The sequence below is a fragment of the Pseudomonas sp. PS01299 genome (genome assembly GCF_029960145.1).
Classification (GTDB): domain Bacteria; phylum Pseudomonadota; class Gammaproteobacteria; order Pseudomonadales; family Pseudomonadaceae; genus Aquipseudomonas; species Aquipseudomonas putida_A.
Genome location: NZ_JASCPO010000025.1, coordinates 1 through 44,873 on the forward strand (window position 1 = coordinate 1; position 44,873 = coordinate 44,873).

Genomic DNA, 44,873 nt, shown 5'->3' on the forward strand with positions numbered 1-44,873 from the left:
GGCTTGCTCGCGAAAGCGGTCTGTCAGACACAATGACGGCGCCTGACACGGCCCCTTCGCGAGCAAGCCCGCTCCCACAGGGGATTGTGCTCAACGTTCGATGATCGCGGTGACACCCTGGCCGCCAGCGGCGCAGATCGAAATCAGCCCCCTACCCTTGCCCGCCGCATCCAGCAGTTTTGCCAGGTTGGCGACAATTCGCCCGCCGGTCGCGGCAAACGGATGCCCCGCCGCCAGCGAGCTGCCTTTCACATTCAGCCGGCTGCGGTCGATCGAACCCAGCGGTGCGTCCAGCCCCAAACGCGTCTTGCAGTATTCGGGGTCTTCCCAGGCCTTGAGCGTGCACAGCACCTGCGCGGCGAACGCTTCGTGAATTTCGTAGTAATCGAAGTCTTGCAGGGTCAACCCATTACGCGCCAGCAAGCGCGGCACGGCATACACCGGCGCCATCAACAGGCCTTCGGCACCGTTGACGAAATCCACCGCCGCCGCTTCGCCATCGCGCAGATAGGCGAGGATCGGCAAACCACGTTCTTTTGCCCATTCCTCGCTGCCCAGCAGCACCACTGAGGCGCCGTCGGTGAGTGGCGTGGAGTTGCCTGCCGTCAGCGTGCCCTTCGCGCTTTTTTCGAAAGCGGGTTTGAGCGTGGCGAGTTTTTCCAGGGTCAGGTCCGGGCGCAGGTTGTTGTCGCGGGTCAGGCCGAGGAAAGGCGTCATCAGATCGTTGTGCCAGCCTTCACTGTAGGACGCGGCGAGTTTGTGATGGCTTTCGAGGGCCAGTTGATCCTGCTCCTCACGGGGGATGTTCCAGGTCTGCGCCATCAGTTCGCAGTGCTGGCCCATCGACAGGCCGGTGCGCGGTTCGCCGTTACGCGGAAACTCCGGGATCAGGTGCCGCGGACGCAGTTGCAGAAAGGTCTTCAGCTTGTCGCTGGTGGTCTTGGCGCGGTTGGCCTGCAGAAGGATTTTGCGCAAGCCTTCGCTGACGCTGATCGGCGCGTCCGAGGTGGTGTCGACGCCACCGGCAATGCCGCAATCAATCTGGCCGAGGGCGATTTTGTTGGCCACCAGCAGCGCTGCCTCCAGCCCGGTGCCGCAGGCTTGCTGGATGTCATAGGCCGGGGTGGCCGGCGACAGCCGCGAGCCGAGAACGCACTCGCGGGTCAGGTTCATATCCCGTGACAATTTAAGCACCGCACCCGCCACCACTTCGCCGATGCGCAGGCCGTGCAGGTTGTAGCGTTCGATCAGGCCTTCCAGGGCAGCAGTGAGCATCACCTGATTGCTGGCAGTGGCGTACGGCCCGTTGGAACGGGCGAAAGGAATACGGTTACCACCGATGATGGCGACGCGGCGCAGCTGACTCATGAAAAGCTCCTTTTCCAAATGATCGAATTCACCTGAATCCTTTGTAGGAGTGAGCCTGTGGTGAGGGGATTCATCCCCGATGGGTCGCGCAGCGGCCCCCTCATTGCAATCGCTATACATTGCGACTGCTTCGCAGCCGATCGGGGATGAATCCCCTCGCCACAGGTCACTCCTACAAGGTTCAACGTTGTTTCTGAATTTGTGTTTGGCCACACAACCATCGGCGGCCAACTACTCTGCTGTTCTAGCGTAGGCCTTATTGCGTGGATCGAACGATTGATTGCCGTTGGTAGTCCACACTTTGAACCCCAACTTTTGGAGAGCGTTCCATGTCTGACCGCTATATCGACTTCGCCAACTCATCCATCGGCCACCGTCTGGTCGGGGCTTTGGGCCTGCCGTCGCCGGTGCGGCTGGAACGCTGGCAGGCCGGACGCCTGCGGCCGGTGGACGGCGCGCTGTTGATCGGTGGCGGGCCGCTGGCCGAGCGGGTCAATGCGTTCGCCAACCGCCTGACCGATGCGATCTACAGCTACGGCACTGAACCGTCGCTGGCCACCGCGTGGATTCCCGGGCACGGGCCTAAACTCAAGGCCGTGGTGTTCGACGCCAGCGACCTGCAGCACACCGAGCAGCTCAAACAGCTGCGCGAGTTCTTCCAGCCATTGATGAAAAACCTCGACAGCAGCGCGCACCTGGTGATCCTGGGCCGCGCCCCGGAAACCCTGCGCGATCCGTTTGCGTCCAGTGCACAGCGAGCGCTCGAAGGCTTTTCGCGTTCGCTGGCCAAGGAGCTGCGCAGCGGCGGCACGCTGCAACTGATCTATGTCGGTGACGGCGCTGAAGATCAGCTTGAGGGGCCGTTGCGGTTTTTCCTGTCACCGAAAAGTGCCTTTGTTTCCGGGCAGGTGATTCGCCTGAGCCCGTGCGCCACGCCGGTCACCGATTGGACCCGGCCATTGGCCGGACGCAAGGCGCTGGTCACCGGCGCGGCACGCGGGATCGGCGCCTCGATTGCCGAGACCCTCGCCCGCGATGGCGCCGAGGTGATTCTGCTCGACGTCCCCCCGGCCAAGACTGATCTGGAAGCCCTCGCCGCACGTCTTGGCGGCCGGGCGATCACCCTTGATATCTGCGCCGAAGACGCCGCCGCGCACCTGATCGAACAGCTGCCGGACGGCCTCGACATTCTGGTGCATAACGCCGGGATCACCCGCGACAAGACCCTGGCCAACATGACCCCGGAGTTCTGGGACGCGGTGCTGGCGGTCAACCTCAATGCCCCGCAAGTGCTGACCAAGGCCCTGCTCGACAGCGGCACCCTGCACGACAATGCGCGGGTGATTCTGCTGGCTTCAATCAGCGGCATCGCCGGCAATCGCGGACAAACCAACTACGCCGCGAGCAAGGCCGGGCTGATCGGCCTGGCCCAGGCCTGGGCGCCAACGCTGCACGAACGCGGCATCAGCATCAACGCCGTGGCCCCGGGCTTCATCGAAACCCAGATGACCGCGCACATCCCGTTCGGCCTGCGTGAGGCCGGACGGCGCATGAGTTCGCTGGGCCAGGGCGGCTTGCCGCAAGACGTCGCCGAAGCCGTCGCGTGGCTGGCGCAACCGGGCACCGGTGCCTTCACCGGCCAGGCATTGCGGGTCTGTGGCCAAAGTGTTCTGGGGGCATAGGCATGAGCATTGAATGGCACACCCTCGACCGTGAACCGAGCCTGCCCGGCCTGTACGCGCGGGCCGCGACACGGCGCAAGATCACCGGCACCCGACTGCCCGACAGCGGTTTGCGCTGCTGGGTCGATGTCGACCCGCAAAAACTGGCGGCCTATCGCAAGGTCTGCGGCTTTACCGATGACGGCCTGCTGCCGCCGACTTATCCACACATCCTCGCGTTCGCCCTGCAGATGCAATTGCTCACGGCGAAGGAGTTTCCATTCCCGCTGCTGGGGCTGATTCACCTGAGCAACCGCATTCGCGTGTTGCGGCCGATGGGCGGGATCAGTCGTGCGCAAGTCAGCGTCCGCGTGCATAACCTGCAGCCGCATCCCAAAGGCGCGACCTTCGAGGTGTTGACCAGCCTCGATGATCAACTCGGGCCGCTGTGGGAAGCCGAAAGCCAGATGCTCTGTCGCGGAGTGAAACTCGACGGCGAACCCGTCGAGCAACACTGGGAACCGTCCCAGGTGTTGACGCAAGTCGCGCAATGGAAAGCCCCGGCCGACATCGGTCGGCAATACGCCAAAGTCTCGGGCGACTACAACCCGATTCACTTGAGCGCGGCCAGCGCCAAACTGTTCGGTTTTCCCACGGCGATTGCTCACGGTCTGTGGAACAAGGCACGAACCCTCGCCGCACTGGCTGGTCACCTACCCAAGGCCAACCTTGAAATCGCCGTGCACTTTCGCAAACCGGTGCGCTTGCCCAGCGAGGTCTCATTGCTGGCGAGTGCGCCGGGATCCAGCGGCGAGTTGCGCCTGATCGGCAACGGCGATCTGGAACACATGGTCGGTCAGTGGCAACCGGTTGCCTGAGTATCCGCCCGGGCAAGCCTGTAAATTGTGTATATATCACTTAAGTTTTTCCGCGTTTGGCGCCGCACTCTGAAAAACTCCAGGCCTTGATTTTCAAGGCCTTTTTTTATGCGTCTATATCCTGGGTATTAGTCCTTAGGCACGGCGCGGCGCCTTATATATAAAGGCGTTAATACCAACTTGAGAATGGTGGAAAAGCACCGCGCGATCGAGATTGGCACCACGGACGAGGCATCACCGGCGACAGATCGGTGAGCCATCGAAAACGACGAATGTTGTTACAGGTGCAAGGAATCTCAATCATGAAAACTCAAGTGTGGTGCAAATCGGCAACAGCTCTGGCATTGATCCTCTCCCTTGGCCTCGCTGGCTGCAGCAGCGGCGGTGGCGGCCATCACAGCAGCTCCGGCAGCTCTTCGCCAGACAGCGCGACGTCGGGCACTGGTGGCACTAGTGGCACTGGCGGTAGCAGTGGCGGTACTGGCGGCACCGATACCGCTGGCACAGGTGGTACCGGTGGCACTGGCGGTACCGGCACGACCAACCCGACCAATCCGACGAACCCGACCAATCCTACCAATCCGACAGACCCTACGGATCCAACCAACCCGACCAACCCGACTACCACCCCGCTGGTGACTACCACCCTGGTGCAGGATGTCGGCAACACCGTCGCGGGCGTCGGCAGTGGTGTCGGTCAGGTCGGCGACTCCTTGAGCACCGTTCCAGTCGTGGGCGGCGTTGTGCAAAGCGCAGTCAAAACCACAGGCAATGTGGTCACCACCCTGGGTGATGGCGTGGCCAACGGCATCGGCAAACTGGGCACGGTCGACAACGGTCTGGGCGTCACCGCAGCCTCGGTCGGCGGCGTGGTGTCAGATGTCGGTACTGGCGTCTCGGATCTGAGCAGCAAACTGGCGACCGCCACCGGCAGCGTCCCGGTTGTCGGCGGCGTGGTGACCAAAGTGGCACCGGTGCTCGATGGCGTCGGTGAAAAAGTCACCATGCTCGGCGACACCCTGAGCCTGGCCACCACCACCGGCCCACTCGGTTCAGTGACCAAAAGTGTCGGCAACGGTCTGGTGCCAGTGATTGCCATGGTTGAAAGCACCACCGACAAAGTCGGCGATGCAACCGGCCTCGGCGCTCCGCTCAATGGTGTCCTCGGCCAGGTCGGCGGCGCCGTCAAAGGCCTGGGTGGTCAAGTCACCGGTGCTGGCAGTGGCAACGCGTTGACCAACACCGTCGGCGGCGCCTTGACCAATGTCGGCACCACTGTCGGCAAGGCCGGGGGGCTGGTGGATAACGGCACCAGCACCGGTGGCGGATTGGGCGGTGGTCTCGGCGGCGGTCTGGGCGGTACCGGCTTGCTGCAAACGGTTGGCGGCGCCGTGGTCAACGTCGGTGCCGGTCTGAACGCCGGCAGCACCAACGGCGTGGTCAGCGCCGGCGGCGTCACGGCTGGCGGACTGGGCAACACCATCGCTTCGCTCAACACCGTACTCGGCGGCTCGGGCACGCCGATCACCGCCACCACCTCGCCACTGGCCACCGTCGGCGCCACCGTGGGTGCCGGGCTTAACCCAGTCACCAGTGCGGTCACCAGCGTCACTCAACAAGTCGGCGCCGCGACAGGTCTGGGCGCGCCGGTCGCCGGTCTCACCGGCCAGGTTGGCGGCGCCGTCAGCGGCATCGGCAACACCATCGCCGCCACCAACAACCCGGTCACTACCGCCGTGGGTGGTGTGGTCAGCAACGTCGGCGCTACCGTCGGTGCGGTCGGCGGACTGGTCAGCGGCGGCACCGCCACTGGAGGCACCGCAACCGGAGGCCTGGGCGGTGTACTCGGTGGTCTGACCGGCGCTCTTGGAGGCAACAAACGCTAAATTGCACCTGGCCGATTCGACGGCCGCACCTACAGCGCCTACGCTTGGTTGAGGGCGGAAGATTCCCACGAGTCTTCCGCTTTTTTCTTAGGAAAAATTCAGCCCAGCGCTGTGATCTGACCATGGAGTGTCCTATGCGCGTAATGGCATCCCTGCTGTTCCTCAGTCTCAGTTCCGCCGCCCTCGCCGACACCCTGCCCAGTTTTCTCAACAGCAACGAAACCACGCGTAACCTGCCCGTGCCGAACCTGCCGGCAGATGCTTATCGCCCCGCCGCCACGCCCCTGCAAGTACCCGACCCCGGCGCGGCCACGGCGCAGCCGCTGTTGATGGAGACCAAAATCAACCTGAAAACCGTGCAGATCGAAGGCGGCACGATCTACCCGCTCAACGAACTGGCCGAAGTCTACAAACCGCTGATCGGCCATCAGACCAGCCTCGCCGACCTGATCGAAGCCACACGCGACATCACCCGGCGCTACCAGAAGGACGGCTATCTGCTGTCCTACGCCTTCCTGCCGCAACAGCGTTTCGACGACGGCGTAGCCCGAGTGGTGCTGGTCGAAGGTTATGTGCGCGATGTGCAGGTGCAGGGCGATGTCGGCCGGGTCAAAGGTCTGCTCGACGAACTGGCAGCCAAAATCCAGGCCGAACGCCCGCTGACCCGCAAGACCTTCGAACGCTACACCACCCTGATGACCCGCATCCCCGGCGTGACCATCCAGGCGCAAGTGCCACCGCCGGGCACCACCGACGGCGCAACGACGCTGGTGGCCCAGGCCAGCCGCAAACCGTTCACCAGCACCATGAGCACCACCGAAGACAACCGCAACGGCACGCAGGCATTGCTGGGGGTCAGCAGCAACTCGCAGACGGCCATGGGCGAGCAGCTGACCCTGAGCGGGCTGTTTCCGCCGGGCGACGATCACGAGCGCTACTACCGTGTGGACTACAACCAGTTTCTCAACAGTGAAGGCACGCAACTGAGCCTGTTTGCCTCACGCTACCGGGCCGATCCGGGCACCAATGTGCTCACCAGCGACGGCTTCGAACTCAAGCCGCACAAGGAGGACGATCGTTACTCTATAGGCGTCAGCCACCCGTTCATTGCCGCCTCCAACGAGCTGCTTAACGCGGGAGCGCGGCTCTATGCAGTGGATGATAAAAACCGCTACAACGTGGTCGGCTATCCGATCAGCATCGAAGAGCGCACCAACGTGCGCGCCCTCGCATTCGAAGGTGACTGGCGCAAGAGCGATGCCCGGCAATTGCGGATTCTCAGCGGCGGTGTGTATCAAGGTCTGGACAGCATGGGCGCGCACTCCAACAACCCTGCGCTGGACCTGAACTTCCTGCGCCTGCGCCTCTCCGGGGTGCAAAGCGACAAGTTCTTCGACAACTGGCAAGGCGTGCTGTCAGCCGCACTGTATTGGAGCGACGACACCCTGCCTGACAGCGAGCGCGCGGTGTTCGGCGGGCAGAATTTCGGCCGTGGCTACCCGGACGATCAGGCGTCGGGCGACAAGGGCTGGGGCGCGGCTTACGAGGTCAACTACAGCTTCAATCGCGACGGCAACTGGGTGCGCATCCTGCAGCCGTACGTGGTGCTGGACCGTTCGAAAACCTGGTTCAACAAGCTGGCGGTGCAGAGCAATGACCTGTCATCGGCAGCAGTAGGCCTGCGTTTCGGCGATGCCAAGTACTACAACATTGCGTTGGAGGCCGCCAAGCCGATGTCCGATGAAGCGCTGGATACGTTCAATCGTCGGGCGCGTTACAGCATCAGTTTCAGCTATCAACTGTAGGGTGTCAGATCAAACAACTGAGCAGGCAGACCGCTTTCGCGAGCAAGCCCGCTCCCACATTGGAATGCACATCCCTGTGGGAGCGGGCTTGCTCTCACATTGCAGCGCACATCCCTGTGGGAGCGGGCTTGCTCGCGAAAGCGGTGGATCAGCCAGCATTTTTGCCGACTGATACAACGCCTTCGCGAGCGGGCTCGCTCCCACAGGTTTTACCCGATGTGGATCAGAACGCGTAACGCACCTTCGCAGTAAAGCTGTCGGAGTCGAAACCGCTGGAGGTCAGATAGTTGTAAGAGCCGCCGACGCTCCACGCGCCCATCCGGTAGTTGGCGCCCAGGCCCAGTTCATAGCTGTCACGCACCGGAGTGGTACCGCGGCTGACGGACGACTCGCCCCCCAGCACGAAGGCCGATGTGGTGCTGACCTTGTCACCGATGAAGTCATGCCAGGCCATCAGCTTCGCTTCCGGTTCCAGGCTGCCGCTGCCGACATCGAATGCCGCCGCCAGACGTGCACCGACGCCCATCTCACCGACTTCATAACGCTGACTGCCGACATTCAGCGACGCCGAGCTGCCCTTCTCGCGATACGCATCCATGCCGACATTGGCATAGCGCGCGCCGACCTGAGGCTCCAGCACCACATCAGGCATCAGCCGCAGGCTGTACCCGGCCAGTGCGCTCACGCCGAATACATCACTGTCGTAATCAGCCTTGGCCTGAGTGCCAGCGATATAACGTTTGGATTCGTTATCGTTCCAGCCGTACATCAGCGACGAGTCGACGAACCAGTTGTCATGTACCCAGTTGCTGTACAGCGTCAGCGCATGCCCGGTGACTTTGGTCTTGTTGCCGAGATCGGATTTCACATCGGTATCGAGGTAGCTGTAAGCCAGACCCAGTGTGGTATCGGCATTCAACTGACCATCGGCACCGACCGCGATCCCGTGGCTGTCGGCGTCATAACCGGCGACACCGCGACGCTCGTCCTGATTGGCATCGCTGCTCAAGGCTTGCAGCCATACGCCTTTTTCCGGGGCGCCGGTGGCTGAGCGTGCGCGACTGGAGCGATCATTGATCACGCCCGAGACCAGCGTCTGACTGTTGGTCGCCGCGTGCAGTACACCACGGCTGACATCCGGGCTGAGGCTTTCACTCAGGCGCGCCAGTTCGGCATCGGTGCCAGCGTTGGCGAATGCCTGGAACACCGGATCCTGTTCATTGAGGCGTGCCAGCAGTCCTGGCACATGCCCGACCGCCGTCGCCGCGTTATCACTGCCGCCGACTGCCAGGGTGTTCTCGGCCAGCACCTCGCTCGACTTGGTCGTCACCACGCTGGTGATGTCGTTACCGACCACACCGAAACTCTTCACATCCAGCAGCGCGGAGGTCGAGGTCACGGTCAGGTTGTTGCCACCGACCAGATTCCCCGAGCTGATCAGGGTGTAACGCGTTCCACCGGGGCTCACGCGAAAATCACTGGAGCGCGCCAGCAGACGCAGTTGCGCGCCCGGGGCGATATCGGTGGTGCCGGTGACCTTCAGCACAGGCAGCGCCGGGTTGGTGTCATTGCCCAGGTACATCTCCAGCACCGAGTTCGACTCTTCCATATCGAAGTCGCCGATGAAGGTGGTGTGCGGCTTCATCAGGGTCAGCGTGCCCTCTTCGATAGTGACGTAGCCGGAGCGGATGGTCGAACCGTCGAAAGTCGCATCACCGTCGACCAGTACTCCAGACAGGCCGAGCAGGTCACCCTTCACCGCGCCGCCATAGAAATAAAAGTAGCTCGCGCCGTCATCGACCTGGATCGCCGCCTTGCCACCCTCGATCAACCCGTTCATTTGATAGATGCCGAAAGGCCGGGCGCCACTGGCCTGGCCACTGACATGCACACCGATGTCCTCGCCGGAAATGGTTCCGCCGTTCCACAGCGCGGTGGAATTGGCGCTCGCCGGAGCGCTGAACTTGACCCCCTCGAACACTACCGCCTCGGCATTGGCACCGGTCGCACGGATAGTCCCGGTGTTGTTGACCGACTGGCTCAGTGTCGCGCCATCGAGCAATACGCCCAATGCGTCGGTGCCGCTTGCGGTGATGGTGCCTCGGTTGCTGAGCCCGGTCATGTTGGTATGCACCAGCAACAGGCCACTGGCGGTCTGGCCGCTGACGTCGATGCTGCCACTGTTGACCAACGAATCGCCCAGCGTGCTGCCGAGATCGGAAATACCGCTGGAGGTGCCAGCGTCGGCCAGACCGTGAACTGAAATAGAGCCTTCGTTGAGCAGCGCGCCGGCGATTTTGGTCGGCACCACTCCAGCGGTCCCCAGACTGATCCCGGTGCCGAACCTGGCGCCGTCAATCCGGATATTGCCGGTGTTGCGCAGTTGATCCGCCGTCACCCCCGAGAGCTGTGCGCCGTAGGTCGTACTCACCTGGGAAACAGGAGCGATATTGCCGTTACCGCTCAGAGTGATCAGCCCCCAGTTCTGCAGATTACTGGTCAGCGGGCCGCCACTCAGGTCGTGGTTCAGGCTCGCGCCGGCGGCGATAGCCATAGTGGTGTGCAAAGCGGCGGCGGCGGAGATGGAGAGCGCCAGGACAGAGCGGCGCAGGCATACGATAGTCACGCGAGATTCCCTTCCAAAACATGAGAAACAGTTTCAGCAGGGTTCATTACATGATTCAGGCATCCCTACCGTCCCACCAGGTCGTCCTGGTTCGGGCGCGGGGAATGTACATGAGCCATCATTTTGATACCACAAAAAAGTCAAAGTGATGGCGTCAATTTTCAAGACAATCCATCCAGTATCCGCTCAGGCCGCATCTCCTGCGCGCTTGAGCGTTGCGATCAACCTAGTTCTTGGTCTCGATCTTGCCGCCCGCATCCGGGTCGTAAAAATCCGGAATCTCGTATTTGTATTTCTTCAACCAGCGTTGCAGCGCCAGCTCCCGCTCCGCCGCCGTGGCGGTTTGCGGCTTGGGCGAGGCTGCCTGGTTGCGACTTTGCAGCACCAGCCAGCCTTCGGTTTCCTGTTGCTGCGCCGAGGCCGGGCCGGCGTCGATCGCCTGGGCGGCGAACGGCAGGCTGAGCAGGGCCAGGCAATAAACACTGTGCAAGGTGTTCATGGTCATCTCCCGGAGTGTCACTTGAGCGTCGACGGTTGTGGGTCAGCCACCACCGCTACTTGATTACCAACCGCGGTCGGGGCCTTGGCCGGCACCTTGAGTTTTTCCGCGCGGGCCTGGGCGTCGGCGAACTGCTCCGGCGTCAGGTGCGCGCGGCTGACGATTTCGGCTGCTTGCTGCCAGTTGTTCTGGTACAGCAGCAAGCTCACCAAATTCAGCGTGGCCAGTTGATCGTTCTGCTTGAGTTCGATGGCCGTCAGGAACTCGAAACGCGCATCTTCAAGACGCAACTGGTTGAGGTAGACCACGCCGAGGTCGTTGCGGATTTTTTCATTGGTCGGCGCCAGACGCACCGCGCGTTGCAAGTGCGCCTGAGCCTGGCCATTGTCGCCACGGGCGGCATAGATCTGCCCCAGGCCGTGTTCGGCGTCCGCCGTGAGGCAAGTACCGAGTAGCCCGCGATACAGCGGCTCGGCTTCATTGCGCCCGAGCAAGCGATACACCCTGGCCTTGCGCAGGCGGACCTCGACCAGTTTGTCGGGCAGGCTTTGCAGGTTGGCCAGGCTGGCGTGCAGTTTGCCGTCGTTGGCCAGATCGTCCGCCAGGTTCAGCGCCAGTTCCTGTTCGGAATCGAGTTTGCTGCAACTGGTCGGTGCGAGCATCGCCGACCACGGCGCCTGACCGTCGGTGGCGCAACCACCGAGCAACAACAAACTTGCCAAGACAATCAGTGCTTTCATCAAACGCTCTCCATGAGCCAACGTCAGTTTGCAAACGCCCGGGTAATTGCGGTGAACCCCGGGCCGGCCAGTACGATCAGCAAGGCAGGAAACAGAAACAGCATCATCACCACCGACATCTTCGCCGACATCTTCGAGATGTATTCCTGCAGTCGGGTGAGGCGGCGGTCGTCGAGTAATTGTTTGAGCGCCAGCAGCGATTTCATTGCCCCGCCACCCTGCTGAATCAGTTGCTGCAGGATCACGCAGGTGTCGGTGAACTCATCGACCGCCAGCATCACCGAGGTCTTGTTCAACTCCTGTCCCAGCTCCAGTCCCGAGTCGACCCGGGCCAGAATCAGGCGCAGTTCGCGGGTCAGTTCCGGCAGCAGTTTCTGCCCTTCGGTGCTGAGCACGCGCAAGGCTTGTTCAACCGCCATGCCCGACTCGAAGAGGATGCGCAGCAGCGGAATGAACGTGGAGATTTCCACGGCGATGGTTTTCTGCCGACGCCCGGCGGCGTAAGCCAGCAGCCGCTTGGGCAACAGGTAACCGGCGCCGGTGGCGAGCATCGGCACGATCCAGCGGTTGGCGGCGTGCGGAAAAAATACTTCCTGGAGAAAGATCGCCAACCCAAGCGCCAGCAGCGGCGTGCCGATCTGGCAGGCGGCGAACAGCGAGCGCTCACTGGCGCGGCGCCAGCCGAGGCGACTGAGCAGGGTCTGGGTTTCGCTGTCGATGCTCACCGAGCGCTGACCGAACCTGCTGTTACCCAGAGCCCGCAGCCAGTTACCGAAACGGTTCTCGCGCACCAGATGCCCCTGCAAACGCTGGTTGACCTGGCGCACCCGGCGGCGCTCGGTCAGCAGGTGATTGACCACCAGCAACAGCGCGCCGAGCAGCAGCATCAGAGCGGCGAGATAGACCATTTCAAATACTCCGCAACATGCGCCACAGCGCCAGGCAACCGGTCACTTGCAACACCACGGCGATGATCAACATGGTCCGACCACCGGAGTCGTGCCACATGCCGAGCATGTAGCCGGGGTTGGTCAGCATGAAGTAGCTCACCAGAATCACCGGCAGCGAACCCAGCACCCACGCGGTCATGCGTGTTTCGCCAGTCAGTGCGCGCAGTTGCCGGGCGCCCTGGTCACGTTCGCGGATCAGCTTGATCAGGTTCTCCAACAGCTCGCTGGCATTGCCGCCGTAGCGATGATTGACCTTGAGGCCGAGGGCAAACATGCGCAGTTCGTCCTGTTCGTAGAGTTCGGCGAAATCGCTGACCGCATCCGGCAGATTGACCCCCAGTTGCACGTTGCGCTGCACCCGGCCCATGGCTTTTTTCAGCGGATCCTCGCTCGATTCGATGCCGCCCATGACGGCGTCGCTCAAGGTGCGGCCGGACTTGAGACTGCGTACGGTGTAGTCGAGCAGCTGCGGCAACTGCTCGATCATGCGTTTGATCCGCCGGTGGTACAGCCAGGAAATGTACAGGCGCAGGATCAGCGGCGGCGCCAGCAGCATCGCCAGCAAACCGATCCAGTCCGCCAATAGATAACCCAGGACAATCGCCACGCCCCACAGGGTCATCCACAGCCCGAAACGCTCGCTGGGACGGCCAAGCCCGGCGCGCAAAAACATCCGTTCAAGCCCGACCCAGGTCGGCTTCTGCGCGGCCAGTTGCGGCTGCCCCGCCGCGAGACGATTGAGCACCCGTTCGTTGCTGGTCTTGTGGATACCGTGCACGAACAGCCAGATCGATAGCCCGAGCAGGATCAGACACAGAAGGATGAGAATGGCCGGTCCGATCATGATGCAAGTCCCATGCGGTCAGCCCAGGTGGGTCTCGTGGCGCAACTTGTCGCCCGCCGGATTTACCGCTTCGCGCAGGAAGCCGAAACCAGTGCGCCGATCAAGGCGAAACAAGGTGTTGGTGACGTAGACGTCTTCACGGATGCCGACCACTTCCACCACCTCGCTGACACAGCGGCGGCCGTCGGGCATGCGAGTCAGCTGGATGATCACATCGAGGGCGGCGCAGATCATCTGGCGCAAGGTGCGCTCGGCGATCGAGCGACCGGTCAGCCCCACCAGCGTCTCCAACCGCAGCAACGCATCCTGGGCATTGTTGGCGTGTACGGTGCTCATCGAGCCGTCGTGACCGGTGTTCATCGCGGTCAGCACATCGACCACCTCGACTCCACGAATCTCGCCAAGGATGATCCGGTCGGGGCGCATGCGCAGGGCGTTGCGGATCAGGTCGCTGGCCTTGACTTCGCCGTGGCCCTCGGCATTCGGCGGACGGGTTTCCAGGCGCACAACATGCGGGTGGCTGAGCTGCAATTCGGCGACGTCTTCGATGGTCACCAGACGTTCGTGGGGGTTGATCAATTGGCTGAGGATGTTCAGCAGCGTGGTTTTGCCGGTGCCGGTACCGCCGCTGATCAGCACGTTACAACGCTTGCCGACCGCCTCCTGAAGGAACTCGAAAATCGCCAGATCGATGGTCTGCATCGCCATCAGATCACTGCTTTTGAGCATGTCCTTGCGAAACTTTCGAATCGACAGGCAGGGGCCGTCGAGCGCGATCGGCGGGATGATCGCGTTGACCCGGCTGCCGTCCGGCAGACGTGCATCGACCATCGGCGAAGACTCGTCGAGACGCCGCCCGAGTGGCGCGAGAATCCGTTGCATGACCCGCTCGACGTGGTGCGCGTCGATAAAACGCAGGTCACTCTGATGCAGCACGCCATCGCGTTCGATGAATACCCGGTGCGGGCCGTTGACCAGAATCTCGGTCACTGACTGATCGCGCAGCAGTACTTCCAGCGGACCGAAACCGGTGAGTTCATCGACGATTTCTTCGGCCAGCCGCTCCATCTCGTAACGGGAAATCGCCAGGTGCAGGCGGGCGATGTATTCGGCGACCTTGTCAGTGACAAACTGCGCCAGCAATTGGCGCGAGCCCTCCAGCAGGTTTTTCCCCGACTCTTCGATGGCGTCGATGATGTAGCGGTGCAGGACCAGTTTCAGGCCTTCGTGATCGGTATTGCCGGTCGCGCCGCGCTGCACCGCGCCGAACAGTTTTTCCGCGCTCATGAGGTGCCTCGCAAGCGGTCGAACCAGGTGACTTTGGGTTTGGCCAGGCCTTCGGAGCGCTTGGCCAGACGCTCACCGAGAGCACGCAGGCTTTGCGTGAGTTTTTCCCGCGGGGCCAGTTCGAACAGGCTGACGCCCTGATTCTTGGCGTTCAGGCGCACTTCGGCATTGGCCGCCAATACCGCGATCACTTCGAGGTTGAAGGTTTTGCCCAGGGTTTCAGCATCCGGGGCCACGCTGCCCAGATAGCCGTCCACCAGCAAACGTGCGTGGTCGAGCTTCATGCCCTTCTCGCGCCACAAGTTGAGTACAGCGAGGTTGCGCCGGCAATTGAGCACGTTCTGATCGGTGTACCAGATCAGCTTGTCGCAGTGGCTGACAAACGTGCGTAAGGCTTCACTGTCGGACTGCCCGGTCAGATTCACGACGATGTGCTGGAAGTGTTGGCGCAAGGCGCTGAGCAACATGTACAGCTCGGCGGCACTGGTGTTTTCCAGCGGCTCGTCGCTGCTGGCATACGCCAGAATCCGCAGCCCCGCTTCAGCGCTGGTAAAGGCACTGTCGATCAGCGTCGCGTCGAGCCTGCGCAAGTGACGCAAGGCATCGCCGAAGTGGAACGAGCTCTCGAGCCCGAGCAGCGCCAGGCTGTCACCGCGCGGCAGGCCCAGGTCCAGCAGCAAGGTCTGCTGTCCGCTCTTTTGCACCACCTGTGCCATATGGTTGGCCAGCAGCGCGCCATCCGAATAGCTCTGCGTGCCGTACAACACCGTAAGGCCGCCAAGCTGGGTGTTGGCCGCCACGGGGGGCAGACGTTTGTTCAGGCGCCGCACCAGCCCCGCGACCTCACTGGCCCGCGAACCGTAGGCGACGAAATCCCGGGCGCCGGCACGCATGGCGTTGAGCACCAGTTGGTTGTCCATGCCGTCGCCGAGCGCAACGATGGCAAGCATCGGTTTGGCTTCCAGCGCGCCTTCGATCAACGCACTCTGCGCCACCACATGGTCGCGATCGAGGCCGACGAACACCAGGCTGGCGAAGGTGACATCGACCAGCGCCAGCAACTCGTCCAGGCTCCCGGCCCCGGCGCTCACCACTTGGCCCAGCGGCGCGAGTGCGCCTTGCAGCCACTCCAGATCGGTGCTGTTACGGGTGATCGCCAGAAAAGTCTGGCTGAGGTTCTGGTTCATTGGGACAGCCCACTGCGTTTGTCGAAGTTGCCGTTTTCGAGGAAGAACATGCGGTAGAAATTCGGATCGTAGTTGCGCAGTTTTTCCCCCGGCAGCGATGGCAGTTGCGCGTCCGCCGCCAGAGGCTGCAGCAGGTGCGGGGTGACAATCATCAGCAGTTCGCGCTCTTCGCGTCTGATCTGCGAGCCTTTGAAAAAGGCGCCGAGCACCGGGATATCGCCCAGCCCCGGAAACTTGTTCACCTGCGAACTGTTGGTGGTGCTGATCAGGCCGCTGATCACGAAGCTTTCGCCATCGGCCAGCGAGACGCTGGTGTCGGTACGGCGGATGGTCAGGGCCGGCACGGTGGTGCCGGCTATCTGCACAGCGTTGCTCAAATCCAGTTCGCTGACTTCCGGTGCGACTTTCAGCGCGATGCGGTCGTGGCTGATCACGGTCGGGGTCAGGGTCAGGCGGATACCGAACTCCTTGTACTCGATCGACACGTTGTCGCTGCCGGCGCTGGGCACCGGAATCGGGATTTCACCACCGGCCAGAAAACTTGCGCTCTGCCCGCTCAACGCCACCAGGCTGGGGCGCGCGAGGGTGTAGGCGAAACCGCTGGTTTCCAGCGCGTTGATGATCGCCATGGTCTTGCCGCCGATCCACGAAAAATTGAACAGGCCGTTATCCACCGGCAGTCTCGGCGTCGGCACGCCATCGATTGGCGGCAACGTACCGGGCGAACCAAACAGGAAATTGCCCCGTGTACCGATTAGCGAAGCGGTGGCTTCCTTGAGTTTGGTGCGGCTGACTTCGACGAAACGAATGTCGGTCTGCACTTGCGAGGGCAGCATCGGATCATCGGAAGGCATTCTGCTGGCGCTGGTCAGTGCGGCAGTGGCACTGCCCTTGACGAACACCATGCTCTGGCGCGGCTCACTGGAGCACGACGTCCAGACCATCAGGCTGGTGGCGCCGGGGGCCACGCCGGTGAGTAGAAACGAGGCGCTGCCGGTGTCGTGCACATCAGCGATCTTCGGGTCGCCGATGGCCACGCGGGTGATTGCCACGGGCGACTGGATGTCCTGCTGGAAGCCTTCGCCGATCTCGATCACCGGCGGCATACGGCCGAGTGCCGAGCAATTGCCGGTGGCCGCGACGGCGGCGTTGATCGACAGTCCCATCAGTATCAAGGCCCGGAAGACAGGTGTTAATAGCGGCCTGAATCGACTCTGCATGCACGTGGATCCTTGCTCAGTCATGGGGCTTGTTGGGAAAGCTGATTGCCGCGGATCACTTCCATCGGCCGCGCACCGCCATGGCCGCCAGCGGCCGGCGCTTTTGGCGCGGCACCGAGGGCCAGTTGGGTGAACTGGAAGAGCTGGCTGTTGGCGTTGTCCACATGCGCCGGTGACTGGGTTTCACCGGCCCAGTACTTGGCCAGACGCTGTTCTTCGCTGCTGCGCACGGCCAGGCGCAACGTGCCGACCTGAGTGGCGAGCATCATCCGGCTGAGCAATTGTTCGGGCACCGCCAGCACCACGGTGCGTGCAGCGATCCGGCGTTGATCCTGTTTGAGTTTTTCGTCGGCGCTCAAGGCCGGGGTGGCGGGTTGGCCGTCGTTGGTCAGGCCGTATTGCTCACCGACACCGAGTACGCGCATGGCCGGCACCACGATCTGCGCCGACTGCTGCAGATTGCTCGCGTCCTGACGCAGGTAGAGCAGCACATCGACGTAGTCGCCGGGAATCAGTTGCCCGGCGGCACCGATCACTTCGTCCACGGCCACAGTGAGCGCACGCTCATCACTGTGAATCATCCGCGCCAGTGAGCCACCGGCCTGAAAGCTTTCGTCGTTGAGCCAGGTGCCTGCGCTCAAGTGCCGCCACGGCGTGCGACCCACCGCTTGCTCGACACTGGAAAGGCTGCCGGCTGGCGCACTGCGCAATTTCTCCACCGCCACATCGGCAGCCGTGAGCGGCGTGAACGGCGGCACATCGTGCAACAGCACGACCACTGGCTGGCGGGTCTGATCTTCGGCGGCGGCCACGGTTTTTTCCATGGCGACTGCCGGGGCGGCAGGCACTTGGGCAACGGGAGCCGGTTGCCGACTGAGCATCAGGCCCCAGTAGCCGACGACGATTGCCCCCAGCAGCAGAACGGCTGCAAGCCCCATGGTGACGCGACTGTTCATGACGGCTCTCCCTTTCCTCACTGCACCGACAGCCTGTACTTCCTGCCGAGAGAATTTTTCGCGATCAGGCAGCTATGAACATGCAACGATTTCGCTATTTCCAAGCTAGCTGATCCGAGACAAAACGCCATTACTGACAGCAAAATAACTCACTAAAGTATGAGTCCTGGCCAATTAACTGCAGGGTTTGGCTCGACTAACGTTCTGGTTAATCCTTTGTGATTAATCCGTTCTTACAGTTGTTGACCGGGGGTTTGTTGACAATGCTCTGATAGCACGGTGAAAGCATGCCGCTGTAGCGTTGGATCGGCGCCAGAGGCGCGAAGGAGTGGACGTATGTTTCGGATGATCATCGACTATCTACTGGCCAGGGCCAGGCTGCTGTGCAGAAGTGAAGAAGGCGCATCTGCCATCGAATACGCGATTGTGGTGGCAATGGTGGCGGTCGTGGTCGTGGTGTTTGTGACGCCCATCGGCGACAAGGTGCTGGCCATCTTCAACCTGGTACTGACCAAACTCGGTGGCGCTACGCAGGTCAGACCGACACCTTGATCAAAAACCTTGCCCCTCTTCCAGTGCCCGGTCCCATGCTCACCCATAGCAGCGCTCAGGCACTGGCAAGTCATCGGATTTCACAGGTCCGATCTCCCGTTGTAACTAAGGAGAATGTCAATGATCCTTGAATACCTGATCATGCGCCTGAGGTCCTTTCTGGCCAGTACGGAAGCCGCGTCAGCCATCGAATACGCCATTGTCGTGGCGATGGTCGCGGTCGTCGTGGTGGTATTCATCACCCCATTGGGCGCGAAGATATTTGCGATTTTCAACAATGTTCTGGTGGCGCTCGGTGGAGCCTCGCAAACCGCTCCGGTGCAAACCCCCTGATGTGAGTCGCGTCCGGCGAATGTCGCGCTACACTCGATCTCACTTCCAGCTTTTCAGGGACTGCCCATGACTGCTTCCTCACTCCCCCGCCAACAGTTGCTTCTGGTTGACGACGAAGAGGACGCGTTGCTTGAGCTGGCCGAGTTACTGGAGGGCGAGGGCTTTGTCTGCCACACCGCCACCTCGGTGAAACTCGCCCTGCATCACCTCACCCGCCATCCGGATATCGCGCTGGTGATCACCGATCTGCGCATGCCGGAGGAGTCCGGCATGTCGCTGATCAAACGCCTGCGCGAGCACACTTCACGCCAGCATCTTCCAGTGATCGTGACCTCCGGACATGCCGACATGGAGGACGTCAGCGACATGCTGCGTCTGCAGGTGCTGGATCTGTTTCGCAAGCCGATCTACCACGTGCGCCTGTTGGAAACCCTGGACAATCTGTTCCCCAAACCCAAGACGCAAGCCGGATAATCGCTCAAGGTATTTTTGGCAGAATTGACTGCCTGCCCGCGAAGGGCAGGCAAGTGGGATCAGTGTGCGGTCACACGCTGACGGGCGGCCGAGGCACTGGGCGATAGCGCCAATGCCAACTGGGTGCGGTTGTGCATATGGGTCAGGCGCAAGACCTGCGAGACATACAATTTCACGGTGTTTTCGGTGATGCCCAACTCGCAGGCGATCTGATAGTTGGTCTGCCCTTTGCCCACCAGCCGCGCCACATCCAGTTGCCGTGGTGACAGCTGATTGAAGATCGCCGGAATCTCCTGCTCGGCTTCGGCGCCGTCGCCGCCGAGCATGTCTTTGACCACCGCCGCCGGATTGCGCCGGACCTTGTCCAGATCCTGGTAGAGATCGTCGATGGATTCCGAGAGAAACTGCAGCTTCTGGTTCAGGTGTCCCAACTGGACATTCTTGTGCCGCTCTTGCAGGGCCGCTTCCTGACGTTTCACGCCTTCGAGCAGTTCATCCAGCTGGATCGGCTTCTGGTAGTAGTCGGCAATCCCGGCACGCAGGGCCTTGATCACGTCCTGTTTGTCGGCGCGCCCCGTGAGCATGATCGCTTCGAACACCCGGTGTTTGCCGCTGATGCGTTGCAGCTCCTGCACCAGTTGGATGCCATCCATGTCCGGCATATGCAGGTCGCTCAGCACCAGACCGATTTCGGCGTCTTCACTGAAACGCTCGATCGCCTGAGTGCTGGATTCACACGGCACACAGCGGTACCCGCTGCTTTCGAGAAACTCGCACAATTCTTCGACGATCAACGGTTGATCATCGACCACGAGCACTTTTACCGCCGACGTAAGCTTGTTCACGAACCACTCCATTGCTCGGGCCAAAGCTGACTTTTTCTGCACTTTGGCGATGTAACCACTTCATTTGAAAGTAGACGCACTTTCCGACTATGTACATAGGACTAGTGGCATCTGGCGACTAATGGATCCAATGTATCGAAGCCAATACACCTGCCAGCACGAACGGTGCAAATGGCAGCTTCTTTGACGCTCCTGGCTCTAAATATCGAAGACGTTCTCTAAGCCATTGACTCATATGAAGCCAGACTCTTGGCGCAACGAGCAGCCACAGCAGACTGGCGATACCAGCGCCGATAAACGCACAAAGAATGAATAAACCGTTCGTCGCAAGGCCCATGGCTGTCATTAATTTCACATCGCCTGCGCCCATCCGGCCCATGAAATACCCAGGAACAGTCAACATCAGGGCGATCGCGGCGGCCGACCATCCCTGCTGCGCATCGGCTCCGAACCAGGTGGTGCCAGTCGCCAGCAAATGGATCAGCGCCAGCGCTCCTGCACCGAACGTCAGCACATTGGCGATACGCCGTTGCCGGGCATCCTGGGCGGCGCACAGGGCCAGCCAGATCAGGAGAACTAAACTCTGCATCCGGTTAAATCCATCCGATTTTGCTGAATGATTCTATGCTGATACTACGCAGTGAAAGTCAGGGTAGACGCACTCATGAAAACCGGCTTCGCAAAATCACAGGCAGGCGCAGTGGCGATCGAATTCGCCTTGGTATTCGTGATTTTTTTCGCCGTGTTCTACGCGCTGGTCAGTTACAGCCTGCCGTTTATATTGATGCAGACTTTCAACGAGGCGACATCTGAAGCGGTGCGCCGCAGCGTCGCAGTCGACCCCAACACTCCCGGTTATGCTTCCGTGGTGGTGAGCACTGCCAACACCGCGTTGACCCAACAGTTGCAGTGGGTGCCATCCGCGCTGAACCTGGTGGTCGGCGTCGATACCTCGGCGGTGTATGACGCCACTCAAGGTACGCTGACGGTCAGAGTCGATTACCCCACCAGCAAGCTCAATCAGGTCATTCCATTTCTGGTGCTGCCGGGCGTGGGTGCAGTGCCGAGTCTGCCCGCCACCCTCTCCGCGGCGTCGAGCCTGAAATTTTGACCGCCGGCGACAATCTGTTCGGGCGCCTGCTCAAGCGCGCGCCACCGCCGGCCAACGAACTGCCCGATCATCTCGGCGCACCGCCGCTGGGCCTGCACCTGCAACTGAACCACGACGGCGGCGTATTGCAGATCGCCGGGCCGTTGCGCCACCAACTCGCGCAACAGCCACCCCACGACTCGCCGCTGCCGTTGTCGGCTTATTTACTCGCGCACAGTACGTTGGCAATTGAAGGCCGCCCGCAGGACTGGCAAGGGCAAATACTCGATCTGGATTTTCCCGGCCTCAGCGATCAGACCCTGCACCTGCGCGGTTGGGTACAGCCTTCGGCCGACGGCTGGATGCTGCAACTGATGGACATCGGCGACCTGCTGCTGGAGCGCCAGCAGTCGCGCAACCGTGAAGCCAGTCAGGCACTTGCCGGACAGATCAGCGAACACCTGCGCGTCTGTAGCCTGACGCGTTTGCCGCTGGTGCTCAGCGAGCAACTGCAGGCCATCGCCCAGCGCTGGCATATCCCGTGTCTGGCTCTCGCCCTGCTCGACGAACAGGAGCAGGGCTGGCAGATCTACGAGCAATATCGCGCCCACGACGCGCCGTTGCTGTGGCAGGACGGCCAACGTCTGGGCACGCCGCTCGACAGCCTCAACGGCAGCGCGCCGCAACGCCTCGGCGCCCATCATGGCTTGTACGACCACGCGCGGGTGGAGGCCACGTTCGGCAACGCCGACGGGTTCGCCGTGCCCTACAGCGATGATCGAGGGGTGGTGGCGTGGCTGCTCTGCGGCTTCTACACCGTGGACATTGCCGCCCCGCACCTGAACGACCGCGACTGGATGGCCCTGACCAGCGCACTGGCCGGCCCGCTGCTCAGCCGCCTGCGAGAACAGCAACATCATCACTACACCGAACGCCTGGAATCGCTGCAGACCCTGCTCGGCACCGGTTGGTGGGAAATGCTTGGCGACGACATGCTGCTGGCGCCTACGCTGCTCGATGTGTTGCCGGCGGACCGTGCTCGCATCTCGCTGCAAGATTGGCTCGCACTGATTCATCCGGCCGACCGCGAAGAACTGCGCAGCCGCCTGCATGCCCTGCAATTGCACGGCGAGCCCCTGACCCTGTGCGTTCGCCTGCACCGCAGCGGCCCCGGACAAACGCCCCTGTGGTATCGCGTTCAGGGCCAGGTCGCCGGCAGCGGTGAACAGCGGCGGCTGGTGGGATTCATGCTCGACATCAGCGACACGCGCAACCAGCAGCAACGCGCCGAAGCCGCCCATGCGCGGCTGGATAACCTGATCGCCAGTTCGCCGGCAGTGATTTATGTGCAGCGCTACGTCGAAGGTGCGTTGCTTGCGGACTTTTTCAGCGCCAGCCTGCAGCCGCTGCTGGGCTGGACGCCGGCCGAGGGCTGCGCCGCCGACTGGGTGCAACTGATTCACCCCGAAGACCGCGAGCTGTATTTCGCTCGCACCCGGCAACTGTTGCGCGAAGGCTCGGCGCGTGCGCGTTTTCGCTTGCGCGACGCACGCGGCGACTACCACTGGCTGCTCGACGAAGCCAAACTGCTGCGCAATGATCTTGGTCTGCCGGTCGAAGCCGTCGGGCTGTGGCTGGACGTCACCGAAGCGACCCTCGCCGCCGAACAGGTCAGACACAGCGAAGAGCGTTACCGGATTCTGGTGGAAGACTCTCCGGCGATGATCTGCCGTTATCGCCCGGACCTGACGCTGACCTTCGGCAATCGGCCGCTGGCGACTTATCTGGAATGCACCCCGGAGCAATTGCCGGGGGTAGATCTGGGCAGCTGGATGTCCGACGAACAACGCGCCGCCTTCATCCAGCGTCTGGCACTGCTGACCCCGGAGCTACCAGTGAGCACTGCCGAAATCAGCCTGCAATTACCCGGGCGCGAACATGCATGGTGGGTGTGGTCCGATCGCGGGGTGTTCGATGAACACGGGCGCCTGCTTGAAGTGCAGGCCGTGGGCCGCGATAACACCGAGGTGCGGCGCTCGCAGCAGCAACTCACGCAAAGCGCAAAAATGGCCACCCTCGGCGAAATGGCCACTGGTCTGGCCCATGAAATCAATCAGCCGCTGAACGTGATGCGCATGGCCATCGTCAACGTGCTCAAGCGCCTGGGCAACGGCGATGTGCAGATCGACTATCTGACCGACAAACTCAATCGCATCGACGCCCAGGTGCAGCGCGCCGCGAAAGTGGTCGATCACATGCGCGTGTTCGGCCGTCGTTCGGAGATCGAGCAACAACTGTTCAACCCGGCCTCGGCCATCGAAGGCACCTTGTCGTTGCTGGCCGAAGGCATGCGCGGCAAAGGCGTCGACCTGCGGATCAGCGAAACCGCTTTCAGCGTGCAGGTGCGCGGTTACGTCGATCAGTTGGAGCAGGTGCTGATCAACCTGATGGTCAACGCCCGCGATGCGCTGCTCGGCAAACGCGAGAAAGACTCATCGTTCAAGCCATGGATCTCGATTTATGCCGAGCGCGGCGAGCACAAGGTTCGGCTGTGGGTCGAGGACAACGGCGGCGGCATCGAGCCGCGTTTGCTGGAGCGGATTTTCGAACCGTTCTTCACCACCAAACCGGTGGGCGTCGGCACCGGGCTGGGGCTGTCGGTGAGCTACGGCATCATCGAAAACATGGGTGGTCATTTGAGCGTGCGCAACTCGCTGGAGGGCGCACGTTTCTGCATCGAGTTGCCGATTGCACCGGACGCCTAGATCACCAGATAGGCCTTGCCGGTCTGGCCGCAGGTCATGTTGGCACCGACGTCGACGTCCATAAGGTTGATGCCCAGGCTTTTCAGCAGATTGTTGAGCAAGGGGTCGAGCAAAGGTGCCAGCAAGTTAGTGACCACCGGCAGTAATTTGTTGGTGACATCGCTGATCAAAGAAGCGACCCCGGTGACGATAGAGCCCAAAGGATTACTGCCCTGCGGTTTGTAGACAGTCAGGTTGATGCCGGCCAGAGTCCCGGCGAGGCTGCCAACGATGTCAGTGGTTGGTGCCGCTGACTGCACGCTGGGTAGCAGCTTGAGGTTGGCCGGTGTATTGAACGGTGGAACGCTGGCGTTCACGCTGGAAAACAGCAGATCCTGGGTGTTTTTCGCGACGCTGGTGTCGAGCATGATCCCGATTCCTCCGGCCCCGAACTGAACGTGGCTGCTCGCGTCGCAGCCGAATAGCCCGTAGCAAGTCTCGATGCCCAGATCAATCAGCGGCAACGGCGTGACCGTCGGTTCGGCGGACGAGGAAAAGGCGTTGGACGGATCGATCTTGCCGAGTTTGAGATCGGCAATGGAGGTGATGGTATGGGCAGTCAGGCTCTTTACTCCAGTCGTACCTGTCGGACAACTGTAATCCGTGACATAGCTTTGAGCACCGCCCGCATCCAGACTGATATCGATTTCCGGAGAGGGCAGGAGTCTCGGGGCCAGTTGCTCGCAACCGGCTCCAAGCAGGCAGAGAACTGAGTTCAATGTGGCCGCCAGATCCAGGTGCAGCAGCGCATTCAAAGTCGGCGTCAAGGCACCCACTAATCCGAGCACGGCATTGGTCAACCCAGCCACCCCACTCAATACCGGCAGATTCACCGAGATGAAGGTGCGAATCTGCGCCGTGCGCACATAAATCCGGTCCGCCCCCAACGGATTGGCCTTGGCCCGCGCTGGATCACCAATCGCCGAAAACTGCGGCGGCTCGATCACCTTGACCCGCACCGTGACATTCGCCAGCCCCAGCACGCTGATCGGCAAGGTCGCGGCCACCGCGCTTTTGCTGTTGGCCAGTTGCACCACACCCTGAATCAGTTGCAGCAGTTGCAGGTTGGCATCCAGCCCGGCGGCGGTGGTGCCGGTCTGCAACTGCAGAATGTCGCCGAGTTTGACCGGCGCAGCATTGATCGCCGCAACCTGCAGCTGACCCAGCGCAGTGATCACCGTCGCGGTCGCGCCATTGAGCTGCACCACCGTCGCGGCCGCCTGAATCAGTTGGGTGACCGTGGCCTGGGTGTTGAGCAGTTGCGTGTAGTTGCCGGCGGCGACGTTGAGGTTGATCGCCAGTTGGTTGAGGTAGCTGAGCAGGTTGATGTCGGTGTTGAGCAGACCGTCCCAACCCAGTGCCGTGAGGTTGACGTTGCCGCCGAGCAGCCCGGAGAACAGCGGATTGAGAATGTTCGACTGGGCGGTGTTGATGCTCGCCAGCATACTGCGGATGTTCAGTTGCGCAACCGTCGGGGTCGGCTGCGCGGCGACGGCCGAGGCGTTGAGCGTGGTGTTCAGGCTGACCGCAGAGCCGCTGAACAAGGCCTGTACGCCGCCGGCAAAACTGGTGGTCACCGTGCGGCTGGCGTCCACTTTGATTGCGCTCGACCGGGTTGCATCGACGGTGAACGCACGCAGGCCGCTGGCCGCGGTCTGCACACTGCCGCAGGTCGTCGCGAGGGTGTTGTTGCTATCGATGATGTAGCCATTGCGCACTGCGCTTTGCCCGGCATAAGTGGCTGCACTGAGGCCTGACTGACAATTGCCGCCGCGACTGACCGCTTCCAGCGCCGCACTGTCGACCACCCGCTGCAACTTGCGCTGCTCCATGTACAACCGACCGGTGTCGACCACCAACAGCATCAACACCAGCGCCAGACTGAGGGTGGCAGCCGCCATCAACCCGATCGCCCCGCGTTGCCGGGCCGGGCCGTTGAACTGCGTACGAGGCGACATGGCGCACTCCTTTGCCGGCGCGTTGCCGAGCGCTACCTCCGATGGTGGATTTGAGTGTAGACGGCGCTAGTGGCAACGCGCCATTTGGTGCTGCACAAAACCCTGCAGACCTCGTCTTCTCGCGAATGCGCTGTGTCATTCAACATGGATGTGGCTGACACGCCGTCTTCGCGAGCAAGCCCGCTCCCACAGGGAGATTTGTGGTGGGGCAAAAAATGGGAGCCTCTTGGGCTCCCTTTTTTTTTACAGCGAACTAGCGCGGTGGATAGTTGGCCAATATCCGGCTGACGGTTTCGCGCACTGCGTTGCTGCGATCCTGCGGATTGGGCGTGCTGCTGAGCATCTGTTCATCGCTGCCGCGCCACACCAGTTTGCCGTCCTTGCCGTCGAGCAGGTCGATCTGGATCGTTGCCACCTTGTAGGTGATGTTGCGGGTTTCGTTGTACATCGGCGCGCCCCAATACCCGTTCCACGGGCCACCCCAACCGCCGCCGTAGTTGGTGGTCACTTGCTGCTGGCGATCCTCGACGATCAGGTAGGTTTGCACGCTCAGGTCGCCTTTGGCCCCCGCAGCGGCAGGGCGCAAGCCGCGTTGATCAAGTTGATCGCTGACGGCCTGGCGGATGCGTTGCTCGGTCAGGTCGCTCTTGATCCGTGGATCATCCGGGCGATATTGCAGCGCCGGTTCTTTCCAGCTCCAGCTGCGATAGGCGGCGAAATCGCGGCTGGCGTCAAAGTCGTGATTGACCTGGTTGGCAGCGCAGGCACTGAGCAGCGCGGCCATGGCCAGTAAAGCGAGACGACGGAACATGGTTGTTCTCCGGTTGAAGGCCTGAACCTGCGAAGCGTTCTCACCTGAAGTCTAGCTCGGCGGATACGCCGACAGGGCTTTTTCCAGAGCCTCGCGAATGGCGTCGGTGCGCACCAGTTGGCTACCCTGATTGGCGGTTTCGGCGCTGGCGCTCCACACCGGTTGACCGGTGCCGGCGTCGAACAGATTGACCTGCACCACCACGACCTGCTCCTGATAGGTGCGAACAATCGGCACAGTGTTGTACATGCCGTAACCGCGCCCGTAGCGATCATAGCCACTGTATCCGCCGTAACCGTAATCGTCCTGCACCTGCCGCAAGCGGGTTTCCAGACGCAGATTGGCGCTGACCAGCAAATCGGCCGGACGATTGTCGTGCAACGGCCGCAGACCACGCTGATCCAGCGCATTGCTGACGGCTTCAGCCACTTGCGCCGAGTCGGCCCAGGCCGTGCCCGGCGGTAACTGCCCGTTGAGCCAGGCCCAACTGCGATAGCGCCCGTAATCGCGTGTCGGCGCCGGGTAGGCGCTGCGATCAAACGTATTGGCCGCTTGCGGCGGCGCCGGCGGCAACGGCCGCGACTGCGCGACATACGGGTTGCTGCCCTGGCAGGCGGCCAACCCCAGACAGATCAGCAATAACCCGAGTTGAGCTTTCATGTAGTGCTCCGATCAGATCGGCCGGCAGATCCAGTGCAAGTAACGCCCAAGCCCGGCGAAGCTTGGGTGACGACGGTGCGCAAGTTCCATCTCCAGCAAGTCCACCAGTTCGGCGCGGGCCTGGAATTCCACCGGCATGTAGTCGTGGAAAACCCGGATCCCGCTCTGGGTTTCGACCTGCCACAACCCTTCGAGTTGCGTTGCCAGTTCCCGCGGGTCGAGCGGTTGCTGCGGGGTCAGGCTCTGCTTTTCACCGGCCATGGTGTTTTTGCGCATTTTCTTGAAATGGCCCTTGAGCAGGTTGCGGTAGATCAGCGCATCACGGTTGTAGAACGCCAGCGACAGCCAGCCACCGGGCTTGGTCAGTTGATGCAGCACCGGCAGGATCGCGTGAGGTTCGGCTAGCCATTCGAGCACCGCGTGGCAGATCACCAGATCGTAGGGCTCGGTGAGCTGACCGAGCAGCTCCTGCCACGGCGCCTGAATGAACGTTGCGCTCTGCCCGGCTTCGGCGAAGCGCTGACGGGCGCCCTCAAGCATCGGCTCAGCCGGTTCGGTAAAGGTCACCTGATGGCCGCGCTCGGCCAACCACAGCGACATGTGGCCCAGACCGCCGCCGATGTCCAGCACGCGCAGCGGTCGGTCCGGCAATGCTTCGGCCAGGTCGGCCTGCAACACCGCGAGGCGAATCGCGCCTTTGGCGCCACCGTAGATTTTTTCGGCGAACCGGGTCGCCAACTGATCGAAATGCCGGTCGCTCATCAGCTGAACCGCCGTTCGCTGTCGGCGAGCTTGCTGCGCACCACTTCATTCATGTCCAGCCCCAACTCGCTGCACAGCAGCAACAGATACAGGACGATATCGCCGACTTCCTGCCCGGCATGCGCCAGTTTGTCCGCCGGCAACTGGCGTGACTGGTCTTCGGTCAGCCACTGGAAAATCTCCACCAACTCGGACATCTCGACGCTGGCGGCCATGGCGAGGTTTTTCGGGCTGTGAAATTGCCGCCAGTCATTGCGGTCGCGAATGGCGTGCAGGCGTTCGGTCAGTTCAACAAGGTTCATCGGGCTCTCCTGAAGGCGTATAGCTTCGGGGGGATGTCGGCTGAACGCAAGCGGCCATGGCTCGCTCCCACACAGGATTGAGGCAAACCCTCTATAGTTGCAGGGAACTCGGCCACCCGCGCGGTGGCCCAAGGCTCAGCTCTTTCATCAGGATGCACACATGCAGGTAGAAAGCTTTTTCGAATGGCTCGGCCAGGCACTCGGTTCGATCATCCGTTTCATCGTCGACGGCCTCAGCGGCCTGTTCAACATTCTGAGCAACGCCGGCGGCAACTTTGTCGATGGCCTGGCGAAGACGCTGGGCATGGACACTTCGATCATCAGCATCCTCGCGCTGATCGTCGGCCTGATGCTGCTGTGGTCGGCGATTCGCGCGTTCATGAATGCGTCGATCATTGCCGGGATCATCTGGCTGCTGTTGGGGTTGTGGTTGTTGAGCTGGATTATTCACTGACACCCCCTCTTCCCCTGTGGGAGCGGGCTTGCTCGCGAAAGCGTCAGATCAGTAAAAGCTGTTTTGACTGACACACTGCCTTCGCGAGCAAGCTCGCTCCCACAATAGATCGCATGAATCGCTACAATCCCCGCTCCCCCAAGGAGCCCGCATGTCCAACCTGATTGCCGACTGGCGCGACCGCCCGACTCACCGCAAGGTCTGGGCGCTCGCCGCGCCGATGATTCTTTCCAATATTTCCGTGCCGCTGGTGGCGCTGGTTGACAGCACCGTCATCGGCCACCTGCCCCACGCCCATCAGTTGGGCGCAGTGGCGGTCGGCGCCAGCCTCTACACGTTTCTCGCCTGGGCCATGGGCTTTCTGCGCATGGGCACTACGGGGTTTGCCGCTCAGGCCGCCGGGCGCAGCGACGGCGCGGCGTTACGGCAGATTCTGTTGCAGGGTTTGCTGCTGGCGCTGGGACTGGCGATCGTGCTCGGCACTCTCGGCGTGCCGTTGAGCGGCGTGGCCCTGCACTTCATGCAGCCGTCGGCCGAACTCGATCAACTGACCCGCGAGTTCTTCCACACCCGGTTATTCGGGCTGCCGGCAGCGCTGGCCAGTTACGCCCTGGTCGGCTGGTTCCTCGGAACCCAGAACGCCCGGGCGCCGCTGGCGATTCTGCTGAGCACCAACCTGATCAACATCGCTCTCAATCTGTGGTTCGTGATTGGCCTGGAATGGGGGGTGGTCGGTTCCGCCCGGGCCTCGGTGATTGCCGAGTGGAGCGGCGCCCTGCTCGGCCTGTGGCTTACCCGCGGCGCATTGCGCGCCTATCCCGGGCACATCGCCTGGACGGCCTTGAAGGTGTGGCAGAGCTGGCGCCCGCTGCTGGCGGTCAACCGCGACATTTTCATCCGCAGCCTGGCGCTGCAATCGGTATTTTTCCTGATCACCGTGCAAGGCGCGCGGCTCGGCGATGCCACGGTGGCGGCCAATGCTCTGCTGCTCAACGGTTTGCTGCTGACCGCGCATGCGCTGGACGGTCTGGCGCATGCGGTCGAAGCGTTGTGCGGACACGCCATCGGCGCCCGCGACCGGCTCGCCCTGCGCCGTTCGCTGGTGGTGGCCGGCGGCTGGTCGTTGCTGGCCAGCCTCGGTTTTGCCGCGCTGTTTCTGTTGGGCGGACACTTGTTCATCGAGATGCAGACCGACATCCAGAGCGTGCGCGATACCGCGTTCATCTATCTGCCGTATCTGGCGGTACTGCCGCTGATTGCGGTCTGGAGCTACTTGCTCGACGGCCTGTTCATCGGCGCCACTCGAGCCCGGGAGATGCGCAACGGCATGCTGCTGACCGTCGCCCTGCTGCTGCCGTTCGCCTGGGCATTACAGGGACTGGGCAATCATGGGCTGTGGATAACGTTCCTGCTGTTTATGGTCTTGCGCAGCCTGACCCTCGGCGCACTGGCCCTGTGGCTGCGGCGCAACGACGGCTGGTTCAGCGGTGCCGCTCACTGAGCCGGTGTGTGTTTGACGAACGCGACGACCTGATCGAGTACCGGCGCCAGTCGCCGAAGTGGCCGCGACAGGGTCGCCACCAGCGTCACATGACTGGGGCGCGAGTAGTACAGATCCTGCACCGGTACACCCGCCTCGCGCAGTTTGCGCGCCAGGCCTGCGGTGTTGCGCGTCGGGTTGACCAGATTGTCCTTGGTCGCGGCGATCAGCAGTGCCGGAGGCTCGCCCGCCCTGACGTGGTTGATCGGCTGCGATTGCGGCGGTGAGTCCGGCCAGAAGAATACCGGACGCACCTGCGGATTCTTGATGGGCAGAAAATCATACGGACCGGCCAGGCCGATCCAGCCGCTGAGGTCTTTTGGCGTCATGCCCACCGCACCGAGCAGCCCCGGATCCAGCGCCAGCATCGCCGCGTTGTAAGCGCCGGAACTGTGGCCCATCAGGTACAGGCGTTGCGGGTTGCCGGAGAACTCGCGGATATGCGCCCGGGTCCAGGCCACCGCCCGCGCCGAGTCTTCAAGAAACAACGGATAGCGCACCTGCGGGTAGAGCCGATAATCCGCCAGCACCGCGACAATCCCCCGCGACGCCAGCGCCTCGCCGACAAACGCGTAATCGCCACGATCACCGCTATTCCAGCTGCCGCCGTAGAAGAACACCACCACCGGCGCGCCCTCCAGCGGCTGGCGCGGCACGTAGACGTCGAGCTTCTGTCGAGGATCATCGCCATAGGCAATCCCGGCGGTTCTGTGAAACGTGTCGGCGGGGGTCAGCGCATTGAGCACCTTGACCGGGGAACATCCCGTCAGCACCAGCAGCAGAAACCCGCCGAGGACTGCGCCGAACCGCTGCCACAGAGGATTTGTCATGGATGTCGCACCTCAAGATTGATCGTTCTGCCACTGTCGCCGCACATGCTCGAGCCGTTCCTGCTGGCTCAGCCCGTCCGGCACGCCCGGCAGTTGCGCCCGCGGATGCTGCAAGCGTAGCCACAACCAGCCATCCAGCACCGTACGGTCGCTGAAACCCAGGCTCAGCCCCTCCTGCACATGGGAGGCCATCCGCGTGTAGTCGGTTCCGAGTGATTGGCACCAGCGCCAGATGTGGTGTTCCAACAGGCAACTTTGCAAACGTTCGCGCTGACGATGGGTAAGGCTTTCGTCGATCCCCAACGGCTCGACCGCCCACTGCGGATTGCGCAGTTGCTGCCAGCCCTGACTGCCGATGGCGAGGTCGGCCCAGGTGCCACCGAACCAGCGCATCAGCCGGATCGGCCCGAGCCAGCGGCTCAAGTCGGCGGCGTCACAGGCGTCGAAAAAATAACTCGCTGTCTGGCGGTTGTAATAACCGAGCAAGGCACGGTGATTGAGCCCGAACGAGACCGTCAGCATCCGGCGCAGGTGGCTCAGCATTACTGCCTGCGAGGCATCACTGGCGAACAACAACCCGCGCCAGGTCTGCGGATCACGCTGACACAGCGCCGCCAGTGCCGGGCAGTCATGCAGGTCGACCAGCAGCGGACCGTGCTCGCTTACCGCTTGAAACTCGGTGCCCTGGAACAGCCGCGTGCAACGTACGCTGGCGAACCCCTGGCGCAATGTCGCCAGCGCCTGCTGCGCATCGGCGCCATCGAGCAACAGCCACTGTACCTGCGGGGCAAAGCCGACGCCGCTCAAGCGGCGCCGTCCTGATCCAGCGACGCGACCAATCGGCAACTGCAGATCGACGCCGTGCAGTGGTTGTAACTGCCGCCGCCGGGCATAAGACACAGCAGCAACAGCGGTTCGGCAGACTTGAGCCATTGCGCCAGGCCCGCGCTCGGCAGCACGTCCGGCAGCGCCAATGGCGCTTCGCAGTCTTCGATCACCGCCGGCTCCTGCAGCACACCACTGATCACCGGCTGATCCGGATCGCCTTCATGAAAACTCACCACCACTTCAACGCCTTCACGCAACGATGTCAGTGAGGCGTCGCTCAACGCTGCTGCGAGCGGCAGCCAACAATGGCTGGCGGCAGCGCCTTCGCCCTGATAAAGCCAGTCGAACTGCACCGCCACCGGCCGCTGATCGTCGGGCTGCGGTTCATCGACCGTCACCACCCACGCACGTTGCAGACTGTGCATGCGCGGCCTGGCACAGGTGCTCGTCAATGTCGGCAGTTGCGCCTGGGCGGCGGCGACGATCCGGTTGCTGTAAGCCGGCTCGCTGGCGGGATCAGCACGATGCTCGATCCGGCTCAGCAACCAGCGGCGGTTGCATTCGGCAAACGGATGCGCGGTCAACGCCAGCCACTGCGCGGCGCGCAAGGTCGGCAGATCGCTGTGGCCATAAGCTTTGCCGGCCTGCGCCGAACCCGCGTCCACATCGCTGGCGTCCACCTGCATCTGCCAGCGTCTTACCGCCGGGGTGCTCGCGCCATCGTCCACAGACGCCGCGCCGGCCACGGGAAAACGCCCTGGATCATCGACAAAGACCAGACAGTGTCCGTCCGGCCGGTGCTCGAAGTAGTAGTGGATCCGCGCCTGCGCGCACAGCCGCTGCACAAACTGCAGGTCCGACTCCCGGTACTGGGTGCAGAAAGTGTGCACCGGGTATTCGCACTGCAAATCAAAACGCCGTTGCGCACCAACGATCCCATGCTCCTTGAGCACCTGCGCGAGGATCTTCGGCACGCACTGACTGCTGAAGATCCGCTGACTGAAACGCAGCGCCAGACAACTCAGCTTCGGTCCCAGTGTCACTCGACACAATCGGGCGCCCTGATCGTGCTCATGCTGAACGACACTCTGCAATTGCCCGCTCAGGCCATTGTGTCCGGGACCGAACTGCAGGAACGCCGAGCGGAAAAGCAGGCCGGCCAGGTCAAGTTGCGGATCATTGATCAACAGATCGATATCAAAGGCGAAGGGTTCGCTGATGCCCTCACTTCCGGTAAAGGCCAGCACCTCGAAGGGCTCGGGCAGCCCCGTTACATCGAGACGAAATGACGGCTCGTTGACTGATTCGAACATGGGCGGATCTCTACAGGAGGGGCGGCCGGGGATTCTCGCCGAGAGCCATGGCCGAGTAGAGAGCTGAAGTACAACTTAGGAAATGACCTACGCGAAAAGCAGACCGGATCACTTCTCCGGCTGTGGCAGGCAATTATTTCGCAGGGGATTTGGGAAATGTCCCACCGGGTCATCCGAATTTTCCACAGCTTGAGGGAAAATTTCAGACAACCCGGTGCAACAGACCTGACTCAGGAAGACAGGTAGGAGGAACGGGTCAGGCCCAGACGCAAGGCATCGAGGAACTGCGTACGCTCGCTGGCACTGATGCGGGCACTGGCGCACTTGTCGCGGTAGTGGGTCATCAGTTCTTCCGGCGACAAGTGCACGTAACGCAACATGTCTTCGATGGTGTCGTGGGTCTCGATACCGGCGTGGTACACGCTGCCATCGGCGTTCTGGTAGATGTTCACCGAGTCGGTGTCACCGAACAGGTTATGCATGTCGCCGAGGATTTCCTGATAGGCGCCGACCAGGAACACGCCCAGCAGATAGTCCTCACCTTCGTTCAGACCGTGTACCGGCAGGCTGGTCTCGATGCTCTGCTCGTCGACGTACTGGTTGATCTTGCCGTCGGAGTCGCAGGTCAGGTCTTGCAGCACCGCGCGACGCAGCGGCTCTTCATCCAGACGATGCAGCGGGATGATCGGCAGTACCTGATCGATCGCCCAGGTGTCCGGCAGGCTCTGGAACACCGAGAAGTTGCAGATGTACTTGTCGGCCAACTTGTCGTTGAGTTCGTCGAGCACCTGGCGGTGCGAACGCTGACGTGCCTTGAGCGAGTTGTGCAGGCGACGGCACACAGCGAAGTAGCACTGCTCGGCCAGGGCTTTTTCCGCCAGGGTCAGTTTGCCGTCGGCGTACTGCGAAGCCACGTCGCTCATGTAGTGCGTGGCGCGCCAGTAAGTCTCGGTGACCATTTCGATATCGGTCGGGCCGAGCAGGTCCACCAGCCACTGCACGGTTTCCGGCAGGTTTTCCTTGTTTTCGATCAGCGGGATTTCGTCGTTGTGTTTCTCGACGTCGGTCACCTGCACCACCAGCATCGCGTGGTGCGCGGTCAGCGAGCGGCCGCTTTCGGAGAAGATGTGCGGATGCGGCAGGCTCTGCGCGTCGCAGAACTCCTTGAGCATGCCGACCACGACACCGGCGTAGTCGTCCATGTCGTAGTTGATCGAACTGGCGTTGCGCGAGTGAGTACCGTCGTAGTCGACACCCAGACCGCCGCCGACGTCGATGTGATCGACCGGCAGGCCAAGGTTGCGCAGCTCGCCGTAGTAACGGATCGCTTCCTTGAAACCGTGCTGGTAGTCAGCCAGGTTGGCGATCTGCGAACCCATGTGGAAGTGCAGCAGACGAATGCCCTGATCGAGGCCGGCAGCGCGGAAGCGCTCGACCACCGACAGCAGTTGCGCCGCCGACAGACCGAACTTGGATTTCTCGCCACCAGTGTCCGCCCACTTCGACGACGCCAGCGACGACAGGCGCACGCGCAGGCCGACCTGTGGCTTGACCTTGAGCGAGGCGGCTTCTTCGATCACCAGGCCGACTTCGGATTCTTTCTCGATGACGATGAACACATTGTGGCCGAGTTTCTGCCCCATCAGCGCCAGACGGATGAACTCGCGGTCCTTGTAACCGTTGCAGACGATGGTGCCGCCCTTCGGCGCCAGCGCCAGCACCGCCAGCAGCTCAGGCTTGGAGCCGGCTTCCAGACCGATGGAAACGTTCTGGGTAGCGATGATGTTCTCGATCACCGCTTCTTGCTGGTTGACCTTGATCGGGTACAGCGCGGTGTACTTGCTCTGGTATTCCAGGCGCTCGATGTTCGAGTCGAAAGCACCGGTCAGCTGACGGACACGGTCTTGCAGGATGTCGGGGAAACGTACCAGCAACGGCAGGGACAAGCCGCTCTTGCGCAGTTGGTCGACTTGTTCGAACAGGTCGATAGGCGAGCTGCTCGGGCCGTTCGGACGAACTTCGACGCGACCGGCGTCATTGATCGCGAAATACCCGGCCCCCCAATGGCGAATCCCGTAAACACTGCGGCTGTCCGCAACTGTCCATTGGCTGCCATCGTCTTTACGTGTGCGTCGTACGGACATCGAAGTCCCCTATAAAGAAGTCATAGTGCGTCGCCTGATTGCAGGCCGGCGCAGTCTAAAGAATGAAAATGACGGTTCGTCAGCGCGGCGGTAGACCGCGCTGACCGCGTGTAGTTTAGAAACCGGTCATGAACAGGCTCTGTGAAAACCATGGAGACGACGCCGGATCTGAACTGCTTCAGTGCCGGATCAAGCCGCAGATGGATTTCACAGAGGCTGCTAGCCGCCGGACTTCTTCGCTTTGAAACCGTGTTTGATCAGCTCTGCCAAGAGTAGCTCGACATGATCGCCCTGGATTTCGATGATCCCGTCCTTCAACGCCCCACCGGTGCCGCAACGTTTCTTCAACGTTGTCGCCAGCTCCTTGAGGGCGTCTTCGGCCAGTGGCACGCCGGTGATGGTGGTCACCGTTTTGCCGCCACGGCCCTTGCTCTCGCGACGCACGCGGGCAATGCCGTCTCCGGCCGGTATAACGGTTTGTTTGCAGATACAGGCGTCCACCGGCTTACTGCATTCCGGGCAATGACGACCTGCGTCGGTGGAAAATACCAGGCCACCAAGGGCGGCGAAGGATGCGGCTTTTTTGGCCACCGGCAATCCTCTTGGGAGGACAAAGACTGATCGCAACCTTGGGCAAGGTCATCGACCGCGAAGCCCCACTCAGGCAGGGGCAGCGCTACTGCACCGTGCGCTTGAACAAAAGCAGGTCGGTGCAGCTTGAAAAGGTCGCGCAGTGTAACGGCAAAAAGCGCAATTGCTAAGAGCCAATCGGCGCCAATTTATGAGTTCTTTGCGACGTCGCTTTGCTGAGCCTTCAGATAGCGCTTCAACGCGGCCAGAGAGTCCGGACAGTAAGGCTTTTGCTCGATTTCGCGCATCACCTGCTCGACCGGAATAAAGCGTGCTTCCAGCACTTCTTCAGGCTGCAGTTTCAGCGGGCCGTCCCACACCGCGGAAAATGCCGAACACCACAAACGGTTGCCGGTGTCTTCGAAGAAGAAATGATCGTGGGCGGTCAATTCCACCCCGCTCACACCCAACTCCTCTTCCAGCTCGCGGGCCGCCGATTCGGCGTAGGTCTCATCGGCCTGCACCATGCCGCCGGCCGCCACATCCCAGTAACCGGGATAGATCGCCTTGCTCAGGGTGCGCCGGTGTACGCAGAGCTCACCAGCGGAATTGAACAACATGATGTAGGTGCCGCGCCCGATCAGCCCGCGCTCACGCAGATCGGCCCGCACCAGGGCGCCGAGCAAGTTGTCCTGCTCGTCGACCCAGGCGATCTGTTCGGCATCGGAGGCGGCGCGGTGCGCCGCCTCTTTGGCGCTATCGACCATGACTCAGCCCTGATTGAGCAATTGACGCAGATCGATCACTGCGGCGTTGGCCCGGGAAATGTAGTTGGCCATGACCAGCGAGTGGTTGGCCAGCACGCCGAAGCCGCTGCCATTGAGGATCATCGGGCTCCAGACCGGCTCCTGCGATGCTTCCAGTTCACGGATGATCTGACGCACGCTGACCGTGGCGTTCTTTTTCGCCAGCACATCGGCAAAGTCCACTTCGATGGCGCGCAACAGGTGCGACAGCGCCCAGGCCTGACCACGCGCTTCATAGAACACGTTGTCGATCTGCATCCACGGAGTCTCTACGACTTCCTCGTCAACTTGCGGTACTTCGCCAACCGCCGGCACTTCGGTTTTCAGCGCGGTGTTGAGCTTGACCCGGCCGACACTGGCGGACAGGCGTTGCGACAGCGAACCCAGACGGGTGCCGACATCGCCCAGCCAGTTGTTGAGGTTGTCGGCGCGGGCGTAGAACAAGGCGTTTTTCTGCGTTGGATCAGACAGACGCGCCTGGTAACGGCTCAGGGAGTTGATGCCTTCCTGGTATTCCGATTCGCTCGACGGCAGGATCCAGCTCTTGTTGTCGAAGTTGAAACGCGGTTCGGCCTTGGCCAGATCGGCATCTTCGGCCGACTGCGACTGCGAACGGGCGAAGTCTTTACGCAGGGCTCGGGTCAGGTCACGCACCTGCACCAGCACGCCGTATTCCCAGCTTGGCGTGTTGTCCATCCACAGGCCAGGCGGGAAACGGTCGTTGGAAATGTAGCCGCCCGGTTTGTTCAGCAACGTACCGGCAACGGTCTTGAGGGTTTCGACCGTGGTGTAGCCGACGACCATCTGCTTGCCTTCTTTCTCGGCAGCCGCCTGGGCGTTTTGTGCCACCGGAAACAGCGCCGGCTCCTGGCTCCAGTACCAGCCCAGGCCGATGGTCACCAGCAGATAAATGCCGATCAGCGTGGCCAGCGCGCGGCTGAACAACAGCCCGCCCACATAGCTGCGGGTGGCCGACTTCGGCTCAGCGGCACGTTCAGGCGCGCTGCCCGCGCGGTTCTTCCAGTCCAGCATGGCGATATCCTTTCAATCACTTGGGTTCAACGGTTCGACCACAACCATACAACAACGTGCCAAGGCCGGCACCCGCCATTGAAGAGAAGCAGAAAATCCACGGAACGCGCGACATCGCCCCGCGAACTCTCTAGGGGTTTCCCTGATGCACTATCACCAAAGACGCCCCGGAACAGGCAATTGCAGATCAGCGCCTGTCTACAGCGCAGCGTTGTGCACACAGGCATTTTGACCCGTCGATCAGCGCCATACTCTCGTTTTACGGGAGGCTCACCGACGAACAGGTTCAATCCGATACCGCCCGGTCAGAAACTGAATTGTGCAGCACCGCAGATTATTGATGCACGACACTCATATAAGGGAAAAGAGGTGCTAGCATAGAGCCACCAGTCGATCTCAGCATGCGCCCTAACTAGTAGTCAGGATATGACCGAGCCAGAAGACCCCAGCCGTGAGCGCCTCAAGCACCACTTTGCCCAGCGGGTAATTCATCAGGCACGTCAGATTCTTGAGATATGGCAGCGCCTGCAACGCAGTGAGTGGTCCACCGCCGACCTCGCCGAACTGAGCGAGGCCAATCTGCGCCTGCTGCGTTTTGCCGAGCGCTTCGAGCAGCCCGAGCACACGCAACTCGCGCGTCATATCGGCCAGTCGCTGGAAGCGGTGGACGCCAATCGCGGACGCCTGAGTAGCGGCCTGATCACTGACCTCAATCGTTTGATGCAGCGTCTGTCGCGCACCGGTCTGCGCCATGGCGATCAACTCGACCAGACCTTCCTGCCGCCACTGCGCAAACCGATCTACGTCATGTTGCAGGATCACGACCGCGCCGAGCGGCTGGCCAAGCAGCTGGAGTTTTTCGGCCTGACCGCGCAGGCGCTGGACAGTGTCGCGGCGTTTCGCTCCTCGATGGTCGAGCGCTTGCCCGCCGCGATCGTCATGGACGTGGACTTCAGCGGCGCAGGCGTCGGCCTGCAACTGGCTGCCGAAGCTCAGGTTGGCCTGGAAGAACCGCTGCCGCTGCTGTTTTTCAGCCTGCACGAAACCGACACCCCGACGCGCCTCGCCGCCGTGCGCGCCGGCGGCCAGGAATTTCTCACCGGCACCCTCGAAGCGTCGAGCCTGCTGGAGAAGATCGAAGTCCTGACCTGCGTCGCCCAGTACGAACCTTATAAAGTGCTGATCATCGACGACTCCCGCGCCCAGGCCTTGCACACCGAGCGCTTGCTCAACAGTGCCGGAATCGTCACGCGCACCCTGATCGAACCGATCCAGGCGATGGCCGAACTGGCGGACTTCCAGCCGGATCTGATCATCCTCGACATGTACATGCCGGCCTGCACCGGCACCGAACTGGCCAAGGTCATTCGCCACAACGACCGCTACGTCAGTGTGCCGATCATTTATCTTTCGGCCGAGGACGATCTGGACAAGCAGCTCGACGCCATGAGCGAGGGCGGCGACGATTTCCTTACCAAACCGATCAAGCCTCGGCATCTGATTACGACTGTGCGCAACCGCGCCGCCCGCGCGCGCAATCTCAAGGCACGCATGGTCCGCGACAGCCTCACCGGCCTGTACAACCACACGCACATCCTGCAATTGCTCGAAGACTGCTCGTTCCGCGCCCGTCGCGAGAACAAGCCGCTGAGCTTTGCCATGCTCGACATCGACCACTTCAAGCGAGTCAATGACAGTCACGGCCATCCGATGGGCGACCGAGTGATCAAGAGCCTGGCGCTGTTCCTCAAGCAACGCCTGCGCAAGACCGACTTCATCGGCCGGTACGGTGGCGAAGAATTCGCCATCGTCATGCCCGACACGGATATAGAAGCGGCGCACAAAGTGCTCGACGAGATCCGCCAGCGCTTCGCCGAAATCCACTACCCGGCGCAACCGCACGATTTGTGGTGCACCTTCAGCGCCGGCGTGGTGGAAATGCACGAGGATTCCGACAGCCTGATGATGGCCAGCCAGGCCGACGAAGCGCTGTACCGCGCCAAAGGTGCCGGACGCAATCGAGTGCAGACCGCGCGCGACTCAAAGCAAAGTGCCACCTTTTCATCGGAATCCACTGATTCGGTCATAACCCTGTAACAGAACCGCAATAAATTCAGGCGCTTACCATTTCTGCCGTTGGTAGCCGTCATGCGCCTGAAGTTGCTCACCAATCTCAACACTCTGCTGTTGGTCGCCGTCTGCGTGGCGCTCGGCGCAACGCTGTGGTGGTCGCAAAAAGCCTTGGAGCGTCCGTATCTGTTGATGGAGCGCTACCTCGGCCTGTCGCAGCAATTTCAGAATGACGTGGCGCGCAATGTCGAGGACTACCTCGCCAGCGGCGACGCCCTGCGCCTGAGCAGCGCCAGCCAGGCCATCGACGGCCTGCAGAAGGAACTCGGCGAACTGCCGCCGGCACTGGCCGAGACCCTGCGGCCAAGCCTGTCGAGCCTCGAAGAATTCAGCAAAACCGACCTGCTCGCGGCCGGCAAACTGGCCGGTGATCCGCAGGCGTTGCTGTTGCAGGCCGAACGCGAACTGAGCGCCAGCCTCGACCAACTCAGCACCTACGCCAATGGCAACGCGTCTTACCTGACGCCGCTGCTCGTCGCCTCGCAGCACTTGGGCAAGCTGTCGCTGGCCCGCGACAAACTGGTCAGCAGCGGCCGCAGTGAACTCGCGGCCGACGTCGAGCGCGAAGTCGACAACATCCGCACCCAGGCTCAGGCCATCGACGCCCTGCCCCTGCTCGGCGTGGTCGCCAGGAACGAATCCGGCAGTGATGATTTCGCCGCGATGATGGGCATCGAAAGCACAGAAAAAACCGCCGCCGAAGACGCCGGGGTCGGCCTCAAGCGCGAACTCAACAGCCTGCTCGGTCGCTACCCGGCGGAGCTGGCGCGCACCCGCGAGCAGATCCAGAAACGCACCGATCTGAGCACCGCGACCCATTTGAAGATCGCCGCCGTGCAGCAAGCCATCGCCGGACTCGAACCGGTGGTACGCGCCCAGCACGGGCAGATTCAGGGCGAAGTGCGCCTGATGCAGGGCGTGATGATCGGCCTGATTCTGCTGATCGCGCTGCTGATCGACACCTTGCAGCGGCGCCTGTCGCGCACTCTGACCAACCTCGCGCCGGCCCTGTCGACCTGGGCCGAAGGCGATTTCAGTCGCGACATTCAGTTGGGCAAAACCAACCGCGAACTGCATGACATCGAAGCGTCACTGAATCGCCTGCGCGCGTATCTGGTGGATCTGGTCGGGACGATTCGCGGCAATGCCGAACAGGTGGCCGGCAGCAGCCGTACGCTGGCCGAACTGAGCAACGACCTGCACAGCGGCGCCGAGCATCAGGCGGGCGACACCGCGCTGATCCGCGATTCGCTGGGTGAGTTGGAAGCGACGATTCAGCAAGTCGCTGGGGATGCACGACAGGCCGCCGATGCCAGTCGCCATGCGGGTCTTGCCGTCGAGCACGGACAAGCCGTGATCGGCCAGAGCCTCACCGGCCTGCATGCGCTGGTCGGCGAGGTGCAAGGCAACGCGCAGATGATCGAGCACCTGGCCGAAGAGTCGGCGACCATCGGCGGCGTGCTGACGGTGATCCGCTCGATCGCCGACCAGACCAACCTGCTGGCGCTGAATGCGGCGATCGAAGCGGCGCGGGCCGGGGAAATGGGCCGTGGTTTTGCGGTGGTGGCCGAGGAAGTGCGCTCACTGGCGCAACGCACGGCGGGCGCCACGGCGGAGATTCAGACGCTGATCGCCGGCCTGCAAACTGCTGCCCGACAATCGGTCGAAGGCATGCGCGCGCAGGTCGAACACGCCGAAGCCACGGCCAGTCAGGCACAAGCGGCAGATGGCGCACTGGATAAAATCGTCGGCGCGATCCAGACCATTTCCGACACGGCGATCCGCATCGCCGATATCACCGCTCAGCAAAGCGGCGCGGTCAGCGAGATCCGCGACCATAGCGAGCGGATCCATCAATTGGGCGGGGATAACCTGCTGCGCATCGGCCGCGGGCGTGAGCAGGGTGAGAATCTGCTGGAGTTGGGTGGGCAATTGCATACCGCCGTTCAGGCATTCCGCGTCTGATAGGCCGCTATCGCGAGCAGGCTCACTCCTACAAGGGAACGCATTCCAACTGTAGGAGTGAGCCTGCTCGCGATAGCGTCATTCGCATCAGCGCAAATCTTGCGGAATGACCGAATCAAATCACTCAGTCATAAATTTCGCGCAAACATCGGTCATCGTGCTGGCTATTGCAGAGAACTGGACAGTCACAAAGCCTTTGCGGCATAGTCGCCGGGTTCTGACGACTGCTCATTCATAACAAGGAACACGCAGATGGCGACGCTACTGGTGCTGCACGGCCCCAACCTGAACCTGCTCGGCACCCGTGAACCCGGCACTTACGGTTCAACGACCCTGGCGCAGATCAATCAGGATCTGGAGCGCCGCGCCCGTGAAGCCGGCCATCATCTGCTGCACCTGCAAAGCAATGCCGAGTACGAATTGATCGACCGCATCCACGCCGCTCGCGGTGAGGGTGTCGATTTCATTCTGATCAATCCAGCAGCATTTACACACACAAGTGTCGCATTACGTGACGCGCTGCTGGGAGTGAGCATCCCATTCATCGAAGTGCATTTGTCCAACGTGCACAAGCGCGAACCTTTCCGCCATCACTCTTACTTCTCCGATGTAGCGGTGGGAGTGATCTGCGGCCTTGGCGCCAGCGGTTACCGACTGGCCCTGGAGGCCGCACTAGAACAGCTTGAAACACAGGCAACGACTTGAACCACAAGCGTTAAACGCCCCTGACCGACCCTTGGGAGTTGATGATTCATGGATATCCGTAAAGTTAAGAAACTGATCGAATTGCTGGAAGAGTCCGGCATCGACGAGCTCGAGATCAAGGAAGGCGAAGAGTCCGTACGCATCAGCCGTCACAGCAAGACCCCGGCTCAGCAGTACTACGCTCCGGCGCCGATGCAGGCTCCAGCCGCTGCGCCTGCCGCCGCTGCTCCAGTAGCTGCTGCCGCTCCGGCTGCTGCTGCTCCGGCACTGAACGGCACCGTGGCCCGCTCGCCAATGGTAGGCACCTTCTACCGTAAATCTTCGCCAACCTCGCCAGCCTTCGTTGAAGTCGGCCAGACCGTGAAGAAAGGCGACACCCTGTGCATCGTCGAAGCCATGAAGATGATGAACCACATCGAAGCTGAAACCAGCGGTGTGATCGAATCCATCCTCGTCGAAGACGGCCAGCCGGTTGAGTACGACCAACCGCTGTTCACCATCGTTTGAACTGCGGAGAGCCTTTGATGACTGCGAAGTTGGAAAAAGTTCTGATCGCTAACCGCGGTGAGATCGCCCTGCGGATTCTGCGTGCCTGCAAAGAGATGGGCATCAAGACCGTCGCCGTTTACTCCAAGGCCGACAAAGAGCTGATGCACCTGGGTCTGGCAGACGAGTCCGTCTGCATCGGCCCGGCTTCTGCCGCTCAGTCCTACCTGCACATCCCGGCCATCATCGCTGCCGCTGAAGTGACTGGCGCTACCGCCATCCACCCAGGCTACGGTTTCCTCGCGGAAAACGCCGATTTTGCCGAGCAGGTCGAGAATTCCGGCTTCGCCTTCATCGGCCCGAAAGCCGAAACCATTCGCCTGATGGGCGACAAGGTATCGGCCAAGCACGCGATGATCGAAGCAGGCGTGCCTACCGTTCCAGGTTCCGACGGCCCGCTGCCGGAAGACGAAGAAACGGCGCTGCGCATCGGTCGTGAAGTCGGCTACCCGGTGATCATCAAGGCAGCAGGCGGCGGTGGTGGTCGCGGCATGCGCGTGGTGCACAAGGAAGAAGACCTGATCGCCTCGGCGAAACTGACCCGCTCCGAAGCTGGCGCGGCGTTCGGCAACCCGATGGTCTATCTGGAAAAATTCCTGACCAACCCGCGTCACGTCGAAGTTCAGGTACTGTCCGACGGCCAGGGTCACGCCATCCATCTTGGCGACCGCGATTGCTCGCTGCAACGCCGTCACCAGAAGGTGCTTGAAGAAGCGCCGGCACCGGGCATCGACGAGCAGGCGCGCCAGGAAGTTCTGGCTCGCTGCGTCAAGGCGTGCATCGACATCGGCTACCGTGGCGCTGGTACCTTCGAGTTCCTGTACGAGAACGGTCGTTTCTACTTCATCGAAATGAACACCCGTGTTCAGGTGGAGCACCCGGTTTCGGAAATGGTCACCGGTATTGACATCGTCAAGGAGATGCTCAGCATCGCCGCTGGCAACAAGCTGTCGTTCACGCAGGATGACGTGGTGATCCGCGGTCACTCGCTGGAGTGCCGGATCAACGCTGAAGACCCGAAAACCTTCATGCCGAGCCCGGGCACGGTCAAGCATTTCCACGCCCCAGGCGGCAACGGCGTTCGCGTCGATTCGCACCTGTACAGCGGTTATGCAGTTCCGCCGAACTACGACTCGCTGATCGGCAAGCTGATCACTTACGGCGCCACCCGCGACGAAGCCATGGCGCGCATGCGTAATGCCCTGGACGAGATCGTGGTTGACGGGATCAAGACCAACATCCCGCTGCACCGTGATCTGACCCGCGACGAAGGCTTCTGCAAAGGGGGCGTGAACATTCACTACCTTGAGCACAAGCTGGCTGGCGAGAAGCACTAAGCTTCAAGTCCGCACAGACAAGGCCGCCTTCGGGCGGCTTTGTTGTTTCTGCAGATTACATAAACCCCTGTAGGAGTGAGCCTGCTCGCGATGAGGCCGGCACATCCAGCATATGTGTCGACAGCACCATCGCCATCGCGAGCAGGCTCACTCCTACAAGGGAACGGCGTTTCAA

The 44,873-nt window shown here is 61.8% G+C and carries 40 protein-coding genes; 16 read left to right on the forward strand and 24 right to left on the reverse strand.

The window, feature by feature from the left end:
* Positions 1–90: 90 nt before the first annotated feature.
* Positions 91–1,368 carry an acetyl-CoA C-acetyltransferase gene (locus QMX91_RS07405; protein WP_282412490.1) on the reverse strand — a complete coding sequence of 426 codons (1,278 nt, stop codon included), beginning with the start codon at positions 1,366–1,368 and terminating at the stop codon, positions 91–93.
* 329 nt (positions 1,369–1,697) lie between these two features.
* Here QMX91_RS07405 and QMX91_RS07410 point away from each other — a divergent pair, with 329 nt between their 5' ends.
* From QMX91_RS07410 to QMX91_RS07425, 4 genes are all read left to right on the forward strand, one after another.
* Positions 1,698–3,050 (forward strand): 3-oxoacyl-ACP reductase, encoded by a 1,353-nt coding sequence (locus QMX91_RS07410; protein ID WP_282412491.1) that lies wholly within the window; start codon positions 1,698–1,700, stop codon positions 3,048–3,050.
* A 2-nt stretch (positions 3,051–3,052) separates the two neighbouring features.
* The gene (locus tag QMX91_RS07415) at positions 3,053–3,907 is read left to right on the forward strand and encodes a MaoC/PaaZ C-terminal domain-containing protein (RefSeq protein ID WP_134785364.1); all 855 of its coding nucleotides are present in this window, start codon (positions 3,053–3,055) and stop codon (positions 3,905–3,907) included.
* A gap of 302 nt (positions 3,908–4,209) precedes the next feature.
* Entirely contained in the window at positions 4,210–5,793 is a 1,584-nt protein-coding gene (locus QMX91_RS07420) for a collagen-like triple helix repeat-containing protein (RefSeq protein WP_282412492.1), read from the forward strand.
* Between the two features lie 134 nt (positions 5,794–5,927).
* On the forward strand, positions 5,928–7,598 hold the full coding sequence (locus QMX91_RS07425) for a POTRA domain-containing protein (protein ID WP_135294888.1): 1,671 nt from the start codon (positions 5,928–5,930) through the stop codon (positions 7,596–7,598).
* Between the two features lie 223 nt (positions 7,599–7,821).
* Here QMX91_RS07425 and QMX91_RS07430 read toward each other — a convergent pair whose 3' ends face one another.
* The 9 genes from QMX91_RS07430 to cpaB all read right to left on the reverse strand — a co-directional run bounded on the left by QMX91_RS07430 (position 7,822) and on the right by cpaB (position 17,907).
* Entirely contained in the window at positions 7,822–10,224 is a 2,403-nt protein-coding gene (locus QMX91_RS07430; protein WP_282412493.1) for an autotransporter outer membrane beta-barrel domain-containing protein, read from the reverse strand.
* Positions 10,225–10,450: 226 nt separating this feature from the next.
* Positions 10,451–10,723: a DUF3613 domain-containing protein gene (locus QMX91_RS07435; protein WP_134785360.1), complete on the reverse strand. Its 273-nt coding sequence runs from the start codon at positions 10,721–10,723 to the stop codon at positions 10,451–10,453.
* Between the two features lie 17 nt (positions 10,724–10,740).
* Positions 10,741–11,463: a tetratricopeptide repeat protein gene (locus QMX91_RS07440; protein ID WP_135294886.1), complete on the reverse strand. Its 723-nt coding sequence runs from the start codon at positions 11,461–11,463 to the stop codon at positions 10,741–10,743.
* A 23-nt stretch (positions 11,464–11,486) separates the two neighbouring features.
* Positions 11,487–12,371, reverse strand: a complete 885-nt coding sequence (locus QMX91_RS07445; RefSeq protein ID WP_007962993.1) for a type II secretion system F family protein — start codon at positions 12,369–12,371, stop codon at positions 11,487–11,489.
* Position 12,372: 1 nt separating this feature from the next.
* Positions 12,373–13,257 (reverse strand): type II secretion system F family protein, encoded by an 885-nt coding sequence (locus tag QMX91_RS07450; RefSeq protein ID WP_097089927.1) that lies wholly within the window; start codon positions 13,255–13,257, stop codon positions 12,373–12,375.
* A gap of 18 nt (positions 13,258–13,275) precedes the next feature.
* A complete protein-coding gene (locus tag QMX91_RS07455; protein WP_098967055.1) occupies positions 13,276–14,544 on the reverse strand; it encodes a CpaF family protein in 1,269 nt (422 codons plus the stop codon).
* Complete coding sequence (locus QMX91_RS07460) at positions 14,541–15,731, reverse strand: pilus assembly protein (RefSeq protein WP_098967053.1); 1,191 nt, start codon at positions 15,729–15,731, stop codon at positions 14,541–14,543. Before QMX91_RS07460 ends, QMX91_RS07455 begins: the two co-directional genes overlap by 4 nt.
* Entirely contained in the window at positions 15,728–16,951 is a 1,224-nt protein-coding gene (locus tag QMX91_RS07465; protein ID WP_282412494.1) for a type II and III secretion system protein family protein, read from the reverse strand. The genes QMX91_RS07460 and QMX91_RS07465 overlap by 4 nt, the downstream gene beginning before the upstream one ends.
* Before the next feature lie 20 nt (positions 16,952–16,971).
* Positions 16,972–17,907 (reverse strand): Flp pilus assembly protein CpaB, encoded by a 936-nt coding sequence (gene cpaB / locus QMX91_RS07470; RefSeq protein ID WP_282412495.1) that lies wholly within the window; start codon positions 17,905–17,907, stop codon positions 16,972–16,974.
* A 345-nt stretch (positions 17,908–18,252) separates the two neighbouring features.
* On the opposite strand from cpaB, the gene QMX91_RS07475 reads away from it, so the two are divergent.
* From QMX91_RS07475 to QMX91_RS07485, 3 genes are all read left to right on the forward strand, one after another.
* A complete protein-coding gene (locus QMX91_RS07475; RefSeq protein WP_102357094.1) occupies positions 18,253–18,459 on the forward strand; it encodes a Flp family type IVb pilin in 207 nt (68 codons plus the stop codon).
* Positions 18,460–18,579: 120 nt separating this feature from the next.
* Complete coding sequence (locus QMX91_RS07480) at positions 18,580–18,792, forward strand: Flp family type IVb pilin (protein ID WP_134785354.1); 213 nt, start codon at positions 18,580–18,582, stop codon at positions 18,790–18,792.
* A 66-nt stretch (positions 18,793–18,858) separates the two neighbouring features.
* The gene (locus QMX91_RS07485; protein ID WP_025111740.1) at positions 18,859–19,266 is read left to right on the forward strand and encodes a response regulator; all 408 of its coding nucleotides are present in this window, start codon (positions 18,859–18,861) and stop codon (positions 19,264–19,266) included.
* A 59-nt stretch (positions 19,267–19,325) separates the two neighbouring features.
* Here the strand turns inward: QMX91_RS07485 and QMX91_RS07490 are convergent, their stop codons facing one another.
* Positions 19,326–20,111: a response regulator transcription factor gene (locus QMX91_RS07490; RefSeq protein ID WP_096794830.1), complete on the reverse strand. Its 786-nt coding sequence runs from the start codon at positions 20,109–20,111 to the stop codon at positions 19,326–19,328.
* A 118-nt stretch (positions 20,112–20,229) separates the two neighbouring features.
* Positions 20,230–20,700 (reverse strand): prepilin peptidase, encoded by a 471-nt coding sequence (locus QMX91_RS07495; RefSeq protein WP_134785353.1) that lies wholly within the window; start codon positions 20,698–20,700, stop codon positions 20,230–20,232.
* Positions 20,701–20,775: 75 nt separating this feature from the next.
* Here QMX91_RS07495 and QMX91_RS07500 point away from each other — a divergent pair, with 75 nt between their 5' ends.
* Together QMX91_RS07500 and QMX91_RS07505 are read left to right on the forward strand one after the other, a co-directional pair.
* Positions 20,776–21,222, forward strand: coding sequence for a TadE/TadG family type IV pilus assembly protein (locus tag QMX91_RS07500; RefSeq protein WP_134785352.1), 447 nt, complete (start codon positions 20,776–20,778; stop codon positions 21,220–21,222).
* The gene (locus QMX91_RS07505) at positions 21,219–23,966 is read left to right on the forward strand and encodes a PAS domain-containing sensor histidine kinase (protein WP_282412496.1); all 2,748 of its coding nucleotides are present in this window, start codon (positions 21,219–21,221) and stop codon (positions 23,964–23,966) included. Before QMX91_RS07500 ends, QMX91_RS07505 begins: the two co-directional genes overlap by 4 nt.
* Here QMX91_RS07505 and QMX91_RS07510 read toward each other — a convergent pair.
* The 5 genes from QMX91_RS07510 to QMX91_RS07530 all read right to left on the reverse strand — a co-directional run bounded on the left by QMX91_RS07510 (position 23,963) and on the right by QMX91_RS07530 (position 28,498).
* Positions 23,963–25,963, reverse strand: coding sequence for a pilus assembly protein TadG-related protein (locus tag QMX91_RS07510; RefSeq protein ID WP_282412497.1), 2,001 nt, complete (start codon positions 25,961–25,963; stop codon positions 23,963–23,965). The two genes, QMX91_RS07505 and QMX91_RS07510, sit on opposite strands and share 4 nt — an antisense overlap.
* Positions 25,964–26,216: 253 nt before the next feature.
* Positions 26,217–26,774, reverse strand: coding sequence for a DUF4136 domain-containing protein (locus tag QMX91_RS07515; RefSeq protein ID WP_007963018.1), 558 nt, complete (start codon positions 26,772–26,774; stop codon positions 26,217–26,219).
* Between the two features lie 51 nt (positions 26,775–26,825).
* On the reverse strand, positions 26,826–27,434 hold the full coding sequence (locus tag QMX91_RS07520; protein ID WP_210556638.1) for a DUF4136 domain-containing protein: 609 nt from the start codon (positions 27,432–27,434) through the stop codon (positions 26,826–26,828).
* Positions 27,435–27,446: 12 nt separating this feature from the next.
* Entirely contained in the window at positions 27,447–28,196 is a 750-nt protein-coding gene (locus QMX91_RS07525) for a methyltransferase (protein WP_222016751.1), read from the reverse strand.
* Positions 28,196–28,498 carry a MazG-like family protein gene (locus tag QMX91_RS07530; RefSeq protein ID WP_007951009.1) on the reverse strand — a complete coding sequence of 101 codons (303 nt, stop codon included), beginning with the start codon at positions 28,496–28,498 and terminating at the stop codon, positions 28,196–28,198. Before QMX91_RS07530 ends, QMX91_RS07525 begins: the two co-directional genes overlap by 1 nt.
* Positions 28,499–28,658: 160 nt before the next feature.
* Between QMX91_RS07530 and QMX91_RS07535 the strand changes: the two genes are divergently transcribed.
* Both QMX91_RS07535 and QMX91_RS07540 read left to right on the forward strand, forming a co-directional pair.
* A complete protein-coding gene (locus QMX91_RS07535; protein WP_007963021.1) occupies positions 28,659–28,952 on the forward strand; it encodes a hypothetical protein in 294 nt (97 codons plus the stop codon).
* 151 nt (positions 28,953–29,103) lie between these two features.
* Positions 29,104–30,453 carry an MATE family efflux transporter gene (locus QMX91_RS07540; protein ID WP_098967040.1) on the forward strand — a complete coding sequence of 450 codons (1,350 nt, stop codon included), beginning with the start codon at positions 29,104–29,106 and terminating at the stop codon, positions 30,451–30,453.
* On the opposite strand, the gene QMX91_RS07545 is transcribed toward QMX91_RS07540, so the two are convergent.
* The 7 genes from QMX91_RS07545 to QMX91_RS07575 form a co-directional block, all read right to left on the reverse strand.
* Positions 30,447–31,322 (reverse strand): alpha/beta hydrolase, encoded by an 876-nt coding sequence (locus QMX91_RS07545; protein WP_282412498.1) that lies wholly within the window; start codon positions 31,320–31,322, stop codon positions 30,447–30,449. The two genes, QMX91_RS07540 and QMX91_RS07545, sit on opposite strands and share 7 nt — an antisense overlap.
* Positions 31,323–31,334: 12 nt before the next feature.
* Positions 31,335–32,129: a DUF4123 domain-containing protein gene (locus tag QMX91_RS07550; protein ID WP_282412499.1), complete on the reverse strand. Its 795-nt coding sequence runs from the start codon at positions 32,127–32,129 to the stop codon at positions 31,335–31,337.
* A complete protein-coding gene (locus QMX91_RS07555) occupies positions 32,126–33,463 on the reverse strand; it encodes a contractile injection system protein, VgrG/Pvc8 family (protein ID WP_134785346.1) in 1,338 nt (445 codons plus the stop codon). The genes QMX91_RS07550 and QMX91_RS07555 overlap by 4 nt, the downstream gene beginning before the upstream one ends.
* 230 nt (positions 33,464–33,693) lie before the next feature.
* Positions 33,694–35,607, reverse strand: a complete 1,914-nt coding sequence (speA, locus tag QMX91_RS07560) for an arginine decarboxylase (protein ID WP_003221289.1) — start codon at positions 35,605–35,607, stop codon at positions 33,694–33,696.
* Between the two features lie 219 nt (positions 35,608–35,826).
* Complete coding sequence (locus tag QMX91_RS07565; protein WP_007914613.1) at positions 35,827–36,198, reverse strand: translation initiation factor Sui1; 372 nt, start codon at positions 36,196–36,198, stop codon at positions 35,827–35,829.
* 188 nt (positions 36,199–36,386) lie between these two features.
* A complete protein-coding gene (locus QMX91_RS07570; RefSeq protein WP_134785345.1) occupies positions 36,387–36,944 on the reverse strand; it encodes an NUDIX hydrolase in 558 nt (185 codons plus the stop codon).
* Between the two features lie 3 nt (positions 36,945–36,947).
* Complete coding sequence (locus tag QMX91_RS07575) at positions 36,948–38,015, reverse strand: DUF2333 family protein (protein WP_007963034.1); 1,068 nt, start codon at positions 38,013–38,015, stop codon at positions 36,948–36,950.
* Between the two features lie 426 nt (positions 38,016–38,441).
* On the opposite strand from QMX91_RS07575, the gene gcbA reads away from it, so the two are divergent.
* The 5 genes from gcbA (at position 38,442) to accC (ending at position 44,698) form a co-directional block, all read left to right on the forward strand.
* Positions 38,442–40,112 carry a diguanylate cyclase GcbA gene (gene gcbA, locus QMX91_RS07580; RefSeq protein ID WP_027613596.1) on the forward strand — a complete coding sequence of 557 codons (1,671 nt, stop codon included), beginning with the start codon at positions 38,442–38,444 and terminating at the stop codon, positions 40,110–40,112.
* A 51-nt stretch (positions 40,113–40,163) separates the two neighbouring features.
* On the forward strand, positions 40,164–42,110 hold the full coding sequence (locus QMX91_RS07585) for a methyl-accepting chemotaxis protein (protein WP_282412500.1): 1,947 nt from the start codon (positions 40,164–40,166) through the stop codon (positions 42,108–42,110).
* A 252-nt stretch (positions 42,111–42,362) separates the two neighbouring features.
* Positions 42,363–42,815, forward strand: a complete 453-nt coding sequence (gene aroQ / locus QMX91_RS07590; protein ID WP_025111759.1) for a type II 3-dehydroquinate dehydratase — start codon at positions 42,363–42,365, stop codon at positions 42,813–42,815.
* A 48-nt stretch (positions 42,816–42,863) separates the two neighbouring features.
* Positions 42,864–43,322, forward strand: a complete 459-nt coding sequence (gene accB / locus QMX91_RS07595) for an acetyl-CoA carboxylase biotin carboxyl carrier protein (RefSeq protein ID WP_135294873.1) — start codon at positions 42,864–42,866, stop codon at positions 43,320–43,322.
* Between the two features lie 17 nt (positions 43,323–43,339).
* On the forward strand, positions 43,340–44,698 hold the full coding sequence (gene accC / locus QMX91_RS07600) for an acetyl-CoA carboxylase biotin carboxylase subunit (RefSeq protein ID WP_007961940.1): 1,359 nt from the start codon (positions 43,340–43,342) through the stop codon (positions 44,696–44,698).
* Positions 44,699–44,873: the final 175 nt, after the last annotated feature.

What these genes read in the sequence shown, in the direction of transcription:
- QMX91_RS07480 (WP_134785354.1), top strand. Translation starts at nt 18,580, where the DNA reads ATGATCCTTGAATACCTGATCATGCGCCTGAGGTCCTTTCTGGCCAGT.
- QMX91_RS07570 (WP_134785345.1), bottom strand. Translation starts at nt 36,944, where the DNA reads ATGGTCGATAGCGCCAAAGAGGCGGCGCACCGCGCCGCCTCCGATGCC.
- gcbA (WP_027613596.1), top strand. Translation starts at nt 38,442, where the DNA reads ATGACCGAGCCAGAAGACCCCAGCCGTGAGCGCCTCAAGCACCACTTT.
- QMX91_RS07525 (WP_222016751.1), bottom strand. Translation starts at nt 28,196, where the DNA reads ATGAGCGACCGGCATTTCGATCAGTTGGCGACCCGGTTCGCCGAAAAA.
- QMX91_RS07450 (WP_097089927.1), bottom strand. Translation starts at nt 13,257, where the DNA reads ATGATCGGACCGGCCATTCTCATCCTTCTGTGTCTGATCCTGCTCGGG.
- QMX91_RS07540 (WP_098967040.1), top strand. Translation starts at nt 29,104, where the DNA reads ATGTCCAACCTGATTGCCGACTGGCGCGACCGCCCGACTCACCGCAAG.
- QMX91_RS07410 (WP_282412491.1), top strand. Translation starts at nt 1,698, where the DNA reads ATGTCTGACCGCTATATCGACTTCGCCAACTCATCCATCGGCCACCGT.
- QMX91_RS07460 (WP_098967053.1), bottom strand. Translation starts at nt 15,731, where the DNA reads ATGAACCAGAACCTCAGCCAGACTTTTCTGGCGATCACCCGTAACAGC.
- QMX91_RS07500 (WP_134785352.1), top strand. Translation starts at nt 20,776, where the DNA reads ATGAAAACCGGCTTCGCAAAATCACAGGCAGGCGCAGTGGCGATCGAA.
- cpaB (WP_282412495.1), bottom strand. Translation starts at nt 17,907, where the DNA reads ATGAACAGTCGCGTCACCATGGGGCTTGCAGCCGTTCTGCTGCTGGGG.
- accB (WP_135294873.1), top strand. Translation starts at nt 42,864, where the DNA reads ATGGATATCCGTAAAGTTAAGAAACTGATCGAATTGCTGGAAGAGTCC.
- QMX91_RS07425 (WP_135294888.1), top strand. Translation starts at nt 5,928, where the DNA reads ATGCGCGTAATGGCATCCCTGCTGTTCCTCAGTCTCAGTTCCGCCGCC.
- speA (WP_003221289.1), bottom strand. Translation starts at nt 35,607, where the DNA reads ATGTCCGTACGACGCACACGTAAAGACGATGGCAGCCAATGGACAGTT.
- QMX91_RS07515 (WP_007963018.1), bottom strand. Translation starts at nt 26,774, where the DNA reads ATGTTCCGTCGTCTCGCTTTACTGGCCATGGCCGCGCTGCTCAGTGCC.
- QMX91_RS07440 (WP_135294886.1), bottom strand. Translation starts at nt 11,463, where the DNA reads ATGAAAGCACTGATTGTCTTGGCAAGTTTGTTGTTGCTCGGTGGTTGC.
- QMX91_RS07465 (WP_282412494.1), bottom strand. Translation starts at nt 16,951, where the DNA reads ATGCAGAGTCGATTCAGGCCGCTATTAACACCTGTCTTCCGGGCCTTG.
- QMX91_RS07435 (WP_134785360.1), bottom strand. Translation starts at nt 10,723, where the DNA reads ATGAACACCTTGCACAGTGTTTATTGCCTGGCCCTGCTCAGCCTGCCG.
- QMX91_RS07510 (WP_282412497.1), bottom strand. Translation starts at nt 25,963, where the DNA reads ATGTCGCCTCGTACGCAGTTCAACGGCCCGGCCCGGCAACGCGGGGCG.
- QMX91_RS07520 (WP_210556638.1), bottom strand. Translation starts at nt 27,434, where the DNA reads ATGAAAGCTCAACTCGGGTTATTGCTGATCTGTCTGGGGTTGGCCGCC.
- accC (WP_007961940.1), top strand. Translation starts at nt 43,340, where the DNA reads ATGACTGCGAAGTTGGAAAAAGTTCTGATCGCTAACCGCGGTGAGATC.
- QMX91_RS07405 (WP_282412490.1), bottom strand. Translation starts at nt 1,368, where the DNA reads ATGAGTCAGCTGCGCCGCGTCGCCATCATCGGTGGTAACCGTATTCCT.
- QMX91_RS07495 (WP_134785353.1), bottom strand. Translation starts at nt 20,700, where the DNA reads ATGCAGAGTTTAGTTCTCCTGATCTGGCTGGCCCTGTGCGCCGCCCAG.
- QMX91_RS07545 (WP_282412498.1), bottom strand. Translation starts at nt 31,322, where the DNA reads ATGACAAATCCTCTGTGGCAGCGGTTCGGCGCAGTCCTCGGCGGGTTT.
- QMX91_RS07575 (WP_007963034.1), bottom strand. Translation starts at nt 38,015, where the DNA reads ATGCTGGACTGGAAGAACCGCGCGGGCAGCGCGCCTGAACGTGCCGCT.
- QMX91_RS07475 (WP_102357094.1), top strand. Translation starts at nt 18,253, where the DNA reads ATGATCATCGACTATCTACTGGCCAGGGCCAGGCTGCTGTGCAGAAGT.
- QMX91_RS07455 (WP_098967055.1), bottom strand. Translation starts at nt 14,544, where the DNA reads ATGAGCGCGGAAAAACTGTTCGGCGCGGTGCAGCGCGGCGCGACCGGC.
- QMX91_RS07530 (WP_007951009.1), bottom strand. Translation starts at nt 28,498, where the DNA reads ATGAACCTTGTTGAACTGACCGAACGCCTGCACGCCATTCGCGACCGC.
- QMX91_RS07420 (WP_282412492.1), top strand. Translation starts at nt 4,210, where the DNA reads ATGAAAACTCAAGTGTGGTGCAAATCGGCAACAGCTCTGGCATTGATC.
- QMX91_RS07485 (WP_025111740.1), top strand. Translation starts at nt 18,859, where the DNA reads ATGACTGCTTCCTCACTCCCCCGCCAACAGTTGCTTCTGGTTGACGAC.
- QMX91_RS07445 (WP_007962993.1), bottom strand. Translation starts at nt 12,371, where the DNA reads ATGGTCTATCTCGCCGCTCTGATGCTGCTGCTCGGCGCGCTGTTGCTG.
- QMX91_RS07585 (WP_282412500.1), top strand. Translation starts at nt 40,164, where the DNA reads ATGCGCCTGAAGTTGCTCACCAATCTCAACACTCTGCTGTTGGTCGCC.
- QMX91_RS07555 (WP_134785346.1), bottom strand. Translation starts at nt 33,463, where the DNA reads ATGTTCGAATCAGTCAACGAGCCGTCATTTCGTCTCGATGTAACGGGG.
- aroQ (WP_025111759.1), top strand. Translation starts at nt 42,363, where the DNA reads ATGGCGACGCTACTGGTGCTGCACGGCCCCAACCTGAACCTGCTCGGC.
- QMX91_RS07415 (WP_134785364.1), top strand. Translation starts at nt 3,053, where the DNA reads ATGAGCATTGAATGGCACACCCTCGACCGTGAACCGAGCCTGCCCGGC.
- QMX91_RS07535 (WP_007963021.1), top strand. Translation starts at nt 28,659, where the DNA reads ATGCAGGTAGAAAGCTTTTTCGAATGGCTCGGCCAGGCACTCGGTTCG.